The sequence below is a fragment of the Xenorhabdus anantnagensis genome, from assembly GCF_028598555.1.
GTDB classification, from domain to species: domain Bacteria; phylum Pseudomonadota; class Gammaproteobacteria; order Enterobacterales; family Enterobacteriaceae; genus Xenorhabdus; species Xenorhabdus anantnagensis.
In genome coordinates this window covers 57,672-101,650 of record NZ_JAQRFN010000014.1, presented here as the reverse complement: position 1 = coordinate 101,650, position 43,979 = coordinate 57,672, and the positions used below count along the sequence as shown (strand labels likewise).

27 protein-coding genes and 1 pseudogene (1 of these 28 only partly in view) are annotated in these 43,979 nt (G+C 43.9%); 10 read left to right on the top strand and 18 right to left on the bottom strand.

Annotated features, from left to right (window positions below):
- The 16 genes and pseudogenes from PSI14_RS12295 to tssB form a co-directional block, all read right to left on the bottom strand.
- Window positions 1-362 (bottom strand): annotated as a pseudogene (locus tag PSI14_RS12295) (type VI secretion system Vgr family protein); the annotation flags it as partial.
- Between the two features lie 15 nt (window positions 363-377).
- Window positions 378-1,778, bottom strand: coding sequence for a VasL domain-containing protein (locus tag PSI14_RS12290; RefSeq protein ID WP_273576165.1), 1,401 nt, complete (start codon window positions 1,776-1,778; stop codon window positions 378-380).
- A 73-nt stretch (window positions 1,779-1,851) separates the two neighbouring features.
- On the bottom strand, window positions 1,852-5,460 hold the full coding sequence (gene tssM / locus PSI14_RS12285; RefSeq protein WP_273576164.1) for a type VI secretion system membrane subunit TssM: 3,609 nt from the start codon (window positions 5,458-5,460) through the stop codon (window positions 1,852-1,854).
- Window positions 5,457-6,911 (bottom strand): type VI secretion system protein TssA, encoded by a 1,455-nt coding sequence (tssA, locus tag PSI14_RS12280; RefSeq protein ID WP_273576163.1) that lies wholly within the window; start codon window positions 6,909-6,911, stop codon window positions 5,457-5,459. The genes tssM and tssA overlap by 4 nt, the downstream gene beginning before the upstream one ends.
- 5 nt (window positions 6,912-6,916) lie before the next feature.
- Complete coding sequence (gene vasI, locus PSI14_RS12275; protein WP_273576162.1) at window positions 6,917-7,624, bottom strand: type VI secretion system-associated protein VasI; 708 nt, start codon at window positions 7,622-7,624, stop codon at window positions 6,917-6,919.
- On the bottom strand, window positions 7,621-8,418 hold the full coding sequence (locus tag PSI14_RS12270; protein WP_273576161.1) for a Fis family transcriptional regulator: 798 nt from the start codon (window positions 8,416-8,418) through the stop codon (window positions 7,621-7,623). The genes vasI and PSI14_RS12270 overlap by 4 nt, the downstream gene beginning before the upstream one ends.
- On the bottom strand, window positions 8,418-11,111 hold the full coding sequence (tssH, locus tag PSI14_RS12265; RefSeq protein ID WP_273576160.1) for a type VI secretion system ATPase TssH: 2,694 nt from the start codon (window positions 11,109-11,111) through the stop codon (window positions 8,418-8,420). Before tssH ends, PSI14_RS12270 begins: the two co-directional genes overlap by 1 nt.
- 9 nt (window positions 11,112-11,120) lie before the next feature.
- Window positions 11,121-11,888, bottom strand: a complete 768-nt coding sequence (gene icmH, locus PSI14_RS12260; RefSeq protein ID WP_273576159.1) for a type IVB secretion system protein IcmH/DotU — start codon at window positions 11,886-11,888, stop codon at window positions 11,121-11,123.
- 2 nt (window positions 11,889-11,890) lie between these two features.
- Window positions 11,891-13,243 (bottom strand): type VI secretion system baseplate subunit TssK, encoded by a 1,353-nt coding sequence (tssK, locus tag PSI14_RS12255; protein ID WP_273576158.1) that lies wholly within the window; start codon window positions 13,241-13,243, stop codon window positions 11,891-11,893.
- A 2-nt stretch (window positions 13,244-13,245) separates the two neighbouring features.
- A complete protein-coding gene (gene tssJ / locus PSI14_RS12250) occupies window positions 13,246-13,800 on the bottom strand; it encodes a type VI secretion system lipoprotein TssJ (RefSeq protein WP_273576157.1) in 555 nt (184 codons plus the stop codon).
- Entirely contained in the window at window positions 13,784-15,079 is a 1,296-nt protein-coding gene (tagH, locus tag PSI14_RS12245; protein ID WP_273576156.1) for a type VI secretion system-associated FHA domain protein TagH, read from the bottom strand. Before tagH ends, tssJ begins: the two co-directional genes overlap by 17 nt.
- Window positions 15,080-15,084: 5 nt before the next feature.
- Window positions 15,085-16,137, bottom strand: a complete 1,053-nt coding sequence (gene tssG / locus PSI14_RS12240; RefSeq protein ID WP_273576155.1) for a type VI secretion system baseplate subunit TssG — start codon at window positions 16,135-16,137, stop codon at window positions 15,085-15,087.
- A complete protein-coding gene (tssF, locus tag PSI14_RS12235; RefSeq protein ID WP_273576154.1) occupies window positions 16,101-17,933 on the bottom strand; it encodes a type VI secretion system baseplate subunit TssF in 1,833 nt (610 codons plus the stop codon). The genes tssG and tssF overlap by 37 nt, the downstream gene beginning before the upstream one ends.
- Entirely contained in the window at window positions 17,934-18,374 is a 441-nt protein-coding gene (gene tssE, locus PSI14_RS12230; protein WP_092519773.1) for a type VI secretion system baseplate subunit TssE, read from the bottom strand.
- 2 nt (window positions 18,375-18,376) lie between these two features.
- Window positions 18,377-19,855, bottom strand: coding sequence for a type VI secretion system contractile sheath large subunit (gene tssC, locus PSI14_RS12225; protein ID WP_273576153.1), 1,479 nt, complete (start codon window positions 19,853-19,855; stop codon window positions 18,377-18,379).
- Window positions 19,856-19,875: 20 nt separating this feature from the next.
- On the bottom strand, window positions 19,876-20,373 hold the full coding sequence (gene tssB, locus PSI14_RS12220) for a type VI secretion system contractile sheath small subunit (protein WP_273576152.1): 498 nt from the start codon (window positions 20,371-20,373) through the stop codon (window positions 19,876-19,878).
- Window positions 20,374-21,382: 1,009 nt separating this feature from the next.
- On the opposite strand from tssB, the gene PSI14_RS12215 reads away from it, so the two are divergent.
- The 4 genes from PSI14_RS12215 to PSI14_RS12200 all read left to right on the top strand — a co-directional run bounded on the left by PSI14_RS12215 (window position 21,383) and on the right by PSI14_RS12200 (window position 29,873).
- On the top strand, window positions 21,383-21,901 hold the full coding sequence (locus tag PSI14_RS12215; RefSeq protein ID WP_273576151.1) for an Hcp family type VI secretion system effector: 519 nt from the start codon (window positions 21,383-21,385) through the stop codon (window positions 21,899-21,901).
- Window positions 21,902-22,512: 611 nt separating this feature from the next.
- Window positions 22,513-24,204 (top strand): ShlB/FhaC/HecB family hemolysin secretion/activation protein, encoded by a 1,692-nt coding sequence (locus tag PSI14_RS12210; RefSeq protein WP_273576150.1) that lies wholly within the window; start codon window positions 22,513-22,515, stop codon window positions 24,202-24,204.
- Between the two features lie 174 nt (window positions 24,205-24,378).
- On the top strand, window positions 24,379-28,794 hold the full coding sequence (locus tag PSI14_RS12205; RefSeq protein ID WP_273576149.1) for a hemagglutinin repeat-containing protein: 4,416 nt from the start codon (window positions 24,379-24,381) through the stop codon (window positions 28,792-28,794).
- Window positions 28,795-29,066: 272 nt separating this feature from the next.
- A complete protein-coding gene (locus PSI14_RS12200; protein WP_273576148.1) occupies window positions 29,067-29,873 on the top strand; it encodes a DUF4225 domain-containing protein in 807 nt (268 codons plus the stop codon).
- 15 nt (window positions 29,874-29,888) lie between these two features.
- Here PSI14_RS12200 and PSI14_RS12195 read toward each other — a convergent pair whose 3' ends face one another.
- Window positions 29,889-30,206, bottom strand: a complete 318-nt coding sequence (locus PSI14_RS12195) for a hypothetical protein (RefSeq protein WP_273576147.1) — start codon at window positions 30,204-30,206, stop codon at window positions 29,889-29,891.
- 551 nt (window positions 30,207-30,757) lie between these two features.
- On the opposite strand from PSI14_RS12195, the gene yhjD reads away from it, so the two are divergent.
- The 3 genes from yhjD (at window position 30,758) to PSI14_RS12180 (ending at window position 32,738) form a co-directional block, all read left to right on the top strand.
- On the top strand, window positions 30,758-31,732 hold the full coding sequence (gene yhjD / locus PSI14_RS12190) for an inner membrane protein YhjD (protein WP_370688854.1): 975 nt from the start codon (window positions 30,758-30,760) through the stop codon (window positions 31,730-31,732).
- Window positions 31,733-31,826: 94 nt separating this feature from the next.
- Window positions 31,827-32,033, top strand: a complete 207-nt coding sequence (locus tag PSI14_RS12185; RefSeq protein WP_273576146.1) for a 2-hydroxymuconate tautomerase family protein — start codon at window positions 31,827-31,829, stop codon at window positions 32,031-32,033.
- A gap of 369 nt (window positions 32,034-32,402) precedes the next feature.
- Window positions 32,403-32,738 carry a hypothetical protein gene (locus PSI14_RS12180; RefSeq protein WP_273576145.1) on the top strand — a complete coding sequence of 112 codons (336 nt, stop codon included), beginning with the start codon at window positions 32,403-32,405 and terminating at the stop codon, window positions 32,736-32,738.
- A 159-nt stretch (window positions 32,739-32,897) separates the two neighbouring features.
- Here PSI14_RS12180 and typA read toward each other — a convergent pair whose 3' ends face one another.
- Window positions 32,898-34,721 (bottom strand): ribosome-dependent GTPase TypA, encoded by a 1,824-nt coding sequence (gene typA, locus PSI14_RS12175; RefSeq protein WP_273576144.1) that lies wholly within the window; start codon window positions 34,719-34,721, stop codon window positions 32,898-32,900.
- Window positions 34,722-35,986: 1,265 nt separating this feature from the next.
- Between typA and PSI14_RS12170 the strand changes: the two genes are divergently transcribed.
- From PSI14_RS12170 to PSI14_RS12155, 3 genes are all read left to right on the top strand, one after another.
- Complete coding sequence (locus PSI14_RS12170; protein ID WP_273576143.1) at window positions 35,987-39,811, top strand: inverse autotransporter beta domain-containing protein; 3,825 nt, start codon at window positions 35,987-35,989, stop codon at window positions 39,809-39,811.
- A 1,025-nt stretch (window positions 39,812-40,836) separates the two neighbouring features.
- Window positions 40,837-42,438 (top strand): hypothetical protein, encoded by a 1,602-nt coding sequence (locus tag PSI14_RS12160; RefSeq protein WP_273576142.1) that lies wholly within the window; start codon window positions 40,837-40,839, stop codon window positions 42,436-42,438.
- 226 nt (window positions 42,439-42,664) lie between these two features.
- Window positions 42,665-43,979: the 5' portion of a hypothetical protein gene (locus PSI14_RS12155; RefSeq protein WP_273576141.1), read on the top strand. Its footprint extends 281 nt past the window's final position; only the first 1,315 of its 1,596 coding nucleotides appear in the window; it begins with the start codon at window positions 42,665-42,667; the stop codon falls past the right edge of the window.

Here is a 43,979-nt window from a genome sequence, read left to right as displayed (position 1 = left end):
ACGTTCAGGTGGAACGGCTGGGAAAAGCCTTCCGTCAGGGTGAAGTCGGTGACGACAAAGGTCTGCGGTGGCAAACCACCTGCTGTCAGGGTAAATTGCAGTCCGCTCGGTGCACTGCCACCGCTCCCACCGCCCAGCATCTGGCTGGCTTTTTGCAGCGCCTTGGTGGCGGCATGTTGGCCGCTCGCGGCCCGCTCTGCCAGCCCTTGACCGCTACCACTACTGCTTGCCCCTTGTGCCCCCGCACTCCCCAAGCCTCCCAATATGCCCGCCGTTTGTTGGGCCATTTGGGCAGCCTGCTGTCCCTGCTGGACAAATGCCTGCCCTTTCTGAAGTTTCGCAATGCTCTTTTTCACTGACATGAGATGTCTCCCTGATTAATGCCCACCGTCAAGGGTGATGGTTTGTTCATAATTTTTGGCCTGGCGTTCGGTCTCGTTTTTGCTCTGGTTTTCTGTCGCTTGCCGCAGCCGGTCATAACGGCCGAGCAGGGCATTAAAGCGCTCATCAATGCTTTTCAGCAGCACCGGAGGCGCCGTGTCTCCTTTTGCGGCATAGACGCCCAGCTGGCGCAGCAGTTCTTCCAGCGGGACTTCACTGCCGTGGCTGCGCTGGATGTCATAGATGGCGGTTTTCAGGTAGGACAGGGTGAAGCTGCCACGGGTACGCTCCTGCAACAGAATTTTGTCCGCCAGTTGCTGAAGCTGGTCGCGGGTCGCATTCCAGCTGCCTTTTAAGGGCACGCTGTCAATACGGGCGGTCATCTCCTGCTCCCACTGACGAGTGATATTCCGCTGGTCCGGTGATGTGGGCCAAAATTGCTCCGCTGTTCCTGTCACTGTGCGGGCGGTTTCCCACGTGGCTAATGGCGAGGTCTCCGCCAACCGATCCAACTGCTTCTGATAGCGAGCCAGTTCGGGCTGGTACAGCCACGCCAGCCGGGCACCCGCCGGTTGATCGGTGATGGCGTTGAGTTGTTGTTGTAACGGCTTGTAGAACAGCAGCCAGCTCCCCACCAACACCAACCCACCCAACAGGGCGCCGAGGCCAAAGCCCTGCCACGCACTTAACCCCTTCGGCGGTTGTTCGGGAAACTGTACCCTTACCCGCTGTTGGTCATTATCGGCCGCTGGCTGAGGATCATGACGCGGGGGCGGCGGCGGCGGTGGCATCTCCGACTCGGCTTCCGACTGGGAGAGATAAACCAGTGGCGGCATCTGCATCGGCTGCGACGCCGGTTTGGCGGCTTGCCGTGGTTTTTCCAGTTTTTTCGCTGCGTTCTGGAAGAACCACAACAGATTTTCCACGCGTGGCAGGCGCTTCAGGTCAGATTGCTGCAACCGATCAATAATCAGCTGGAGTGCCCGTTCGGCACGGTAAATCATCCGCAGGTCGCTGGCGGCAAAATCCTGTTGACGCAGCACACTGCCGGTGCGGGAATGGAACCATTCCAGCAAGTCAGTCCGCACTTGCGGTTGAGGCGGCCACAGAGCGTCCCATTCACTGACGATAACCCCCGCCAGCAGTTCGCAGCCCTCAGTGAACCCCGCCAGCCCGTTCAGTTGCATTCGCGCCAATGTGTAGTAAATTGCTGTCTGCAAATCGACGCCGTTGGTTTTGAATATCGTCAGGGACAGGGATTCCACCAGCGGCCAGTTCACTTCCGGTTGCGCCGGGTGGCTGGTTTTGTTGATTTCATCGCGGATAACGGCAAATTCCGGCAGACTCAGCGGACTGCCGCCCGCCCGGATGATAAGATTTTCAGGGTGCCCGCTCATATCTGGCTTTTCTCCTTAAAAAAACCCCCGCCCGAAGGCAGGGGTGGTTTGCTTTCAGTAGTAGGTCTTCACTTCAATAAAGGGTGTCTGGCAGTTTGAACTGGCTGAACAATCCGCCCGCAAAGGGGTTGTCCGATTCATCCATATAGATGCGGTAAGTCACTTCACCGCCATCGACACTGAAACGTACGTCAAAGAAGCCCGGCTGAACGTTGGTCAGCTTGCCGCTGTTAATCAGCCGCAACTGTGCCCACGGGCCGTTAAAGCTGGTGGAACGCGGAGCCTGGTTGCTTTTCGCTGGCATCAGGGTCAGTTTGCTTTCTGTGCCTGCACGCATTGAGTTTGGCCAGATCAGACGTGCCACATTGCTGCGCCCGTGGGAGTAATCCACCAGCTGACCGTCAAGGTTCAGCAAGGCACGGCGTTTGTTGCCGGTCAGGCTCACCGGTTCAATGGCGAACTGGGCACCGAGGCCGTTTTGTGTTGTAAAGAAGGTGGAGCGAATGCGGTTTGCCACTTCCAACTGTTTCATCACGTCCGGGCGGATCAGCATCTTACCGTCAGTGCCGATGGTCAGGTTATAGGCCACAAACGGTTTCAGGCTCTGCTTATAGAAGGTATCCAGTGTCCCGTCCGGCCGGAAGAAGCGGTCAAATTCGCTCAATGGCACTTCTTCGCGGGCATTAGGGTTGAATGGATAGCGGCCCGCCAGATAGGTCTTGTACTGTTTGACGACGGTGTCTTGCCATTCCACTTCCAGCGAACGCACGGCTTCCATCATCACCACGCGCCATGCCTGCTCAGCCAAATCACCAATCCAACGGTTCAACGGTTCCGGCAGGTTCTGTGCCATCTGCTGAACTTCAAAAATGGCATCGCTGTTATTCTTGTCCAGACGCATCTGTACCGCTTGCAGTGCCGCTTTACCCGGCACCGGTGAACTCTGGATCGCCAGCAGGTAACGGTGCAACGCCATCAATTTCTGGTAGACGCTTTGCAGCGTGCTGCCTTTGTCACCGTGCTCAACCAATACGCCGGTTTCCCCTGCAAAGCCATGGCTGATCGTGTTCAATAATTTATAGTCATCTCTCTCTGCCAACAGATCTTTTTCCTTGCCGCTCAGCGAGCTGTTTATCATCGGCGGATTCGTGTTATCACTCAGGATTTGCAGCGCTCGCTTGATCGGTTGCTCCCCACTGATTACCTGTTCGATGGCACTGATAGCCTGCGGCAGATCATCAAAGTCACGCACTTCGAGGTTGTTCATCGCCGCCCGCCATGTCGCAGTGTATTCTGCCAAATACAGTTCATTGATATCGTTCTGGATTTTCTTCTGATCTTCTGTACTGTACTGGTCGTGATTCTGTGACGCTCCCGTATCGTTGGATTTCTCCTGATTATTCTTCGCTATGTTCAACACCCAGCTATCCATCTCAGTCAGTTTCGTCAGTTCGTCTTTCTGCCGGACGAAGTAATCCATCAAACCGTGACGGGTCAGGAACTGCGGAATAACCAGCCGTTTTTCGTTGCTGACAACAAACACGCTGTCAAAGCTTGGGCCAATCTGATCACGCAGATTGATTGGTGCTGCCAGTGCATCCTGTGCTTTGATACGCAGGTTCTGGTACACCCGCTGCTTGACGGAAAGTGTTTTCAGCTCCTGCTGGGCTTGATGGATTGGCTTAACAAACGGCGCGAAGCGATCGATGGCATCCTGTTCGCCTTTATCACGTTTTTCTTTCCAGTCGGTACTATCCAGGGCGTAATCCAGATGGGTCAGTAACGCATCCTGTACACCACGCTGGCCCATGAACTCCTTGCTCCAACGCTCGCGCATATACTGTGCTACCAGTCCGTTGTTGCGCTTGCTTTTATCTTCCATCATGCGCATCACGCGCAGGATCTCGAGTTTTTCCTCACTGCCCACCTTTGCCTGATTCAGGTCATCCAGCAACCCCTGCATCAGGGATGGCAGGAAACGCTGCTCCAGCAATTTCAGGTAGGTTTTTGCCACATACGGACCGACGCGATCGCCTTGGTACAGTGCCATATCTGTCAGGAAGGATTTGTTCTCGTGATAGTTACCGTAAGCCAATGTTGCATCACGGATCGGATTCATCAGCGGCAACTGGAGATTGCCATAGTGGTCATCACCTTTCGGTGGCGGGACAGACAGGAAATTTTTCACCTGTGCCAATACTTCCTCACCCGCCCGATAGTTTTTCTGGTAGAAATAATGCCAGCCGCCCCACATCGCCACGATGACCAATGCACTGATGGTGGAGAAGGTATACAACTGGCGGCGGTTCCGGCTCAGCCAGATGCGGTTTTCAGCCGCCAGATTCGGCTCTGCCAGCAAGACATTTTCAAACAGGGAGTGGGTGAAGTACGGCAGGGTGTCGCCCGCCGGCCAGGTTGGGAACGCCTGGGAACCCAAATGATACTGAGCCGAAGCAGATTGGGTGAACAGGTCATCCATCTGTCCCACCTGATGCGCCGACGTCAGATAAACGCCACGCAAGGTCGAACGTTGATGTTCGTCGTTATACAGAATATCTTCCAGCATCTGGACAATGTAGCTGTACAAGCCCTGAACCTGACGGGTGAAACTGAACAGGGCGCTGCGCTGGTTGGCATCCACATTGTTCAGCATCATGTCCGGCATCGCCGTATTCAGGTTGTTCATCCACTGTTTCCAGAACTGCTCCAGTTCACTGTGCCACGCTTTCTCATCGCGGTTATTGAGACTGAATGTCACCCCCAAAATCTGGTCGCGCAGTTTGCGATCCAGTGACTGGTACATCGCCTCAAAGCCGTGCAGCAGGTCAATTTTGGTCATCACCAGATAGAGCGGCAACTGGCTGTGGAAGGTCAGGCGAATATCTTGCAGGCGTTGGTGGATCTCCCTCACATAACGTTCGCGCTGTTCGCGGTTATCTGTCATCAGGCGCAGGGTATCCACGGTCAGAATAATCCCGTTGAGCGGCTGGCGCTGGCGGTTTTCAGTCAGCCAGTTCAACAACGATTCCCACAGGCGGCTGTTGATTTGTGGTTTATCGCTGTTAAGCGGGACGGGCTGGTCAATCAACTGGCCTTTCGGATCGATGATGACCGCTTTTTCCCCCAACCAGCAGCGCAGCATCAGGGGTAACTCTCCGTCCTGACGCAAATATTCCGGTGCCGCGATCTCGGATAGCTTATAACCTTCCTTTATCAGTGAGGTTTTACCGCTTTTCTGGCTACCGATGACCATGTACCACGGACGCTCATACAGGTAATTATAGGTGTCCAGATGGCGTTGCAGCTGGGATTTCCAGTGGTCGAGGTAGCGATCTTGATGTTCAATATCTACCCGTACCGGATCAACCACTTTCAATTCAACGTCAAGGTTAAGTTTTTCCAGTGTCCGCAAGCGACGCCACGCTTTCATGCCAATCCAGAACACCACCACCATAATGATGATGGCGGTTGCCAACCAGCGTGCCGCGAGGCTTTCCAGCGGATAGTCGCTGCGGACTTTCCATTCTGGTCCCCACCACCAGATTGCAATCAAGAGCAAGCAGGGGATAAGCGCCAGAATCAGCGTCATCAATGCCTTGAGGCGTGGCAGGGACTTAAACTTCGCCAGCGCCGGCAAGGCTGATTTCAATGGTGCCAAAGATGACAAAGAGGGCCATTTCATGGGTTAACGCTCCTGTTTGAAGCCGTATCCTTAGAAGGAGAAGGGAGTTTTTCAGCCAGTTTTTCAGCCAATAAAGCCAATAGGCTCGGCTCCCATTGAGTAAGTTGCATGTGTTGCCCCGTGTGTAACAAATTCCGGTAATGCTGTTGAGCCAGCGCAGTCATGCCAGCTTCTGCAAGCAATTGAGCATTGAGTAGTTGGCCATAGAATTGATCCCGTGGCTCGGTTAACTGTTGCTGATGTTCTTCCAGCATTTTCAGGGCTGCTTCCAATCCTTGTTGCTGGAAACATTGCCAGATAACCTCCTGATCAGCAGAAACGGAACCATTGCCCGTTGCCACTGGTTCAGGAGCGAGCCAGTCGAGAGTTTCAGGAGAAATAAACGGACTCATGTCAGAAAAACTTAAGGTTTTCAGTCCGGGCAATCGTTCCAGAAAAGCACTCAGCTCGTCGCGAATGGCCAGCGAGACGTTTACGTAACCCAATTGCAAGGCAGCTTGAGCGGCGATGGCATGACCATCCAGCCAGTAAGGGGCAAGCGTCAGGCTTTGCTCGATTTGTTGGAGCAATTTGTTGTCTGCCATTGGCAATCTTGCCAAATAGTCAGCAGTGCGATCTGCGGAAGTCGGCGCTAACGGGGTTTTACCTGTTGCGTTCGCCATCGGCGCCGTGGTGATGGTGTGCCATACTGCGTGGCGGCGCAGAGAATAACCCACCGGCGATTCGGGATGCCGCTCACACAGCAAATCCGCGACGGTCATCAGGGTCTGTTTCCACGCCTTTTCGCTCGAGCTGTTGACGTCTACTTCTGGCATTGGTGCAGCTGCATAGCTCTGGGGTGCTTGCGCCAGAGATTCGGCTGTGGGTGCTGATGTCGTAGCTGGAGCGGGCTTTGTCTCCATGGATACAACTTCTGGCTGGCGGTTATAACGAATGCGCAGTTGATCAACTTCTTTGGCAAGATCAGGTTCATTGGTATGCCAGCATTGGGCGAGATGTGCAAATGCGCCTTGTGCATCATCCCGCTCACTTTTGCTCGCTTGTTCAATAAAACTGCCTTGGGATGATTCAAAACGCTTGAGCACTTGCTGTGCCAATCGCCGTTTTAACTGTGGCTTGGTTGGCCAAGCTTTTTCCCAGTAATTTTTGACATACTCGGTCAGTAGTTCCATGGCAAGGATCAATTCAGCACCATTGCTGGCATGTTGCAATGTACGCAACAAATGCACCATCAGCCGGAAGTCCTTGCTCTTTTCGCTCAGCAGTTGCAAGGCTTGTCGCTGGATCTCTTCAACATCCAGCGAGCCATGCGACAGTGAGCCAAATTTGATCATCTCGCCGTCAATGTATTCCCATGCCGGTTCATTGTCTCCCAGCCCTTTGCCAATCTGTTCGTCGGACAGGGGGGCCAGCAGGGAGCCGAACCAATCGAATTGTGTTCTGATGTCCATGTCGATTACCAACGACAGGCAGCGCGTAATGGCTTCGCTGCCTGCTCCAACTGAGAAATGTTAAAGGTTACCCGGCTACCATTACTGCCCGTAATGCTCACTCGGTCGCTGTCCATCAGGCGCTTGATTTCCTCAATGCCCGGTAAGCCACGGCTGGATTCCCATAAGTAACCATGCTCCCGCACGAACCATTCAGTACGATACTCGGTTCTGTCTGTTGCCACGGTAACCACCCCTGATTCCACGGACTTAGGCAGTGCTACCTGCAAGCGGGTGATGCTGTCAATGCAACTCAGCATTAATACAGGGCGTGGAGGAGGAACCCCAATCGCGGGTGTGGTCAGGATAATCGGTGCTGCGCCGTTCTCTCCCTGCGTCATCATGAAGCTGGTGGAGTAATCGGTGCGTTTCATCTCCTGTTCCATCGCTTTCCGCCATGAAGGCCCCATATTTTCGATAGGAATTTGTACAGTTTTGAACTGGAGGTTATTCAACGCCCTGTCATAGCATGCCAGCCGAATAAGAGGTGACGGCTCAAAGCGGCATTTATGCAGTTCATCTAAATTTTGCTCTTCCTTTACTACCGCGACTGCTTCCGTTGTTTTTACCGCTTCCGTTGGTGTTACCATTTCCATTGGTTTTACCATCTCTGTAAGCTTGGGGTTCCCTGTCAATGAAGCGAGCAATGAACTGATAATTAAAACAATATTCATAATCTACACCCGTATTTAGCCAGTTTGTAAACCAACGTCCTCTGGGGAATTCCCAAACTTTGCGCAATCAATCTGGTGTCGTTGCCAAACTGACGCTGACGTTGAACCAACACGGCGCTTTCAAATTCTTCTATGGCCTTTGGCAGATTATCGATATGACTGTAATCCACGGAGATACTGCTGACCGCCGCCGGGTTTTTCGATTCACTCAGGGAAGCAAGCAGTTCATCCAATTGTTTTTCTTTTTGGCGTTGAACCTGAAATACCTGACGGATTTGGCGTAACTGTCCGCGCAGTTGCTCAAGTTCCTGCAATTTTTTCAGGCGATGCTGCATAACATGGCAATAAATGCCGAACATGTTTTCATTGTTGGTGAAAGGGACTACATTTTCGGCAAAGATGGCGATGACACCGCAAGCCTGCCCATTGCAGTCAAACAGAGGCGTGCCGTATAACCCACAGTTATGCGGCAGTTCTGCAATGAACGAGCGGAAATGTGGATCGTCAATGCGTGCCCCGTGATTAAGGGAATCCCAAACAATTGGGGTTCCCTTACGCAATACCTGTATCAACGGGTTATTGACGTCATCAATGTCCACTTGCAACCGGCGCGAATTGGTTTGCTGAGGTTCCGGCAAGTTGTAGCATTCCAGCCTGTTTTCATTGATGTTAAGCAGGAAAACTAACAGGGCATCAAAACGCGAGCTATAGCTGACCTGCAAAAAATGGTCAACCAGTTGTCCTATAGTGTCATCTTCCAATAACGCTAACGCGCTTTTCAGCCGCTGTTTCATTATTCTGCCTCCTCAACCTCTGCATGGAATGCATGTTCAGCTACAGTTAAGCGAATAGCCTTGATTGGTGTACCCGCAGCCATTTTCTGCAACAGCAGTAATGAAACTGGTGGTAACAGTGCACCATCAATGATGGATTCCAACATACGGGCACCATTTTCCGCCCGGGTAGCGCGTTGCAGGATCTCTTCGGATACTTCATCGCTGATAGTGACTTCTGCGTTGAAACGCTGAGTCAGCAGGGTATCCAGTCGAGCCAGTTTGCCCTGAATGATGGTTTTCAGCGTTTCATGGCCCAGCGGCAGGTAAGGGATCACTTCCATACGCGCCAACAGTGCCGGCTTGAAGAATGCCGCCAGTTCTGGATACAGCAAGTCGTTGATCTGCTCCGGCTGCTCGGCATTGTCTACGATGGTTTGATAGCCCAAGTTTGACGTCAGGAAGAACACGACGTTTTTACAGTCGATGATGCGTCCTTCTCCATCCGCCAGTTCCCCTTTGTCAAAAGCCTGATAGAACAGGTTCAGTACGTCAGGGTGCGCTTTTTCCACTTCATCCAACAAGACGACAGAGTACGGCTTCTGACGGATGGCTTCGGTCAGCACACCGCCCTCGCCGTACCCCACGTAACCCGGAGGTGAACCAATCAGGCGGGAAACCGTGTGTTTCTCCTGAAACTCGGACATGTTGATGGTGGTAAGGTACTGACGGCCGCCAAACATGAGTTCCGCAATTTGCAGGACAGTTTCGGTTTTACCGACGCCACTTGGCCCTACCAACAGGAATGCACCAAGAGGACGTCCCGGACGACGCAAATCGGCACGAGCGGTCAGTAAGTGTTTGTGCAGGCACTGGATCGCCATTTCCTGCCCTTTAATGCTCTGTCCCAAGTGGGTAGGCAGTTCAGTGACGATAGACAGTTCACTTTGTGATAAGCGGTTCAATGGCACGCCAGTCCACTCGGCGATCACCCCTGCAATCTGGGTTTTGTCCACGTGCGGGGAAACCAGTATTTGCTTCTGCTGTAGGTCTGCTAACTGTGCATTAAGAACCGCTAGTTTTTCGATCAAGGATTGTTCGTCAAGGACTTCTGTTTCTTCTATTTTTTCTACTTCTACTTCTACTTCTTCTGCTTCTTCTATCTTTTCTGCTTTAACAGGGCTTTCAGCCTGCACAGAATCATCAGCCAGCAATTGGCTGCGCAGTTCGATGATTTGTTTCACCAGCTCCTGCTGTTGTTGCCAGCTACTTTCCAACACGGTGAGCTGTTCCTGAACTTCTGTCTGCTGGTTCTGCAATTCTTCCAATCGCTCAGCATGAACGTTCAGCCCCATGCGCTGCTCTCTTTCCAGCACGTCGGTTTCCATTTGCATCTGGTGCAATTCGGTCGTCAACGAGGAGATCTGACGCGGGGGGGAAGTCAGGTTAATCGCAACACGAGCACAGGCGGTATCCAGTACGTCAATGGCTTTGTCCGGCAACTGGCGGCCAGAGAGATAACGGTCACTCAATACCGCAGAGGCTTTCAGTGCTTCATCATCAATCAGTACGCCATGCGCCTGCTCGTAAATGGCACGCAAGCCACGCATGATGACTGTTGCTTCACCCGCTGTCGGCTCAGAGACTTTCACCAGTTGGAAACGGCGGGACAGCGCTGCATCTTTTTCGAAATACTTTTTGTACTCGCTCCATGTGGTGGCTGCGATGGTTTTCAGTTCGCCACGAGCCAGAGCGGGTTTAAGCAGGTTGGAGATATCCAGACCACCTGCCTGATTGCCTGCACCGATCAGGGTATGGGCTTCATCAATAAACAGGATGATTGGTTTTGGGGATTGACTGATTTCAGCCATGATGCCTTTGAAGCGTTTTTCAAATTCACCTTTAACCGCTGCCCCTGCCTGCAATGCCCCCAGATCCAGTGTCATCAGTTCGCTGTTGCGCAATTTATCCGGTACGCGATCGTTAATAATGCGCAGTGCCAGACCTTCAATCAGGGCACTTTTACCCACACCCGCTTCACCAACGACGATTGGGTTGTTTTTGCGGCGACGGCAAAGAATGTCGATCATCAGATCGATTTCATTATCGCGACACAAAACCGGATCAAGCTTGCCCTGACGTGCCTGCTCGGTCATGTTCTGGGTAAAACGCGCCAGCAGGTTATCGCTGTTTGCCGGATGTACGTTCTGCCCATCTTTATCACTGACAGCAAAAGGCTGCTCTGCCGAGCCATTTGTCCATTCCGCAAAGTTTTGACGCAATAATTCGCGGTTGATACCTGCCAACAGACGTGCGGTCTGTGGTGCCAGATAACGCAGCGGGCTGAACAGCAACGTAATCAGCATAACGCCACTGCGCAATTCGCTGTGCTGCATTTCTGTGGAAGCCAATAGCCAGCTATCCTGTAACCATTCCACCAGCATTGGGGAAAAATTCGGGTAAGTCTGCACAATCGATTGATGGTGCGTCATTACCTGATCGAGTTGTTCCTTCAGCAGATCTTTATCAATGTCTACTTTATTTAGGATCAGTCGCATGTCACTGAGGGGCGTATCGATCATTTGAAGCAGTAGCTGTGCAACGGTGATTTCAGGTTGTTGCTGACTGACGCAAGATGCCGCCGCCGCTTCCAGTGCATGGCGGGTCATCGGGTTTAAACGATTTACAAGGGTAGGCAGATCAATCTGGATCATGGCGACTTCCTATCTTAATAAGTTACTTAGCTGCTTTAATATGTCTTGGCTCTGATCACCGAGGCGAATGGCATAAAAGCTGTAAATAGCCACAATCAAGCCCACGCTGATAGCGAACAGGTGCTTGATCGTCCATCGTCTACTCAGGCGATAACGCGCATCACTTTCGTTGACGTTGACATACAGCGTGGTCGGCGGAGCATCTCCGCGCAGTGAGTGAAGCTGTTGCTGTAGGCGACGGAACAGGCGCTCAAAGTCATCGCTTTTCTGGGTGCTGACTTTGTAGCGTCCGCGATATCCCAGACAGAGGCAGAGGTAAATAAATTCCAGCAGGTGCTGATAGCGCTGGGCTTCTCCTATCAAACGTTCAAGCAATACGAAGACCTTCTCACCTCCCCAGGTTTCATTGTGGAAGTGCACCAACAGTGATTGCTTCAACCAGCCATTCTGACTGTTCCAGCCGTGCCCCAATGCGGTTTCATCAATGAAGGTACACAGAACGTAACGGAATGAAACAATCGCGCCCGGCTCATAACCTTTGGTTTGCAGGTACTGCTCAATGGCTCGAATATCAGTAACAACCTGTTGGTAAAGCTTGTCCGGAAGTGCCTGATCATTCATGTCCTGTAAACGCAAAACCATCCCCAGCAAGGGGGTGGCGGCATCGATCATTGGGTTGAGACTTTCACCACGCAACGGTAGCTGGTACTGACGCTGAAATGTTTTCAACGTTTCAGATTTTTCCAGCGACAGACTGTCAACATTGATATCACTCATGATTATTCCTTACCGCCCCTGATAGCCCAGAGCTGCATATCTAAGTCAGGGAAATCCCCTGATACGTGGAACGCGATGGAATTTCCTTGCTGGATCTCTTTCCATGCCGGACTCTTCTGATCCAGACGGAAGTAGGTATATCCAGAGTGGTACGGCAACTGGCGAGGCGCTGCGGACAATGCAATCAGTGGCACGCCCGGCAACTGAACGCTGACCAGATCGCGGATTTTTTCCATTGAGGTAACTTTGGTTTGCTGGACGAACTGACGACGCAACTGTTCCTGCGGTGTGCTGGCGCTGATTGCCAGTACGAATTCGGCTTTGCGCAGCAGATCGTTGTCGTGGAGCGTTGCCACACGAATACCCCCTTCGTTCTGTTTCAGTGCAATCGAAGTTGCACGCGGGGTCAGAACGACGTTCAACGCATCACGAATTGCGTGCATCGCATCTTGGAAGGTGTCTGTCAGGTTATTGTGGTCATACGCCAAGACATTTCCTGGCAGGCGGCTTGCATCGGTAAACGTTCTCAATTCGCCACAAGTCTGGAGTAGCTCGGTATATAAATACAGTGGGTGCAGAACGGTTTGTTTTGCATAATGGTTGAACAATGGCTGAACGCGGTTGAGCAATTGCAGCATCATAAATTCTGCGACATCCGCCACCCCTTGCTGACCCGGTGAACCAATGCGTTTAGCCAGTGTTCTTGAACGCTCGGTCAGCAGGCCATCTATTTCCACCATGAAACGCTTGAGTTTGTCGGCCACGAAGATCGACAAACACGTCGGGATAAATTCGTTATCCAGAACGATAGTGCCATCTTTCTGCTTTTCTTTGATGCGGCACAGCGGAATGGCGGTGTAAGCACTCATGTCCTCGGAGCCTTGCATCAGAACTGGCGTCAGTTGGGCAAGGTTGAGGGCAAAGGCATCGCCACCTTTGGTATGGAGGTCACGGACATCAGTAGGAAGTTCCCGATAACGCACCGCGCTTTGGGTTTCTGCATCCCGATCAGCAATTTCCCGAATGGTATCGCTGGACATTGGCAACGCCAGATAAATATCCTTGCTTTTCAGGTCATTGATATTTTCGATATCCAACGGTTTTGGCAGCAAATCTTGGCTGGGCGCAGAAAAAATGGTGCCATCAGGCATGATGCCGCTGGCTTCGGTAACCCCGATACGCCCGAGTTTGAGCAAATCATCATTGATGCTCAGGGAGCTGAAACCATGAGCATAAGGTGTCAATACTGAAACAAGGCTATGTGCCAGATAATCAATGTGTTTTTGTTGTTGCTGAAAATGTTGTGGTTTGATGAATAACCCTTCGTGCCAAATCACCCGATTTTTACCTGGCATGATTACTCCTCCTCTTTTCTAAGTTCGACGTCGTTGTTTCTGACATGCACCAAGATGTGGTAATGGCGGCCGATGTCTTTTACTCGGATGATCTTTTTCCATTCAGATTGATTAGCATCTGCATAGTGAACGATGACACCGATGTAACGGTTTTTCTTTTCCAATGTGATTGCTTCCAGAGGCTTGTATTGCCCCGGCAACAGGGTGTAATCCTGATGATCGATGTAGTTTTTCCCCAGTGCCTTTTCGAGTTTGTCGCTTTCAAGCTGGTCATAGTCGGCAGCCAGAAAACGTGAATCTTCACTGAGATAAACCAAATTCATTTCAACAGGGGCCGCTTCACCACTTTCATTGGGGTTGATGTCGGATTCGGCCAGCAATGTAATGTTGGCAACAGAAGCCTGCTCATCGGGTGTACCTACCGGTGTGGAAGGGTCCCAGATGACCTGGCCTACTTTTTTTGTTGCGTTCCATGCACTGCTACAGCCGTTCAGCAACATCACTGACAGCAATAAAATCCCTACAGCCCATATACGGCGACTAGCGGAATGTGTCATTGCTGGATTCCTCCAAGCCCTGACGTAATGCGCGGTCATAAGCTTGCTCATATACCTCGCGGAATAGCTTTTCAAACCCTTGCTGGCGGCTGGATGCTAATTCACGGTAATAATTGGTATACATTTCCCAGGCCCAGGATGAATCTTTATTCCTGACTTCGTTGCTACGACGATAATGTGAGAAACGGCGGAGCAATTGCTCTGGGGAAAAGGCTTCCAGCATGGTGTCCAGTGCGGCAGAAATGGCAACCCGGTTGGCCTGATAGTGCAGTTGCAGGTTTTGCAGGCTTTCCGCTACCGCTGCCGGAGCGGAGAGATGAACCGGGCTTTTCTGATCAGAGAACATCACCTGCATGGTCGTGTCATAATCCATGTTCAGGCGCAGCGGGTTATCTTCGATAGGACGGAGTTGTTTATCACGCAATCCATGTTGTTCGCGCTGAAGAGCCAATAGCCCTTCAATGGCGGCTTTCATGGTTTTGCCCATCTCTTGCAGAAAATCATTCGCCTGCTGGCTGTCTTGCAGAGGCAAGCGAGCTTCCAGCCCACGCATGAGAGGCGTAATGGCGACATGGTCAACATCCATATTTTCGTACTGCCTATCGGAATTGATATCCGGTAAATCAAGGAACTCCTGATCCATAACACTGCCTCGGTTATCAGAAATAGGGTTAGCAAATGGGGGGGATTGGTAATGATCCGGTGGCAAAAGTTGTTCCGTATCATCCGCCTCAACCTGAGGTTTCAATGTGGTCAGGCTCTCGCTATCAAGTACCCGCAGCGGATCATCACTGAAACGGTGCATAACCGTCGGAGCAATGCTTTCATCGTGAGCAAATATAGATTTTTGTGCGGGTGCGCCTTCCATCATGGCATCCAGCGGATTGCTGTAGCTGGAAACCAGCGATTCAGGTGATACCGTTGAAGGATCAACGCGATCTGTCTCAGAAAGACTGATGTGACTCTTGATCGACAAATTGCCGACCTTGATTTGATCGCCTTGCTGTAAAAGGATCAAACTCGACTCGGGCGTCAACGTTGCATTATTGACCTGCACTGGTTCAGCAAATACTTGCAGGCAAAATGCCCCATCCTGCCACTTAATGGCGAATTGTGATGGGTGGATATTGCCCTGCTGATCCTGTACAGACCAAAGATGGCTTTCACTGCTACCGACCGTACCGCCCTGTGTCGAGAACTGGCAATTGGCGGCTTTACCACTTTCTAGCTGTTCACTGTTAAGAACCCGCAATGAAAGGATTGGTTGATGTTTTTCCATAGTCGTTATTCCATAACTGAAATTGTGACAAAGGGTTTCTTTTCCGGTTCGCCGAGAAAACTGGTCCACCCCAGATGGTTATTCTGCTTCGCCCCCAATACCATGCCGCTGACCTGATTTTCAGCCAGACCAAGGCGCAGCTCCCAAGCGAATTGGCTGCGCATGACAAAAGAAATGAACATCACCAACGGGAGGTAGTTCTTGCCATCAGGCAGGAATGAGAGGAACCGGTCGCGGGTCAGGTCGTTGATACTGAGCAGAAATTTCCCGCTATAATCCCCAACCCAAGAGCCGATGGTGAAGTTTTGTCCCAATACGGACAGCTCGGTATCACCGATTTTCTGGCCTTTATTGGTTCCCCCCAGCCGATTCTGCTGATCCACCGGAATGGTGACTTTCCTGAATTGCCAACCGTGCAGCGTAACGTCCTGCAAATCAAAACAGTGGGTAACAAGGCTGCATATCACTTCTGGTGAGCGTCCGGGGCTTGCCAGCAATCCGGCATACGCCAGCATTTTGCTGTGATTGATGTTCAGCATCCGGCGATTGACATCACTGCCCAGCCCAACGAGAGAGAACATACGCTGGGAAAAATTATCTTCCCCACCTTTCTTGAAACAGATGTAATAGCGGTATTTCCGCCAAATCTGATGCAGGAGCGTAATTAGACGATGGTTGAAAAGGTTGAGAAAATCCGTCAGGCGATTTTCCCCTTGAGCATCTTCCCATGCCAGAGCGTCCAGATAATAGCCCGGCATCGGAGACTGACTTCCGTGCAATCCCATAAAGGAAACTTCCAGTTCGAAGTATCCCTTCTTAGATTGCGCAAGCGAGATGACATCACGAGTCGGAAATGCCAGACTGGCACTGGAACGGAAACGGATCGATTCCAGATCGGGACGATCTGTCTCCCCTGTTTTATCCCACGCTACCGCCAGCTGGTTAAGTAGCTCAACCAACTGGTAAAAGTTGTACTGTGAGATGTCCAATGCCAACGGTGTGGCAGGGTTCTGCTCAGTGGTTACATCAACGAGTGTTGACCTATCTGTACCGGCCATTCATAACATTCCTGATTATCTAAATTGATTACCTTCAACATATGAAAAGCATTGACGCTGGCATACAGTGAGAAAAACCGTGACAGAACCGTACTGAACAGATAAAGCTCACCTTCCGAGCTGAATGCCTGTTGCCGGATATACAGTGTTGAGCGCAACCCACGCACAGGCTGCCCACGGAACAGACGATCTGTCGGCTCTGTTTCAATCTTCTCAATGGCATCAAGCCGTTTCTGCGATGAACGCTTGGACTGTCGGTTATGAATACTTGGGAAATCGTAGGTACGCAGCACCTGTTTCAGCGCGTCCCTATCCAGTAATGACATATAGTTAAGCGACATATTTGACAGCAGTGACCAGTGCAAACCGCCATCCAGCAGGGGATAGAGAGGCACTGATGGGCGCGTGATATTGCGGAATGTCGCAAATGACGGGCTGCCGATTGACGGGTAATTAATGTCGCCAACGCGTAGTTCTAAAGGCAATTCACGGTTGGTACAGGTCAAGCTGATCGAAACATTTTCTTTCAGTTTGAGTCTGAGCAAATCTGATTCATCTCCCCGGACAAATGAGATGAAATGTTCCAGACCCCTGCGGAAAGGTGACTCTTTCACCCGAAGACGGTAATAACGCATTGAGCGTTCATCTTCGTTATCAATTTGGTGATTGAAACTTTCAAACGGGGTATAAACTCGCTCACCAATACGGGCGCGACTGCGTTCACCATTTTCTCCTGTCAGCCAGCTTTCTACGCCATCAACAGAGAAAATGTCGTAGTTATCAGGAAAGCTGTAACTGGCTTTCAACGGATATTCAGTCTGGCTGCCATTGAGTTCAATCGCTTCACTGTCCATCGGGAACAGGTTGATTGCGGGTGTGCAGTGCAGACGGAAAGTGTCATGACGAACCTTGGCTTCGGGTGGCAATGCCTGAGAAAAATGTAAATTCAGTTTGAAATCTTTGGTCTTGAGATCTTCAGGCAGCGCCGGGAAACCTTTCACATCAAAGAACAGGAAACTTTCTGCGAAACAGAAATATTCCTGCAAAATGCGATATCCCATGTAGGCGTTTTTCGGATATGGCAGTAATGCATCTTCCCGCTCAAATCCTACAGGCACAAAATCAAAATCTGGCAGCGGGATCACGGTATCTCCTACCACCAATTCTGCTTTTCTGAAGTAATAACAGAGCCAGAAATAGAGCTGGGAGGTGGTATAGTCATCACCACTCAGGTAAAAGCGCAGTTTGCCCAGTTCTAACTCATGCAGGTTCAGTTCCGTTTTCGACGCAAAATTCAGGCCGATAATCCCGGTCTCATTACTGTTATTGACGGAGATGTCACGGATGGAAAGCGGAAACAGCCACACATCACGGCAGAGCGTGAAGGTACAGCGGCCATGATCGTCTTTTTTGCCACCCGATTTTTCGCTCGAATAAATATCATCTTGAGTTGACAGCGTATGGCTCATAATCTGTGTGCCACGCTTGACCTGTGTAGCTTTCGTCACAACGCTTTCATCGGGGGTATACTCGATGATGGTCATGCTGGGGGTTGGACGCAGATAGTTCGGCCAAAGCATATTGAGCAGGCCGTGGGTCAATTCAGGGAACTGATCATCAATCTTTGCCCGCAGGTTGCCTGTCAGGAAGGCAAAACCTTCAAGCAAACGCTCAACGTCGGGGTCAGAGCCTTGTTCTGACAGAAATGCGGCAAGATGAGGGCGCTCAACTGCGGCTTCTTTCCCCAGTTGTCGCAGATAGTTCAACTCATCTCTGAAATATTTTTCAAATGACATTTATTGAGTTCGCTCCAGGCAATAGCGCCGGTTGTTATCCAACTGGATGCTAAATTCCACAAGGTCGTTGATATCATCCAGAGAGATTTCAGCGCTGATATGAAAGCTCAACAGCAACGGATCTGAGTCATCATTGATGGCGCTGACAGAAACTGCTGATATTCTGGGTTCATAATTTCTGATGCACTCTTCAATCGCCCATTCGATACTTTGCTTGAAATCCACCGATGTCGCGGTCGCATCATTGAGATCAATGACCCCTAATTCAACGGCGCTTTGGCAGGCACCGGGACGGGAATTCAGCACTTCATTCAAATGCTTCCTGATAGAATCAAGCAGTGAACGCATCCTTGACTGACGGGAAGAGCCGGAGCTCTTCCCTTGAATGCGCTCGAACAGACTGGCAGAGCTGCCTCTGTTCCAACTGTACAGCGCAGCCATGATTATTCCTTATCCAAACGTCCAACCAGAGACAGTTCGAAGCTTGCACCCATGTACTTGAAGTGCGGGCGAACTTGCATTGCAACCTGATACCAGCCTGGATCGCCTTCAACATCCAGAACCTTGATCTCAGCGGCGCGCAGAGGACGACGGCTACGAACGTCAGTGGGTGGGTTTTCCTGATCAGCAATGTACTGTTTCAGCCACATGTTCAGTTCGCGCTCCAGATCCTGACGCTCTTTCCAAGAGCCGATCTGTTCACGCTGCAACACTTTGATGTAGTGAGCCAGACGGTTGATGATGAACATGTATGGAAGTTGCGTGCCCAACTTATAGTTGGTTTCTGCAATTTTCCCTTCACGGGTATTTGGGAATACTTTTGGTTTCTGAACCGAGTTTGCAGAGAAGAATGCTGCGTTATCGCTACCCTTACGCATGGTCAGAGTAATGAAACCTTCTTCTGCCAGTTCGAATTCACGACGGTCAGTGATCAGCACTTCTGTTGGGATCTTCGCCTGAACCTGGCCCATTGCTTCGTACAGGTGAACCGGCAAATCGCTTACTGCACCACCGCTCTGTGGACCGATGATGTTTGGACACCAGCGATATTTAGCGAAGCTGTCAGTCAGGCAGCTAGCCAGCAAGTACGCAGTGTTGCCCCACAAGAAATGTTCATGGTCACGGCTGACATTTTCCTGATAGTTGAAGTTCTTGATTGGATTTTCAACGTTGGAATAAGGCAGGCGCAGCAAGAAACGTGGTGCGGTCAGACCTAAGTAACGTGAATCTTCAGACTCACGCAGCGCACGCCATTTAGTATGTGAAGGGCCTTCGAAGACGGACTTCAGATCTTTAATGGCTGGCAGGTCAGTAAAGCTGTTAACACCAAAGAATTCTGGTGAAACGGAAGACAAGAATGGCGCATGAGCCATTGCACCTACTGAACTGACATACTGCATCAATTTAATATCAGGCGTCGTGTTGCTGAACGCGTAGTTACCGATGACAGCAGCAACAGGTTCACCACCAAACTGACCGTAGCCTGTGGAATAAACGTGTTTGTAGAAGCCGGACTGAATAATTTCAGGGGAGAATTCAAAATCTTCCAGCAATTCATCTTTAGTGGCATGAATAACGTTGATTTTGATGTTTTCACGGAAATCAGTGCGATCCACCAAAATTTTCAGTGAACGCCAAGAAGATTCCAATTCCTGGAACTGCTTAGCGTGCATAATTTCATCCATCTGCTCGCTGAGCTTTTTATCTAACTCAACGATCATTTTATCAACAAGCAGTTTGTTGATGGGTTCTTCGTTAGAGCCAGTATCCAGAATGCTACCGATAAACGCAGCAACACCTTGTTTTGCAATGTAGTAGCCGTCATTTTCCGGAGTCATTCTCGCTTGAGACATAATCTCATCAAGCAAGGAGGTCGTTGCGCCAGAAGCAATAGCTGTGCTGTTTTCTTCGTGCTGAGCCATTTAAAAATTCCTTTAACCAGTTATTTTTTATTGACGATTTCAAGTTCTTTCAGGAGTTGCTCACGAACGGATTCATCTTCCAGCAGTGACTGCAAGCGAGCACGAAATGCTGGGATATTTCCCAATGGGCCTTTTAATGCAACCAATGCCTCACGAAGTTCGAGAAGTTTATTTAATTCAGGTACTTTCTTTGCGACATTATCTGGTGAAAAATCGCTCAGTGATTTTATTTCCAGATTAACGGGGAGATCTTCTTCGCTTTTTTCATCGAGGCGATTAGGGACGTTAAAAGTCAGGTTGATGTTCGCCTCATTCATTACGGCATTGAAGTTATTTTTATTGATAGAAACTGTTTGCCGTTCTTCAATTGGTGTATCTTCGCTTTTGCCTTTCAAGTCACCAACAACTAGAAGATTCAGAGGTAATTCAACTTCTGCGGTTTGGTCACCGGTATTAGGGACGTACTTAATATTAATTCTTTCTTTTGGAGCTACGCTACCTGGACTATTCTTACTCATATTTTAATCCTTTGGCTAATACAACCATGAACTGTCTAACAACCCATTATTGGTGAGAGAATGATTCCAATGTTTACTCATATAACAAATACAGTGAATCTCCCTAAAAAATAGGAAACAGAAGATAACTATATTTGCAGGTACGAATGGTTTTATATCAACATGTGGTTTTATATCAACATGTGGTTTTATATCAACATGTGGTTTTATATCAACATGTGGTTTTATATCAACATATTGTTTTATATCAACATATAGTTAAATAATCAGATATACCTTATCCAATCGTGGAAGTAACATCGATATGAAAAATCGTCAAGTTCGAGTTTGACATTTTATTTTTTTGATGTAAAGCCAAAACACAAATTGATAAAGTCCTCTATTCAAGCTTTTAATCTCTTTATCTCAACTCATAGCAAATTATAAATATTTTTTTCTCTCAAAATAGATAAAAGTTTGGTTTTACTCTTTGTAAGAGTATGTAGACCCATCACCTATAAATTGCATAAAAAGAAATATTTTTCATCCTCCATTGAATAAAATATAACCATCAAAATCTAGGTTAATAATCAGCATCAATATCATTTATTATTTTATTTTGATTAATTATGTATCATAACAATCTAAATTATTTTCATTTTTTTGATCTAGGTAACACTTTTTAAATGATCATAAAAAACATTTAAATAAAAAAACAAAAATCGTTATAAATCAATGGATTGGTTCGGTGTAAATATCGAAGCTCATTTTTAAACCAGTTAAAGAGGCTGATTGTTTATAAAAAATTAGCCATAACTTTCACAACGGCAATGATTATAAAATTTTTATTTGTCATTGAATTAAAGCGTATGTTGCTTTTTTCAAATGACTTTGCATCAGACAATTTCAGCTTTATTATTCGCTCCGAGTGTTTGGCAAGCTAAAATTTCATTTTGATGAATAAATGGAATTATCACGCAAGGAATGAACACTTACACTAAATATTGGTAAATTTTTATAGGATATTCATATGCCAACTCCATGTTATATTTCTATCAATGGTAAAACTCAGGGCCATATTACTGCTGGCGCATTCACTGCTGAATCCGTAGGTAATATCTTTGTTCAAGGTCACGAAGACGAAATGCTGGTTCAAGAATTTGACCACATTGTAACTGTTCCAACTGATCCACAGTCAGGACAGCCTTCTGGCCAGCGTGCGCATAAGCCATTCCGCTTTACCGTTGCATTGAATAAAGCAGTTCCTCTGCTTTACAACGCACTGGCTTCTGGCGAGATGCTGACTACTGTAGAATTGAAATGGTACCGTACTTCAATCGAAGGTAAACAAGAGCATTTCTTCACTACTAAACTGGTAGATGCGACTATCGTTGACATCGACTGCAAAATGCCACACTGCCAAGATCCAGCAAAATCTGAATTCACTCAGTTGATTCGTGTTTCTCTTTCTTACCGTAAGATTGAATGGGAACACACTACTGCTGGTACTTCTGGTTCTGACGACTGGCGTGCGCCAATTGTTGCTTAATATCTTATTCATTAAGTATTAAGTAATAATCTTTCAGCCAATGAATATTATTCATTGGCTGAATCAATCAGATATTTCTCAAAACCCCTGTCAATTTACTTTAATTCCCATTTTTCTTTTTTATATTTGTTTTTCTGATCTTTTCCCGCTGTCAGATTTTCATATAGTAATTATTTTCATAATAAATAAAGATAAATGTATTCATAATTTCATGCATGATTAATGCTCAATTAAACCATCTGATTGAAACGTGCCTGTTCTTGTGTTTTATATTTCCCTCTATTCAATTCCTTTCATCAACATGCCATAAGTTAAATTTTTAAATAAAAGAAACAAAATACAGCAAGGTTCCTAATTCTGCCTCATTATTCTACTGAATATTAATTAAACCCAAATTGAATTTCACTTACCTCTTTTTCTTGGGTAATACATAACTAAAATGAATTATCATAAATCACTAAGAGAAATTTATAACTTCAAATGATAATTTTGAACAAAATACAACCATTAATCAGAGCAACATAAAATATTTTCTATGCTTTAATGCCCAATTAATAAACTAGACCCAGCACGATACATTTCCCATCAACTATTGTTATTTGGGTATTCCCATGATTAAAAGGACGACAATCTTAATCTTATTATGTACTTCATTTCAGGTAAGTGCTTCGTCTGATGTACTTAACCCTACTTTACCTATGGATGAAACTTTCTCTACAAATGAAATAAGAAGAACCTTACAGGATAGTTCACGGGAAATAGATCAATTAATTGAAGAGCGCCGCCATCAAGGGTTGATTAATCGCGCAGATAGCATTTCACCACAAACTGTTTCACCTGTGCTGGAAGAAGCACCATCTTGTTTGGCGATCAAAGGAGTTTATCTTCAAGGTATTACCTTACTCTCTCTGGGGGACTTGAATACCCTCAGTGCCTTGTCCGATAACTGTATCACCAGCAATGACATCAACAAGCTGTCGGCGGAAATCACTAACCTTTATATCGCTAAAGGTTACATTACGGCGCGGGTGCAATTTATTCCTCCCAACGCGAATGATGAACTGGGGATTAATGTTGTTGAAGGTTTTGTCGAGGCAATAGAAGGGAGTGACCGCTGGATCAATAGCCAAACACTATTCCCACGTTTGACAAATCAACCACTCAACCTGAATCAGCTTGATCAAGGACTGGATCAGGCAAATCGCCTGCAATCAAATAAAACGACTCTCGATATTCTTCCCGGCACAGTTAATGGTGGTTCCATTGTCAAGCTACATAATCGGCATTCTTCTCCGTGGAAAATAACCACGACCACCGATAATTATGGGCAAAAAAGTACAGGAAAATGGATCACTCGACTCAATGCCAGCGTTGATAGCCCATTGGGGTTATCTGATTTTGTCAGCCTTAGCGGCAGCAGTACCGTTGATAAACCCGATACTCAATACAATCGCGCCTATACCCTGCTCTATTCCCTCCCTTATGGGGCTATGACGTTCAGCGGATTCAACAGCTATTCCCAATACTCCAGCCATCCCCGTTTACAGATAAAATCAATCAAACTGCACGGGAATTCACAGCAAACAGGGATTCGTACCGATTGGGTCTTTCATCGTAATCAATCGCAAATCAGCACATTAAACGCCCAGTTTATTTATAAGAATTACAACAACTATTTCGAAGACGCCAAAATCGATGTCAGTAGCCAGACAGTGAGTGTTCTCGAGTTGGGTATTAACCATTTACAACTCATTCCTTCAGGGCTGATCTCCCTCAATATAAGCATTGAGCAGGGAATACCGTGGTTTAGTGCCCAAACAGCAACAACAGCCAGCCTGAATAAACAATTTACCAAAGGGAAATTTTCGGCAAATTTACATCAGCGTTTCACCCTCTTTGATATGCCTTACCGATTTAATAGCCAATTTTATGCTCAGTACAGTCGAAGTGGGTTACCGGGTATTGAGTGGCTCAATGTGACCGACCGTAATGCCGTGCGAGGATTCAGCAAAAATATGTCGTCGGCTGATAACGGCTGGTACTGGAGAAATACACTCTCCCACTCAATCCCCATTGCCAAAGGCTCACTTGCACTGTGGGCTGGTATGGATATCGGCCAAGTTAAAGGCTATCGCAGTCAGGATGATTGGAAAAGCAGTGCCGGCTTGAGCGCCGGTTTGACGCTGCGTTATCAGAGCTTGTTTGCGGATGTTGAAGTCAGCCGGGGCAAATTCCTTTCTCACCAAAATAGGAACACGGATGAGCCTATGCAACTGTTAACCCGCTTTTCTTATACTTTTTAGTTTTTTGAACCATTTGATGTTTTTTTAACCGCAGTCAGTTGTGGGGATTAATCCTAGAACGATTGTCTCTAGAACCGTTGTCTCTAAAACTGTTGTCTCTAAAACAATTGTTTCTAAAACAATGGTCCCCAGGGCACTGCACATGGCAATAAAGAAGTAAATAAGGGTAATAATATGAAAAGTAAAAAATTTAAGTTATCTCCTACGGGAAAACTCGCCGTATCCATGGCAATTATTCTGGCAACCTGTTCAGCCAGTTTCGCCAATGAAATTACTCCAGGAGGCGATGCTGCACACAGCCCGGGTGTTATCCAAGCTGATACCGGTGCAACGGTGATAAATATTGTTGCACCTTCGGAATCAGGGCTATCACATAACCAATATCAGGATTTCAACGTTGACCAAATGGGAGCCGTGTTCAATAACTCTCTGGGGAATGGGCAATCACAACTGGCAGGCGAATTATCTGCCAACAGCAACCTGAATGGGCAAGCCGCAAGCGTAATATTAAATGAGGTTATTAGCCGTAACCCTTCATTTTTGCTCGGAGAACAGGAAGTGTTTGGTATAGCTGCTGATTATATACTGGCAAACCCTAACGGCATTACCTGTAACGGCTGTGGTTTTATCAATACGAATCAGGCATCACTGGTTGTCGGTAATCCGCTGGTGGAAAATGGCATTCTCCAAAGTTTTAGTACATTTGATAACCAAAAGTCTCTGGATATCAGAAACAAGGGATTATCTCATAATGATGTATTGAATCTGATCGCGCCTAAAGTTGACATCAAGGGTCAGGTGGTTACCTCAAAAAATCTCAATATCACGACGGGGAATAACAAAATTTCCGCCGATGGCCACATTTTGGATTCTCAGCAAGCGAATATTGGCGCACTCGACAGCTATTATTTTGGCAGTATGCAGGCTGGGCGTATCCGTCTGCTGAATACGGCAGAAGGAAGCGGCGTCAATTTGCGGGGTAAAATGACGGCTGATGATGGCATCAATGTTGAATCTTACGGCGATGTGACGTTGGAAGCTGCGGTTCTAAAAGGCGGAGATATCACCTTGACAGGCAATAATGTACTGTCTCAAGGACGCCTGCATCAATCTTCATCAAACAAAAAGGGCAGTGATAATCACGACAGTATCTTCAGTGACATTTATACCGAAAAAGAGCAAATCAGTGAATCTGTTGCCCGTACCCAATTGGCAGGCAAGAACATCACGCTGGTTGCCAAACAAAACAATCGAGTAATGGTAACCGATATTGAGGGGGACAATGTCGAACTGACGGGTGCCAATCTGAAACTGGATGGGCAAAAACTTCATCAACTTGACCGTAGCATCAATAATCAAGGGAAAGTAGTTTGGCGGTATGATGTCACCAATAAGAATGAAAAACTTCAGTACGAAGGCAATACCATCAACGCCCGTGAAAATGTTCAGCTGACTGCCAGTGAAGGCAATGCAGAAGTGCTTGGCAGTAAGATCAAAGCCGGAAATAAGTTGTCCGTATCTGCTAAGAAAGATGTGAAGCTGGCGGGATTGGTGGAATCAGAAAAGATCTCAGAGAAGGGATATAAAAAGCGCCATTCTGCATCATTGCAAACGGGTCACTGGAACAAGGTCAATACCACGCAAAGAAGTACTGGTAATGAGTTGAGTTCAGGCGGAGCTTTAGGTATTAAGGCAGGAGGAAATGTTGACATTATTGGCACGCACATTAATTCAGGCGAAAACCTGATTGTTTTGGCGGGACAACAAACCAATATTACTGTTCAGTCTCTTGTTGATGATCAAAGCCTTATTAAGGATAAAACTTATTGGGGCGGTATTGCTGGTGGCAGCAAGAAAGATAATCGCGATAAATCAGAAACTCATCATATTTCCGAAGTTACGGCTGGCGGGTATGTGCTGCTGCAAGGCATGAATGGCGTCACTATTACGGGCAGTAAAGTCAAAGCCCAAAAAGGTGCCTATGTTGAAGCCAATGATGGACAATTAACGATCGATAACGCGGTTAGTCATACTTATAAAGAGGTAGATGAAAGAAAAGGAACAATTTTCAATATCACCAAAAATACTAACCAAGAACACAATACGCAGCAAAAATCTTCCGGCAGTTCTCTGATTTCCGATGCAGATCTGAAATTATTCAGCAATAAAGATATCAAGGTCGTTGACAGTCTGGTGAAAAGCGCCAAGGAACTGCAACTGGATACTTCGGGTAACATCAATATCCTGAATTATGGTGAGAAAAATCAGTACCAACAGGAAAAAACCAACCTTGACTGGCTGTACTACGCCAAGGATATGAAAGATAAACAATATCGTGCTGGTGTAGGTTTTGAGCATGTTACCGATAAACAGAAGGATGAAAGCACAACACAACGTCCATCAGAATTGAGTGGTGGCAATCTCACTATAAATGCCGGCCAAGATGTCACCGTGACTGGCTCAAAATTGGTTACAACTCAGGGAGACGCAAGAATCACTGGGGATAACATTGCCTTACTGGCTGGAGAAAACAGCACATCAACTTCAACCTCACAAGAAAAACTGCGTAGCAGCGTGTTTGTCACTGGTGGTATGGACAAACTCGGTAGTGGCGTTGACGGAAACTACAATAACGATGGGAAATCCCAAGGCCGAACAACCGCAGAAGTGGCAAAAACTCAGGTCACTGGCAACCTTGAGCTGAACGCAATGGGTGAGTTGAAGCAACAAGGAACGGATCATCAGGTGCAAGGCTCCTATCAGGCCAATGCTGGCAGTATTAAGAATGTAGCAACAGCCAATACAGAATCCAGCTCAACCAATCAATTACAGGTTGGTGGTGAGATCAGCGGAACGGCCGATTACAGTGCAACTACCCGTCCTGCGGAAAAAACAGCCAAAGCCGCCGCAGATAAGAAACTGGACACCGCGATCACAAAAACTGGCCTGCCTAATGCGGGGATTGAACTGGCGATGGATGGTAAAAGCCGTTACACCAATAACCACCAGTCCAATGCCGTAGTGACTACCGTCAAGGCTGGCGATATCAAAGTCACAACGAACGGTGATGTCTACGATCAAGGTACGCAATATGAAGCCAAGAAAGGCGGTGTTTCCCTGACCGCTGGCAGCCATACCAGTGAAGCGGCACTCAACCGCCAAAACACTCATACCTCTGATACCACCGGCAATGCAAGCTTGCGTGTCTACACCACAACAGGCGCAGATATTTCCGTTAGTGGCAAAGGCAATGGCAGTTATCAGGAAACATCCGACAATAATACCAGCGCAGCTACCAGCAGCATCAAAGCCCAAAACGGCATTAACGTTCAGGTGACCAGAGACGCACGTTACCAAGGCACTTCAATGGATGCGGGTAAAGGTTCAGCCAACGTTGATGCCGGAGGAAATATCCAGTTCAATCAAGCCACCAATCGCAATGAGAAACAAAGCAATGGCTACAATGGAGAGATTTCCCTGACCGTAGGAACCAACCCTGATGGTAAGAATTTCAGTGGTAGCCTCGGTGGCGGTTATAACACCGACAATCAAAACAAGACTACCGCTCAAACCAGCAATCTTACTGGTGGGCAAGGTGTAAACCTGAATGCAGGTAATAATCTGGCGTTGCAAGGTGCCAACGTTTCTGGCAAGCAGGTAGATTTAACAGCACAGCGTGGAAAAATCGAACTGACTTCGGCTCAGGATACTGCCAACGCCAATGGTTGGAATGTCGGCGCTAAAGCGAAAGGTGGCATGTCTTCCACCGCCCGCAAAAATGAAGGAGGCGATGGCGCAGCAGACAATTCGGCTAACAAAATCATCGACAGTAAATATAACATTGGCGGTGAATTGAAATTTGGTATTAACCATCTGGATCAAACCACCCACCGTAATACACATGTTTCCGGCGGCAATGTCACGCTGACCAGTGCGGGAGATACCTCACTCAAAGGTGCTAATGTGGCTGCTGATGATCAGGTAACGAGCAAAGTCGGTGGTAATTTCAATGTCGAAAGCCGCAAAGACAGCACTCATAGCCTGAATGTAGGTCTGGATGCTGGCTTGGGTTATAGCAAAACCGTCAAAGGAGATGCTCCTTCTAAAGGAAATGTTCCTACCGCAACGGAAGGCTCGTCAGAAAACGCAGCGACTACTGGCAATACCAAAACCGACGGTGAAGCACCAAGTTTGAAAGATCAACTGAAATCCGCGTTCAAGGGCTTCAATGGCAAACTCAAAGGTAATTACGATACTCTCGACCGAGAAGCCGTTGGTAAGCAAACAACATTGACCGGTACTCAAGGGGTTAATCTGGATGCTTCTGGAACAACATATTTGGTGGGCAGCAAAATTGACAGCGCCCAAGGGTCTGTCTCACTGAATACCCCGCAAATTAATCAACAATCTGTTGCGGGATACGACAAGGGTAAAAACTTAGGGGTTAACGTGCCAGATTCCATGGCAAGTCTGGCAATCTCTGCACAAAAAGATATTTTCTCCGGTAAAGTACCTTTTGTGAAAAATGAGAGCCACAATACCGAGATTCCAACTGTCCACAGTGAAGTCAAGGGCCGTCAATTAGATTGATCATCCTGATCAACGATTGATCTTCTGTACGGTAGCCTTATATTGGCTACCGTACTTTTTCAAATCCTCTCACCCGTTGCCTTTTCCATTTTGCCTGTTACTTTTTTTTACTTATGTATTTTTCGCTACATATAGGTCATCATGCGTCCGGCTTCAGCGCTACTTTTGGTGGATTATCGGGGGCGCGATATTGTCTATGATACAAGTGCAATTTCTAAGAAAGGCGGTCAGTTGCTATAGTAGGCATCTTTCTCGCCAAAGGAAAATGCACTATGGCCTATATACAACTGACCGAAATAGAAATATATCAGATTTTCAGTTTAAAAGAAGCCGGTTTTACACAACGTCTTATCGCTTTTGTTGTCATTTCTGGTTCCAGAGGCAATGAACTAACATACCCGCCACTTACGAATAATCAGGGTAAATATAATATTTATTATATATCATTAGAAAAAATAAAAAGACAAATACTATCTGTAATGGAAACTGACATATATGATATAAGATATCAAGAACATGTATTACAATACGGTAATTACGAGCAATATGCCTCTGTTGAAATAAGGAAAAGAAGTGAAGGGCTTGGTTTTTATGATTATGTATTAAAAGGGATTGGTCTGATTGCAGGAGTAGCTCAAGTTATTACAGGTGCAGGCATTATATTAGCAGGAGATGCTTCTGTAATTGGAGCACCTTTGGGTACTGTAGCTGGTGCTTGGCTCGTACTTCATGGTGTAAGTAACACTCAAGAAAATTTGGGAGCGATTATTCATGATGATCCTGGTTACAACGGCTTTGCGAGAATTGGGTATGAATATATTTCTGAATCTTTAGGTTATAGTAAAAAAACAGGAAGCCTAGTTTATGGTGGAGTAGATTTAGCACTTTCAGGTTATGGATTATTTAGAAGTACATTAAAAGAAGATGCATGGAAACTATTCCGTTATATAAATGACGATTATGTTCGTGGTTACCAGCTTATGAATGGTTATTCATTAGGGTTTGAAGCAGTGGCCGATGGCGTTACCATAAAATCGGCCAATGATATGTATAACGACCCAAATTATAATAAAAAATAATAAAGATATAAACATCTATCCTTTATGTTTTCTTATAAACATAAAGGATTTGTATCTTAACCTTGGAGAGTGAAAGATTAATACAACAAAAATCGAAATGAAAAATGTAAATATAATACTCAAATAATCAACATCTGGAACAAAAGCAATGGCAGAAAGAATAGAAAACAAAATAACAAGAAAAACTAACATCAGACCATAAAAACTATTACTTAGAATCATAATTTCCTTTTTTATATCGTGACCTGAACGCTGAGAAGCAGATTTTATTTTATTTATTTCCTTTAGTGTAAAACCATACTCCATCATTAATTTTTCTGTTATTTTTTCCATATTTACTCACCTCTTTTTTATCAAAAAAAATTATCACACAAATAACAAACAGAATTAATTTCATATTACCATCATACTATTTATTTTTTAATATTTCTGAATTATCTAAAGTCTGATTACGGTCACCATTCCGTTCCTTAAACTGCGTTCCTAGGGGTAAAACAAACAGCCGTAGCCTATATTGTGTTATGATGAATGCCTTTTCTTTTCCTTAAGACAAGGAGAAGTGCCACATGAAATCGCCCGCCAATATATTCTCGCCAAACATGTTCAGACTGCCGTCGAATGTTACCCGACGCTGAAGCAACGACAGATATCGCCCCACAGTTTAAGGTATATGGCATCCGGCTCCTGTGCTTGCGAGTCTGCATATTCCTGAACACTGCATATCGCCGAATATGTTGTGCTCTACATATTGGACGGTTCAGGCTTAGAACCCCATATATAGCGAATAACATTATCGAACAGCGTTCAGGGCATATATCTTAAGTGCTATCTTTAAAAATGGTATAACGAGTAACATCAGGCACGACCAGATTTAAGGGGATGTAATGCTAAGTGATCATGAAAAAGGGGAACAATTCAGGATGGGGAAGAGTTTCACACCGTTAAAAAAAGGGCTATATGGCAGTAAAAAAGCGCTTTCCGTAACAATTCGTATGGGTAATGCCATCCGCCGCATTCCTTTTATTGCTCACTTAATTAGGGCGGCACAACGTTTCAACGACCGAATGGGCAGCCAATTTGGTGCTGCAATCACCTATTTCTCATTTCTATCCTTAATCCCAATCCTGATGCTCTCTTTTGCCATCGCGGGTTTTGTGCTGGCTTCCAATCCTGATTTGCTGGCCCGCTTGATCAATGGTATCGCCAATAGCATCAGTGATCCGGCTCTCGCCAACACGCTGAAAAATAGCGTAGATACTGCGGTCAACCAAAGAACGACGGTGGGATTGACAGGTTTGGCGATTGCTCTTTATTCCGGTTTGAACTGGGTCGGTAATTTACGCGAAGCGATACTCGCCCAATCCCGGGATATTTGGGAACGTAATCATGAAGATAAAGAGAAAATCTATTTTCAGTATATTCGCGATTTTTTCTCGTTATTCGGTCTGCTTTTTGCGTTGGTAATGACTCTTTCATTGACTTCCATTGCCGGTTCTGCTCAAGCTTCCATTGTCCATGCCCTTGGATTAGAAGGCATAGAATGGTTGCGCCCAGCATGGACATCGATTGGAATGACCATTTCCATTTCTGCCAATTATTTGTTATTTCTATGGATATTGTGGATCTTGCCGCGTCATCGCCCTGAAAGAAAAGCACTGTTCAAAGGAACGTTAATGGCAGCCATTGGATTTGAAATCATCAAATATATTATGACTATGATGCTGCCACGCCTTGCCAGCTCACCCTCTGGTGCCGCTTTTGGCTCGGTGATTGGCTTAATGGCTTTCTTCTATTTCTTCGCCCGCCTGACGCTGTTTTGCGCCGCGTGGATCGCTACCGCAGAAGAGAAAAAAATCTGAATAAATATCCACATATCAATAAGTAAAACTATTTTTTGCTGTACCTACTTGTCATATAACTAGTTATATAACAACCAAAAAAGGAGTCATTTTTATGCCATTTGTGAACATTAAAATTACCCGCGAAGGTGTCACCGCTGAGCAGAAAAAACAATTGATCGAAGGTGCAACCCAACTGCTGGTGGATGTGCTCGGAAAAAATCCCGCAACAACTTTTGTGATCATTGATGAAGTTGAGACGGATAATTGGGGAGTTGGCGGTAAAAACGTCACTGAGTTAAGGGCTGCGGCGAAGAAGTGAGCCAACAAAGAGGCAACTTGAAATACGAAGGGTATAAAATTTCATACTGTTATGAATGTAAGGTAGCCATGCTCCTGACAACAACGTATTAGTTAAATACTACCGCCTCAAAATCAGCTGGTTCACTTAACTGGCTGATTTTTTGTTATGGAATATGTTTATCTCTAAACTGTAAAATTAGAAAAACAACAAAAAAACACAATTTTATCTTATGTACTCATTAGTGATAATAAAGGAGATAGTACAGGGAGTAGTGATGCCAATAGAAATAAAAAGGCTTAAATCAAAAACAACGAAGTATTGTTCAAATACATAAATTGCGTTGTTCTATTTGTGAAAATGAATTTTATTTCATAGAGGAATTTAAAAATGAAACTAGGAACAATAATTATAGCTGCATCTATATTAAGTTTTTCTTTTGTACCATTAGATGCAAAGACTGAAAGCAAATCTTCTATAAAAGAAATTGATTGTAATAAGTTAAATGGAAAGTTTGGTCAAAATGGTCAAAACGGAATACCTGATAGCAATTGCACAAATGGAGGCAATGGTGGGGATGGGGTATATCCAGGGCAATCAGGTGGTAACGGCGGTAACGGTGCATCTGGTGGTGATAGTGATAGCAATGCTAAAGGGGGCAACGGCGATGATGGAGGGAACGGAAGTAGTTCTGGAATGGACACCTCCCAATCTGAATCCAGCTGAGTGATTATAGAAGTACATGAATGAGCTGATGCGCGATAACTGTTATTTTCAAATCTTAAAATCTGCATCTTCAAGTTAATTGGATATAAAAAACTCAGGGCACCGAAGTGCCCTAAGCTATTCATATTGATCTGTCACGCGCAATGTATAACTCAGAAGTTAAGCTTCCTTGCTACGATTTGCGCGACGACGATCATTTTCAGTCAGATGGCGTTTACGCAGACGAATTGACTGTGGAGTTACTTCTACCAATTCGTCATCATCAATGAACTCCAGAGCCTGTTCCAGAGTTTTCTTGATGTGCGGAGACAATGTAGTCGCTTCATCCGTACCTGACGCACGTACGTTAGTCAGTTTTTTACCGGTCAGACAGTTAACTGTCAGGTCATTAGAACGTGAGTGAATACCGATGATCTGGCCTTCATACACTTCAGTACCGTGACCGAGGAACAATTTACCACGCTCCTGCAAACTGTACAGCGCATAAGCAACTGCTTTGCCTTGTCCGTTGGAAATCAGTACACCATTCTGACGACGACCAATCTCACCCGGACGGATGTCATCATAGTGGCTGAATGTTGCATACAGCAGACCAGTACCGGAAGTCATGGTCATAAATTCAGTACGGAAACCAATCAGACCACGGCTTGGAATAATGTAATCAAGACGAACACGGCCTTTGCCATCTGGCAGCATGTCACGCATTTCACCTTTACGCTCACCCAGTGCCTGCATCACATCACCCTGATGCTGCTCTTCGATATCCAGAGTTACCTGCTCGAATGGCTCCTGCTTACGGCCATCAATTTCACGGAAAATAACTTTTGGACGGGAAACCCCCAGCTCGAAGCCTTCACGACGCATGTTCTCAATCAGAACAGACAAGTGCAGTTCACCACGACCAGATACACGGAATGCGTCTGGATCTTCAGTTTCTTCAACACGCAGTGCAACGTTATGAACCAGTTCTTTTCTCAGGCGATCAAGGATCTGACGGGAAGTAACATACTTACCTTCACGGCCACAGAATGGAGAAGTATTTACACAGAAATACATGCTTACGGTAGGCTCATCAACCGCCAGCGCCGGCAGCGCTTCAACTGCACTGACGTCACATAGAGTATCGGAAATGTTCAGATCGCCCAGGCCAGTGATTGCGATGATATCGCCCGCTTCCGCCTTATCAGACTCGATACGATCCAGTCCCAGATGGCTGAATACTTTACCGACTTTACCATTGCGAGACTTGCCTTCGCTATCAATCAGAGTGATGTTCTGGTTTGGTTTTACCGTACCGCGCTTGATACGGCCAATACCGATAACCCCAACATAATTGTTGTAGTCCAGCTGTGAAATCTGCATCTGGAATGGGCCATCAAGGTCAACCTTAGGTGGCTCAACATGCTCAACGATAGCCTGATACAACGGAGTCATATCTTCAGCCATTTCAGTATGCTCGTTACCCGCAATACCCATCAATGCAGAAGCATAAACGATTGGAAAATCGAGCTGCTCATCTGTTGCGCCCAGGTTTACGAACAGGTCAAATACCTGATCCACAACCCAATCCGGGCGCGCGCCAGGACGGTCAACTTTGTTGATAACAACGATAGGCTTCAAACCGTGGGCAAAGGCTTTCTGAGTTACGAAGCGAGTCTGTGGCATTGGGCCATCCATCGCATCAACCAGCAGCAAAACACTGTCTACCATTGACATTACACGTTCAACTTCACCACCAAAGTCGGCGTGACCTGGGGTATCTACGATATTGATGCGGTAATCATTCCACTTGATGGCGGTGTTTTTCGCAAGAATGGTGATACCACGCTCTTTTTCCAGATCGTTGGAATCCATCACGCGCTCAGCAGTAGCAGCACGCTCACCAAAAGTTCCAGACTGTTGCAGGAGTTTATCAACCAGTGTGGTTTTGCCGTGGTCGACGTGAGCGATGATGGCGATATTTCTTAAGTTATTAATTGACAAGTATTTTTACCGTTTTAGCTATTTGAGAAAATATTACATGAATGCCGCTTGGCAGAACGCCGCAGCATTCATCTAACACAAATATGCTGCTATTTTACACGTTATAGCTAGAGAGTGAAATAAATGTGAGGTGTATCACCTTGAAAGTTTGTTTTTGGGTGGATGAGAGTGATGAATCGCCTGCCGGATTTCATCCGTAAGTTGCTTTTCTTTCGTTAGTTGATAGTAATACTTATGCTACTTTATCTTCATATCACTTAATTTTTAGTTATCGTGATAAATAATAAGAATTAGTTCGACGATTATTATTTAAAATTCTCGCCTAATTAATAGTGGAACACGAAACAAAAAAAAACACAATTACAATAGATTATCTAAAATTAATAATTGGAAATAAAAATCACTCGAAATATATAGTGAATAATTAGCACAACCAGACATTTTAATTTGAGTAAAAATAAAAATTTAAATTAGCAATGGTGATAAATGACGAATTATAATAAAAAACCATACAACTTATTATAGATTATAACAATATATTAATATTATAAGGAGATCTCATGTCTACTGAAGAGAGTTTTTTTAGATGCACCTATTTTACCTCAAGCTAAAAATGGCGTTTTAGATAAATCAAAAATAAAAGGAAAAATTGAAGTAATAGCTCCTAAAAAACATCTAAACCTTTCAGGATGTGAGCAAATTGCACTTTGTTTTTCTATTGATTCTTATAAAATATGTAAAACTAACATCCTAAATAACCCCGAAGATATTGATGATTTTCTTACTTTATATTTTAACAAAGAAGAAATCCCAGAATATCCGGGTATCAAAATTGGTGATCTTATAGAAGATTATATTGGTGATGTCATGAATAACATTATCATTGATGAAATAAGAACCTACTACACCATAGATTTTTCTGTAGATCAGATCCAAGATGGATATCAAACTGTAGAGTATCGTGTTAATGGTGTAACGTCACAGAGTGTAACCGTAAGATTCATTAAGTGATTTTCTTATTCAAACGTAAAAAATAAAAGCACAGGCTCAAATAATTGGGCCCGTATTTTTTCTATTTTATATACCAATTAAGCTATCATATCCCCATAAGATAACTTTTAGTTATCACCTGATAATTATCTTTCATCACAATAATAAAAATACTTTCTAATATAGGAGATTAGGGGAATAGCCTGATTTTTTTACTGAATCAACATAAAATCAGGCTATTAATTATAATTTGATGTATTTTGGGGTACTTATATATGTCATCATATATTCGTAAAATCATTGTTTTATTTATCTTTATTTATGCTTTATTTATACCTTCTACACTGATGCATGCCTTTGCAGATGGTAAATTAACCACTGGCAATATATACACTAAAATAACAGACAGTAAAAATAATATAGATATTTCCGTTAATAAATCAAGTAAAAAAAGAATTAATGAAAATACCAATGATACCCCAGAATCTGATACCCCAAATTTAATCGCCAGAAATATTCAAACAGTAGGCAATATCCTATCATCTTCTCCTTCGGATTTAGCAGAGCAAGCTAAATCCTATGCTTTAGGAAAATTCAACAGTACTATCTCTTCCGAAACTCAAAAATGGTTATCACAGTTTGGTACTGCCAGAATTAACTTTGGTCTGGATAAAAAGGGAACGCTGGAAAACAACTCCCTCGATCTATTGCTGCCACTTTACGACAATAAAGCAGACTGGCTATTCTTCTCCCAATTGGGTTATCGTAACAAAGACAGCCGCAATACCATAAACGTTGGCTTAGGTGGACGTTATTTCTATCAAAATTGGATGTATGGCCTGAATACTTTCTATGATCATGACCTGACGGGAAAAAACCAGCGCTTAGGTTTGGGAGGCGAAATTTGGGGCGACTATATCAAACTCTCAGCTAATACTTATTATCGTTTGAGTGGCTTACAAGAATCACGGAATTTTAAGGGTTTTCATGAACGCCCGGCAAATGGGTATGATATTAATGGCGAATTTTTCCTGCCCGCCTACCCCAATCTGGGTGCGAAACTGACATACGAACAATATTTCGGTGATAACGTTACCTTATTTAATCGCGATACCAGACAGAAAAACCCAAGTCTGGCTAAATTAGGTTTAACTTATACTCCGATCCCACTTGTGACAATGGGTGTAGATTATAAACAAGGTGAAAGCGGTCATACTGAAACGCAGTTTTTAGCTAATTTCAATTATAAACTCGGAGTACCTCTCAGTACTCAATTATCACCAGAAAATGTAGCTTCAATGCGTACATTGGCAGGAAGCCGTTATGACTTAGTGGAAAGAAATAACAATATTGTGCTTGATCACAAAGAAATTCCAAAAACGCAATTGTCTTTGCCAGAAACGATTATTGGTTATAGTCACCAGCAGCGCGATATTTCAGCTCAAATATCCTCTAATTCACCTATCAAACAAATTCACTGGGCGGCTAATGAAGATTTTAACAAAAATGGGGGAACACTTTCTTCTAAAACAGGTCAGTCAATTCAAATTACACTGCCAAAATTCCTCTCCGGTGACAATAAAAACAACAATTATACGATTTATGCATTTGCCGAATTTAATAACGGCCAGAAATCAGAGCCTGTAGAGATGAGCGTTATTGTCAGGCCTTATAAGATTAAGAAAAGGGAAGAATCTAACTTTGCACCTCCAGGACCATTACCTGCCGATGGTACAACTTATTATACCTTCAATCCCGTGATTACCTTTGACACCGTTGATGGAACACCAGTCAAAAATGCCACTATTGATAATGTTCAGTGGATATCAGACCCTGCTGAAGATGATGCCTCTGGTCTGAAATTTAGTTGGAATAAAGTTGATAAACTTACGACTGATGAACTCGGCAATCTAACAAATATTGTTAAATTAACCAGCAAAAAAGCCATCCAGAATGCAAAAATTTACTTAAAGATAGAAGGGGAGCCGCAACAATTGGTAGGAACGGTGAGTTTTGGAGAAGATACTTCACGTTTTCATGTAGACAAAATAAAAGTTTCATCACCAAACAATATGACAGCACCTCTCATAGCAGATGGGATTCAGGCTTATACCTATAAAGCTGTTGTTTTGGATGGCAGTAATAATCCAGTCCCACCAAACACATCAATCGCCAATATAAACTGGGATCATGATCATAAAGAGATTTCGACGTTGAAATTAGTGCCTAACGGTGACAAAACCGATGATAAAGGGCAATTGACCGCAACATTGACGAGTTCAGAACCAGTAGATGATGTCATTGTTACTCTTTCGATTGAAGGGCAAAAAAAACCAACTCCAGCTGATAAAGTTTCTTTCAAGACAGCCAAAATTACACTAACAACTACACCTAACAGCCCAATACTGGTCGGTGAAACATATACTGTTACGGCAATAATTAACGATAAAAATTCACTGAAAAATCTGCCAATAACATGGGATTTTGATGCTCCTCATCGTGATAAAGTCACAACAAATTACACTGCCGGTAATCCAGTGGCAACATTTAGCAGCAGTGTGGAACAAATAGTTACAGTAAAAGCTGCTATCAGTGGTTCTCCACCCTCGCAAACAGACTTGGCTTTCAACTGGCCATCAATTCAGAGCGTAACATTAAGTCCAGGCACACCAAATGGAACAATTACTTCTGGAGGATCATATGAATTTACAGCAACCGTGTTTGGTGCTGATGTTCAAAACAAAGATACGGATACGGGAAATATACCATTTGAGTGGATTATTAAATCACCAACAAATCCAAAAGATGCGGGTCTATCTTTATCGCCTTCAGGAAAAATAACGACTGTAACTAATGGAAAATTAAACGCGGAATTAACAAGTACAAAGGATAAACCTATTGTTACAAATGCTGAGATATGTCTGACTGTTGTTGGTGCTCCTGTATCTTCAACAACACAGAAGTGTGTAGATTCAATTAATTTTAAATCTCCACCTGTGGATTTTGAGATTACCAGTGTTGAGGTCCATACGGTTGTGGTCGATGGTATTGAAAAACCATTTGATAAGGAAAAACCGCTGCTTGGTAATGGGACTGATAAATACAAATACAGGGCATTGATTACAAGGAAAGGAAGTAACGGCCAAGATAAAGTTCAAAATCATATATTTAGTAGTGTGACATGGACACGCAATCAGACACAAATCGACTCCAGATACTTATCTGAACCTGAAAAAACATCACTAAAAACAGACGATGAAGGGTATTTATATGCAACATTAGACAGTCATGTTGGAGTTGGTAATAAAGAGGATATCGAAAACACATTTATCAAAGTGACATTGACAATACCGAGTGAATTACCCGGTGGTGCCCCCAAAGATAAGGAGTCTGATAATTTGGTAAGTTTTGCTCCTGTGCCTCAGGACGCTATGCTGTATGTCTATAATCAATATAACCCGAGTGTATCTCAGTCATTTTATAAACCACATCATCCGTATAACTTTTTTGATGCCTTAAGGGGAGAATTGAGAGACCCTTCTCATCCTGATACAGCCTTCAATCCATCGGAACTTCAATATGAGGTAGATGTTTATGAGCCAAACCCATACCCGTATTTCTACTTTATTTATGCTGGAAGTGACAATAAAGGCCCTTTATCTTTTGATAACAAAGGCAGTGGAACAGTAAAAGCTACAATTACAAAAAAAGACGGCAGAATTTATTTGTATGAATACGCGGCAACTCTCGGAAGATTTTTGCTACATGATGCTAATTCCCCAATATTTGAAGGATATCACACAATAAATGATAAAGTTACATGTGATAACGACATAGGTATAGGTGGGGTGACATATAAGCCTTTATCAAAAAAAGATTTTCTAAGTAAATATGGCCTAACAGCTGTAGGTTCAGAGTTTAAAAATCTCTATAGATGGGGATTATTTCAAGGAGATAAAAAAGCGGTTCCAGACAAAGTTATGATAAAAGTCTTGGGGGACCCAAATTCTCCTACTCAATATGTTATATATGACTCAGTGAATGATAAAATAGTTGATGATCCTAATGCAGCTGGGTTAATAGTATGTACTGCAGGGTAGGTAGTGCTTGAGGTATAACACAAAAAAAGAGGAGTGCCGCGATAGGGACTCCTCAATAGTTTTGAGATCTGAGTTCTGCTAATCTTCTCCACGCACCTACTCTGTTTCTGCTGAAAAAAGGATAAATAGCATCCATCAAAGTCAGTCATACATTCAACGTGTTGTTATTTGTGTATACTCTCTATTTTCAATTTTTGAGGATATGAAATGTCGATTTTGAAACCAAACAAAAGGGGGTGACAAAACATAGTACAGGTAAAGGAGACCATTAACACTACCATTGTTTATTTTGTTATCCTATCTTCCAACCCGACTATTCTTATCTCGTATATCAAGCCGGAATAAAAGAGCAACCGTTAATTTTTCTATGAATAATTCTGTAATTTGCAATGCTTCGCGGACACTGCATATCAGTATTAATTCTGTCTTCCTAACTTTAAAAATTATCACCTCAATGCATAACTACGTTACCTTTGGATAATTTAGAAATCCAACCCATCTGCGAATTTTATGAAATGTGATTGATTCCCCTCTTTTTCATCGAAATCTCTGAGTTGTTGGGAGACAAACATTATGACTTGGATAATTATGATATCAAATACATATAATATGTAGGATCTTGTTTTATGGACTAATGATAAAATTATCAATAAATTTTTTATTAAATTAATCCAGTGAAATATTCTTTTTTTACACTAAAATTGCACTACAATAGAGCCAGATTATATCTTTTTTTTGATTGTAAGAATAATATACTATGATACAAAACAGTTATCACGTGATAAACATTTATTATTATTATTTTATTTTTATATTGATATACTGCTATGAAAATATAAGTTCATTTTTTTGGCGGGGAAATTTTAAAATTAATTTTTCTTTTTCAGCATGTTGGTTCATTGCTATTATTTTAAACATGTTTTTATTGACGTTTACATATTATCTATACTATTACGTAACGGAATTTATCAAAAAAATAATTTCAGATTAATTATTAAAAAATATATTTATTATAAGGTGATGAAATGGTTACTCAAGATAAATATGTAAAAATAAGCTATTCTATACATGACAACGCGAATTTAATTATAGGTCAAGAGATTCAGCTTACTGTTACTGTAAAAACAAAAAAAAATATAGGCATCTCAAGTATTAAATTCAGTACAGGCACTAATATTAAGGCTGATTCAACTAACTCGGTACACTTTACTCCGTCTCCTGATCATACAGATACCTATACGGCGGCTCTTCATCTGACTGTATCTAATACTATGCTTGAAACAGATCCTATTATATTTGATATAGAGCTAGATAAAATCCCAGATACTACTAAGAAAACTTTTACGTGTAAAGCAAACCATATTAACTTAGATTCAATGGCTCTCAAGCTATCTAATCCATATTTGGATTTACCCGCTCAAGGAGTTACTAATACTCCTCCAAGTGGGAATGTATATAGTATAGTAGCTACAACCATAAAAGATATTAATAAAAAAAATTTGCCTAATGTGCCAATATTTATAACATTAAGCAAGCATAGTGATATAGATAATCTTTCAATTTATTTTTCAAACACTGATCCTTATTCTCGGATTTATCCACAAATGTTCGGTGATTCTATGAAGGGTTTTTTTATAAACTCAGATGATCAAGGAAATATAGTTTTCTATATTTATCCAACAAGTTCATTGTCCGAAGTAATTGAATTTTTATCAGTAATTCCGGGGATTGATGATGGTTCAATTTACGCTACCCAAAAACTTTACACTGTTAATAGCCATCCACCCAGTTTTTTTAATGCCTTACCATATCCAATAATATGGGGGAATGATACAGGAAATATTTCCTCTAGTGCTGGTATGCGAGTTTTTGGTATATCAGTAGAATATGAAAACGCAAGAAAAAATGACACAATATTATTTTTTGTTGATCATGTATATAGCAAACATAGTGTGTCCATTACTGATCCGAAAACTCAAATAGGAGAATACAATGATGTTACGCAATTGCCTTACCAAATTTTTAAACTCAACAAGCCTAGTGAGTTTTCCTATGTTGTTATTAGCCCAAAGGGAGATATGAGAGCCTCCTTGGCTTTACCAGTAACTTATACAGGGGGAACACCATATGAGCCAGATCTTCATGTAAAAAGGGACTACGCTCGTTGTATAGTTCATACTAGCCTAGGAGTCAGAGACTATAATATAATACCAAATAATAATGCAATTAATTATGCTGCAATAATGAAATATGTCCATGGTGATGGTACTGGATTATATATTGAAATTTTAAGTGATCAAGACCTCTCTGGAAGAGTTCCAGCAATATCAGAGGGTACTCAAATAACACTAAATTTATATATTAATTCTCAAAATAAAAATCAGATAATAAACTATCCAAAAAACCCAATAATCAAACAGAAAGATGGTATATTATCTGCAATCATTAATATTCCGTATAAGGATCTTGTCAATATTATTCCATATACAGATAGTGGTGCAGGAGGATATGTTTATTTAGATTATAATTTTATTACAGATGGTTATAAGACAGTATATGGTAAGGTGTGGAATTCCTCTATTGTAACCATTCCTTCTGATAAGGATACTAATTCTTATAATAATTAGCTCAGATGCTTGATTGCTCACTTATATGAGTGACAATTAATAATAGATACTATATGATAATTATGGACTAAAAACCATTAATTCTATGAAATTTTGTTTACCAAGTAACATAGATTTAATTGTTAATTAAGAGTTTCATTACACCAATAGGATATATAAAAAATTAATATATTTTAAATAATTTATTTAATGATATGTTTTTTATTTTTCATAACGAGGTGATAACATGATTAATCTAGACGAAGATCCAAAAATTAGTTATTCAATAGATCCTACTAAAGCGAATTTGATTATAGGTCAAGAAATTGATTTTGTTGTTACTGCAATAACAAAAAAAAATCTAGAAACCTCAACTATTAAATTCAGTAAAGGCACTAATATTAAGGCTAATTCAACTAACTCGGCATACTTTACTCCGTCTCCTGATCATACAGGTACCTATACGGCAGCTCTTCATCTGACTGTATCTAATACTATGCCTGAAACAGATCCTATTATATTTGAAATAGAGCTAGATAAAATTCCAGATACTACTAAGAAAACTTTTACGTGTAAAGCAAACCATATTAATTTAGATTCAATGGTTCTCAAGCTATCTAGACCATATTTAGATATACCGACAAAAAACGTGCCTAACACTCCTTCATCACTTAAAAGAGAATTTAGTGCAGCGGTTGCAATTATAAAGGATAAAAATAAGAATATTTTACCTTATGTACCAATATTTATAACATTAACTAGGCCTAGTGATCTTGATAATTTTTCAATTTATACTTCAAATACTGATGATTCTTCTAAAATTTACCCGAAAAAATTTGGTGCCACGAAAGGATTTTTCATAAATTCAGATGAAAGTGGAAATATAATTTTTTATATTTATCCAAATCGTTCATTATCAGAAGTAGCTGAATTTACAACCAATATACTGGGTATTAATGGTAGTGAAGTTTATGCCAAACAAAAACTTTATGTCGTTAATAGTCAACCTGATGATTATGATAATGCTTTAGAGTTTCCAATTGTTCCTAGCGAAGAAGAGGGAAATCTAACGGCTACTTCTGGAGTATCATTATTCAACGTATCAATAGATTCATATGACAATAATAACAACGGTGATACTATATTGTTTTTCGTAGACGGAAATTATTGTAACCAAAAAGTAGATATTATTGACACGAAAAGTCAATTAGGTAGCTATAACATTACAACCCAATTACCTTATCAAATATTTAAGATTAACAATCCAAGTAAACTTTCTTATGTCGTCATTAAACCACGAGGCGACATGTTTCCTTCTTTGTCATTACCAATAACCTATAAAGGAGGGGTTCCATATGAACCTGAATCAGGTGTAAAAAGAAACCACACTCCTTGTATAGTTCACACAAGTCTTGGAATCCAACCAAATAATATAATACAAAATCACGATGCGGTTAATTACGCTGCGATAATGAAATATCCAGATACTCCAGATAACGGAACGTATGGATTATATATCGAAATATTAGGAACTACTGACACAATTACTGAACCCAATAAAG

Coding starts and splice junctions, on each gene's coding strand:
- PSI14_RS12290 (WP_273576165.1), bottom strand. CDS start 1,778: ATGAGCGGGCACCCTGAAAATCTTATCATCCGGGCGGGCGGCAGTCCG.
- tssM (WP_273576164.1), bottom strand. CDS start 5,460: ATGAAATGGCCCTCTTTGTCATCTTTGGCACCATTGAAATCAGCCTTG.
- tssA (WP_273576163.1), bottom strand. CDS start 6,911: ATGGACATCAGAACACAATTCGATTGGTTCGGCTCCCTGCTGGCCCCC.
- vasI (WP_273576162.1), bottom strand. CDS start 7,624: ATGAATATTGTTTTAATTATCAGTTCATTGCTCGCTTCATTGACAGGG.
- PSI14_RS12270 (WP_273576161.1), bottom strand. CDS start 8,418: ATGAAACAGCGGCTGAAAAGCGCGTTAGCGTTATTGGAAGATGACACT.
- tssH (WP_273576160.1), bottom strand. CDS start 11,111: ATGATCCAGATTGATCTGCCTACCCTTGTAAATCGTTTAAACCCGATG.
- icmH (WP_273576159.1), bottom strand. CDS start 11,888: ATGAGTGATATCAATGTTGACAGTCTGTCGCTGGAAAAATCTGAAACG.
- tssK (WP_273576158.1), bottom strand. CDS start 13,243: ATGCCAGGTAAAAATCGGGTGATTTGGCACGAAGGGTTATTCATCAAA.
- tssJ (WP_273576157.1), bottom strand. CDS start 13,800: ATGACACATTCCGCTAGTCGCCGTATATGGGCTGTAGGGATTTTATTG.
- tagH (WP_273576156.1), bottom strand. CDS start 15,079: ATGGAAAAACATCAACCAATCCTTTCATTGCGGGTTCTTAACAGTGAA.
- tssG (WP_273576155.1), bottom strand. CDS start 16,137: ATGGCCGGTACAGATAGGTCAACACTCGTTGATGTAACCACTGAGCAG.
- tssF (WP_273576154.1), bottom strand. CDS start 17,933: ATGTCATTTGAAAAATATTTCAGAGATGAGTTGAACTATCTGCGACAA.
- tssE (WP_092519773.1), bottom strand. CDS start 18,374: ATGGCTGCGCTGTACAGTTGGAACAGAGGCAGCTCTGCCAGTCTGTTC.
- tssC (WP_273576153.1), bottom strand. CDS start 19,855: ATGGCTCAGCACGAAGAAAACAGCACAGCTATTGCTTCTGGCGCAACG.
- tssB (WP_273576152.1), bottom strand. CDS start 20,373: ATGAGTAAGAATAGTCCAGGTAGCGTAGCTCCAAAAGAAAGAATTAAT.
- PSI14_RS12215 (WP_273576151.1), top strand. CDS start 21,383: ATGCCAACTCCATGTTATATTTCTATCAATGGTAAAACTCAGGGCCAT.
- PSI14_RS12210 (WP_273576150.1), top strand. CDS start 22,513: ATGATTAAAAGGACGACAATCTTAATCTTATTATGTACTTCATTTCAG.
- PSI14_RS12205 (WP_273576149.1), top strand. CDS start 24,379: ATGAAAAGTAAAAAATTTAAGTTATCTCCTACGGGAAAACTCGCCGTA.
- PSI14_RS12200 (WP_273576148.1), top strand. CDS start 29,067: ATGGCCTATATACAACTGACCGAAATAGAAATATATCAGATTTTCAGT.
- PSI14_RS12195 (WP_273576147.1), bottom strand. CDS start 30,206: ATGGAAAAAATAACAGAAAAATTAATGATGGAGTATGGTTTTACACTA.
- yhjD (WP_370688854.1), top strand. CDS start 30,758: ATGCTAAGTGATCATGAAAAAGGGGAACAATTCAGGATGGGGAAGAGT.
- PSI14_RS12185 (WP_273576146.1), top strand. CDS start 31,827: ATGCCATTTGTGAACATTAAAATTACCCGCGAAGGTGTCACCGCTGAG.
- PSI14_RS12180 (WP_273576145.1), top strand. CDS start 32,403: ATGAAACTAGGAACAATAATTATAGCTGCATCTATATTAAGTTTTTCT.
- PSI14_RS12170 (WP_273576143.1), top strand. CDS start 35,987: ATGTCATCATATATTCGTAAAATCATTGTTTTATTTATCTTTATTTAT.
- PSI14_RS12160 (WP_273576142.1), top strand. CDS start 40,837: ATGGTTACTCAAGATAAATATGTAAAAATAAGCTATTCTATACATGAC.